This window comes from Phaeodactylibacter luteus, assembly GCF_007993045.1.
GTDB classification, from domain to species: Bacteria; Bacteroidota; Bacteroidia; order Chitinophagales; family Saprospiraceae; genus Phaeodactylibacter; species Phaeodactylibacter luteus.
The window spans coordinates 1-57671 of record NZ_VOOR01000024.1 but is presented as its reverse complement, the minus strand read 5'-3'; the positions used below and the strand labels follow the sequence as shown (position 1 = coordinate 57671).

Sequence of the window (57671 nt, the reverse complement as noted above, 5' to 3'; positions counted from 1 at the left end):
CCGTCTGATACTCTTCTGAAAGGGAGCGCATCGTCACGGCAGGGATGAGGAAAAGAAAAACCAGAGGGGCCAGCTCAAAAAGCGGTCCGAGGCTGGCATAGTTGACATTGAGCAGGCTAGTGTCTGGGAAGACAAAAAGGACCAGCCCAGTGGTCGCCAAAAATACCCCGATGACGATATAGCCGATCAGGGAGCTGAAAAAAGCATTGATCTCCTTCAGAAAGATGCTCGACATAAACAGGTTTTATTTGTTGTTCTTCACTGCCTCGCCAACAGGCAGCCACAAAGGGTTTCGGTCATCATAGATCAGCACGATCTTGTACAGGCGCTCGCTGCCAACCGGGGCTTCCTGTTCTTCCAGGGAGCGCAAAAGCTGAGCATCGCCTGCAATCAGCTGACGCACAGTGGGCAGGTCGAGCGGGCCTGCCTGTCCGGTGGCCAAATCAAAAATACGCTCCACTTCTACCGTCTCTGGCCGCTGCACAGCCGCTTTCCGGAAAGGCTTCCCGGTGAGGGGGTTATAAGCCGTAATCTCTACTTCCCGTACCCGGTCTTCTTCAAACCGGTAGTAGCAGATGCGCCCCCTGACACGCAGCCCTGCGAATGCCATAGCCCCGTTGCTTTGTTCTTCCTCCAAAAGGATGTATGGGAGCCCATCAATGACAATACCCCAGACCTCTCCTCTACCAAGATCTTGACCGGTGCGCTTATGGCGCAGGTATTCTGCTTGTGCACGGTATTTTTCCGGGTTAGCAGCCAGCCGCACGTTCAGGCTGTCCCAAGTATGGGCAGGCCGGTTCGCCAAGAGCTGCTCGCGGCCCGCGTACACGCCATCCTGAAAGCGGAATGCGGCCTCAAGGCGGGCGCTGTCTGCCTGTGCATACAGAAGGGATGCCTCAGTGCTCACGAGCATAGCCAAAATAAGAAAGATGTTGTACCTCATAATTTGCAGTTTACTGCGTCAGGCGCTGGAAGACTTCATCCATTTCAAATACCTCCTGCCGCATTTCCAGCAGCTTATTTTGATGCCCTACGGCAAAGTCGAACAGCTGCTCCCGCAGGTCCTGATCTGCATCAGCAACGACCTGGAACCGGTTGTGGCCCAGGCTGCGCACCTCTTTTGCCCCGGGGATGGCCTGCAAGTCCTTGCTGCTGGCCTTTTTCAGGAAAGCGACGGTAACGACTGCCTCTCCTGTGGTTTTGGACTGTAGGGCTTCTATGGCATCATCCGCCACCAGGTTGCCCTGATTGATGATGACCACCCGGTCGCAAATGGCTTTCACTTCCTGCATGATATGGGTGGAGAAAATAACCGTCTTCTCCTGCCCCAATTGACGGATCAGCCCACGGATATCTGCCAGCTGATTGGGGTCGAGGCCGGAGGTAGGCTCATCCAGAATGAGCACTTGGGGATCGTGCATAAGCGCTTGCGCCAAGCCTACCCGCTGCCGGTACCCTTTGGAAAGCGCCCCAATGAGCTTGTGCTGCTCTCGCCCCAAGCCTGTAAGCTCTACCATTTCGGCAATCCGCCGGGCAGGCTTGCTGATTTTGTGGAGCCGGGCAATGAACTGCAAGTACTCCCGCACATACATATCCAGATAAAGGGGGTTGTGCTCCGGCAGGTAGCCTATGTTCCGGCGGACTTCCATCGGGCTAGCAGCCACATCATGCCCACAGACCTCAGCCTGCCCGCTGGTTTGGGGCAGATAGCAGGTCAGTATCTTCATGGTGGTGGTCTTGCCGGCTCCATTAGGGCCCAGAAAGCCTAGGACTTGCCCGGGCTGTGCCTGGAAGGAAATATTATTGACGGCCTTTTGCTCGCCGTAAACTTTGGTCAGGTTTTCCACTACTACCGACATCGGCATCAGGTATTCGGTTATCAAAGTTGCGATCGCTGCCTTTGTATACAACGCCCGGGGAAAGATGGTTTTACCGGCGCCGTGGCGCTTGCTGGCACAAAACTATAATGTTCCGCCAGATTTTCCTTCAAAAGCTGGGCAGAGTTGCGTCTTCGGCTGGCTATTGGGCAGTATGAGACGGGCTCACCCTCAGGCGGGCGCAGGAATAATCGGCACGCAGGCGCAGCCCTGTGCGCTGCAATGCTTTGCGGCAAGCGGCTACCGAGCCCAGGTCAAGCTCAACCCGGAAGCCCATGGACGTGGGCTGCCCGGTACCATTGACTACCGGCTTGCCAAAGGCTTCTTCCAGTAGGCCGCTGACTTCATCCATATCAGCTCCCAAGGCAAAAACCAGGTGGTCGTACCGGTTATGGTAAACCTGTAGGCTGTCTTCTGGATTGTGGAACTGCTTCAGCAAGGCTTCATCTGCTACTTCCAGTACATATTGAGCGGGAGGGGCTGCCCAATCCATGCGCAGCCCATATCCCTGCAGCAGCTCATGGGCGATCAGCTCCCGGGCGGTATGTGGCGCATACGCTTTGCTGGCAAAGGCTACGGTCATAGATGGCTCCGGCCCTACAGCCTGCCAATCGATCTGCCCTTCCTCCAGGCTCAAGAGCCAGCAAAGGGCGGCCCGCAAAGGGTAGTTCTCCAATTTCATCCAGCTCTCCCCTGCCATGGCCCGCGGCTGCCCCGCAGTGCCCTTGCTTATTTCGAGCTCATAGGGCAGCAGACGTTCGATGTGGAAAGCAAAAGCTTGTGGGAAGAGCAGCAGCTGATCTGGAGCGCCTGGCCTGCTGACGACTAGGCGGTTGAAATAGACAGAAGAAGCTGGCGGCGTTTGCCACAATACTTTCTGAAGGGGCGCTGCCGCTACCGCTGTGCCGGCAAACAGCTGTGGCCGGCTGGCCTCACCACTTATCGTAAGCTCAAAACCGTGGATGCGGAAAGAATCGGCGCCTATCAGCAAACGGGGCTCCTGTCCCAAGGCCGACTGGAACGCCCATAGGTGATAAGGTGGGCTTTCTGGGGAGGCGGTCATCCCGCCCCAGTCCAAACGCGCCTGAAGCCCCTCATACCCGGTCAGCTCTGGCAGCAACATCCAATCGGACAGGCTGGTATCCAGCACTTCTGCCCTGCGGATATCTTGGGTCGCAAACAACTGATCACGGTCTGTCAGCAGCCGCCGGGCAGTCTTAAAACCAGGGATGTGAACCACCCGGTAGGTGTTGTTCTGCTCGTACAGCTGATAAATATGACGGGTGGGCCCCGATGCCGTGTCTACCCGGAGGATCGGCCGCTGCCCCGATTCCTGAATCACCTGAAACCCGTAGGTATCATCGGTATGTCTGACTTCTGGCACCCGCACCTCAGGCGTATAGGACTGATAGGGGTCTTTGATATAGAGCTGGGCAAATTGGATGATGGTGCTGTCCCCAGCCGATAGATGAAGCCCGATGGCGTCTCCGGGGCGTATGCCGCTACGGAAAATGTCTGATATTTCGGGAGCTAAGCCAGCAGAATCTGAATAATCAGGAAAGGAGATGCCAAAGGGGTCAAAGCGCCGGTAAGGCAGCCGGTGGATGCCAACGAGCTCAAATGCGAGGGAATCGCCTAGGTAGCTGAGGCTGATGGGCTGCCCGAGCAGCTCATGGAACTCCTCTAGGCCGACAGCAGCCTGGCCACGGTACACTTTAGGATTGGCATAAGCCGACAGCGGGATGGCTGTCCTGCCCCATTGCACTTCATACCCTGAGGCTGCCGCAACAGCAGTATGGGCGGTCAGCTGTGGGGCAGAAGCCCTTGGGGGCTCCACCGGGCTGCAGTACGCCAAGGCTAGGCAACAGCACAATAGCAGGGCCCATTTCCCACCCCAACTTCTCATTATGGTACGGTCACACATCACTGCCGGTCTGATTGATTGCTACAATCTAACAAACGCGGGCCGTTTGGGCTGCAAATGCTTTGCTAATGTATTGTTAAAAGCTGGCCAGGGGCTCGCTCAAGGTCAGATGCCTACTGCTCGTGAGGTGCCCTATCGCATATTTTTCAATACCGCCCCACATAGTTCTGAGGGCTGATGGCTTTCAGCTCTGCCTTCACCTCCTCCCCCACTTCAAGGGCATCGATAAAGGCATGTATCTCTGCCTTGCCAACAGCTGCCTTGCCCCGCGTCAGCGCTTTGAGGGCTTCGTAAGGCTGCGGGTAGCCCTCCCGCCTGAGGATGTTCTGAATGCCCTCAGCTACGACCATCCAATTGCGCTCGAGGTCTTCATTGAGGCGGGCTTCGTTGAGCAGGAGCTTGCCCAAGCCCTTCTGCACGGCTTGAAAAGCAATGAGCGTATGGGCAACCGGCACGCCTATATTGCGCAGCACGGTGCTGTCGGTCAGATCGCGCTGCAAGCGGGAGACAGGCAGTTTGTCCGCAAGGTGGGTGAAGATTGCATTCGCCAAGCCCAAGTTGCCTTCTGCATTTTCAAAGTCAATAGGGTTGACCTTGTGCGGCATAGCAGAGGAGCCGACCTCGCCAGCCACCACTTTCTGCCCAAAGTAATCCATAGAGATGTAGGTCCAAATGTCCCGGCAAAGGTCGATCAGGATGGTATTGATGCGCTTCATGCCCATGAAAAGGGCTGCGAGGTTGTCGTAGTGCTCAATCTGTGTGGTCGGGTAAGCCCGTTCCAATTGGAGGAAGCCGCCAACAAAACCATCGCCGAATGATTTCCAGTCTACTTCTGGATAGGCGGCGTAGTGGGCGTTGAAGTTGCCAGTAGCCCCTCCAAACTTAGCCCGGAAAGGGATGCCCTGCAGCTGCCGCAGCTGCTCGTCCAATCGGGCAACAAATACCTGCAGCTCCTTCCCTAGCATAGTAGGGGATGCGGGCTGCCCATGGGTGCGCGCCAGCATAGGGACTGCCTCCCAATCCTCTCCCAGCCCGGCGAGTAGTGCTCTGAGCTGCTGCAGCGCTGGCAGCCACTCTTGATGTATGGCGTGTTTGAGCAGCAAGGGGGTAGCCGTGTTGTTGATGTCTTGGGAAGTGAGCCCAAAGTGGATGAACTCCTTGTACTGCCCTATGCCCAGCTCGTCAAAAGCTTCTTTAAGGAAATACTCTACCGCCTTCACATCATGGTTGGTCACCCGCTCTATGCCCTTCACCTTTTCGGCATCTGCTTCACTGAACTGATTGGCAAGGCGCAGCAGCTCGTCCAGCTTTCCTGTGGGGAAATCCTGCAGCTGTGGCAGAGGCAGGCGCACCAAGGCGGTGAAGTATTGTACTTCAATGAACACCCGGTACTTGATGAGGGCGTATTCAGAGAAAAAAGCAGAAAGGCCGGACACCTTGGAAGCGTAGCGCCCATCAATGGGCGAAATGGCTGTGAGCATAGCTGGGTGGTTTTGAGGCGGCAAAAATAGGAACAATACTGCGGTTAAGCAACTTCAACGGACAGAGAGGATACCAGCTATCCCGTTTAGCAGACGGCCAACATCGGCAGATAGAGCTGCTGGCCGGAAAGGATGGCCTACCCCTCTCCGCTCAGCATGGCCAATATCTTGGGGTATTCCTGGCCGGCGAGCTCGTAATAGGTAAAGCGCCCTTTGCGCACCGTGCGCAGCACTTCAGACTGCCGCATGATCTTCAAATGGTGGGAAGCGGTAGCTTGCTCTACGCCAAGGGCTTCGTATATCTGCGTGACCGACTGTGCCCCTTCCCGGTGCAGCAGCCCAATGATGGCCAACCGCAGGGGGTGGGCAATAGCGCGCAGCTGTTCCGCTTGCCTGCCGTAGCGCTCAAAAGATGAATTGACGACCATAAATTCCCCCTTTGCCATTTGGTTTGGCCGCAAGCTAAGACAGCAGTTGGACAAAGCCAAGCGCCCGCCAAAACAACCCCTATGGACTGGGCGCCAACTCAACTGCTGCAAGCCGTGATTTTGTGATGGCATCGGGCTAGCGCTGCGAAGGGGTGGCAAGCCCGTAGGGCCGAGCGAAGAGCGAGCCCCGGAGCATAGCGCCCCCCGCTGCTGTGCGGGGGTAGCCCCATAAAAAATCAGCACCTAATCTGACGCCTTATGGGCTTTGTGCCTGCCCCTCTGCCGCTATCTCTTTCAGGCGGCGGATCATCAGGTCGAAATCCACGTGTTCGCGTATCAGGGTGATGGCCCGCTTGATTTTCCATGGGGTGCGCGTATTGATCTTCACCTCAATCCGGCTGACCTTGACTACTGAGCCATAGGTGTCCAATTGAGTGCTGATGACCGGGATTTCGTTGTTGATGAAGTAGGGGTGCTGTATGTTCTCCGGCTTGAACCAATTTTCGTGCTTGCCATCGCCTGTGACAATGACCCCGGACAAGGGGGAGCGCTTCAGCTTTTTCATGCGCGCGATCTCCTTGACCTTCTCAATGGCTTCGTTCAGCCTTTTGTGGCTGACCACAAGCAGGATATTCCGGAAGGCGCTGAACTCGTCTAGATCGACCAGAGAGCCGGCCATAATATCTTCCACCCGGTTGTTGAGGCGGTGCCCGTTCAAGGCTACCCGGCCATCCACGGCCTGATTGACGGTTTCCATAATCGGGAAGAGCAGGGTCTTATCGAATGGGACAACCCCCAAGAGGGGAAGCCCCATTTTTTCTAGCTTCTTGCCTACGTAGTGGGCTACTTCGTCGTGCTTTTCCGGTATGACCTTGTTGACGATGACCCCTACGATAGGCACCTGCTGCTCCCGGAACAGGGCGGTGCTCATGATGAGGCGGTCTATGGTGCGGCCTATGCCCCCTTCTACTACCATGACAACGGCGGAGCCCAGCATTTTGGCCACATCAGCATTCGACAAATCTACAATACCGCCCACGCCAGGGTGGCCGGTCCCTTCGTAGACCATCACATCGACCTCAGGCTCCAACTGCGCAGCGGCCTTGCGGATATCGCCGGGGTAGTCAAAAGCGGTGGGGTCATCCAAATAAGACTTGGTCGCGCCACGGGCTAATATGACCGGGCTGTGCCAGTCGGGCACAAGCTCAAAGCCGATCACCTGGGAGAACAAGACCGCGTCTTTGTCTGCTACTGCCCCATCGACAGTGAGGTACTGCTGCCCTACCGGCTTGCAATACCCCGTATTGTAGCCCATTTTTTGTAGGTTGGCAACTATGCCCAGGGTGGAAGTCGTCTTTCCGATATGCTGCCCGGTAGCTGCCACGTAGATGTTTTTCATAAGCCTTATTATGTAATGAGCGCCCGCAAAAGGCAAAATAAGGCTTTAAGGTAATGAGTTGTCCGCGGATTTCCGCTAGGGAGGTGATCAAAAGTGTGGGCTGGCTACAGCAGCCCTTTCAGCCCGCCCCGGTCTATCTTGCCGGTGTCCGTTTTGGGCAGCTCCGCCACAAACCGGAAATCCCTGGGCACTTTGAATTTTGCCAGATGGGCCCGGCAGTGGGCTTGCAGCTCTCCGGCACTGCAGGCCTGCCCTTCGGCCCTGGCCACAAAGGCGCAGCCTGCCTCTCCCCACTGCTGATCGGGCACGCCCAGCACAGCCGCCTCTGCCACTGCGGGATGGGAGCGCAATACCCGTTCCACCTCGGCAGGGTAAACGTTCTCACCTCCAGAAATATACATGTTCTTGATGCGGTCTACGACAAAGAGGTAGCCCTCCTTATCCTGAATGACCATGTCTCCAGTTGCGAACCAGCCCTGATGGACGGCCTTAGCCGTGGCTTCGGGCTTCCGCCAATACCCTGGGGTCACCATTGGGCCTTTGAGCCATAGCTCGCCCGGCTCTCCTGCGGCTACCTCTACCCCCTTGTCGTCTACAATCCGGATCTGAACGTAAAAGTTAGGACGGCCGATCGAGCCTTTTTTCCGGATGGCATCATCTTGATGCAGAGAAGTCAGGTTGGGCCCGACTTCAGTCATACCGTACCCTTGCCGCACGGCTACGCCGCGCTCGTCCCACTGCTCGATCAAAGGGATAGGCATGGGCTCCCCGCCAACGATCAGGTAATGCAGGTCTGGGAATACAGCTTTTTGGAAGGCCGGCAGCTCGGCTATCATTTTCAGCATAGTGGGCACGCCCATAAACAAGGTGGCCCGCTCTTCCTGCAGGAGCTGCAAAACAGCAGAGGGGTCAAACTTGCGCATCAGCAGCACATAAGCACCGTGGTGGAGGAAAGGCGTGAGGAGAACGTTCCAGCCTCCTGTGTGAAAAGGGGGCATGACGTTGATGGTCCGGCTCTCTGCCGTGACAATCAGGCTCATCGCTGTGTTGATGCTGTTCCAGAACAGCATTTTGTGGGTGTACATAGCCCCTTTCGGGAAACCGGTAGTGCCAGAGGTGTACAGGATAAAAGCCGGATGCGCTTCCTCCACAGGCTGCAGAGGGAAAGCAGGCCCGTTGTAGCCCCGGCGCTCTTCACAAAAGGCAGACAGCTCGCTCAGGGGCCAGTAGTGTGGAAGCTGTGCAAAAGCAGGGGCAGCCTTTAGGGAGGCTTCAAACTTAGCTTCGCAAATGGCCAGGCCCGGGCTGGCATCTTTCAAAAGATAGTCGAACTCTGCACTGGCCAGCCGGTAGTTCAGTGGCACCAAGGTGCAGCCCATCCGCTGCACTGCAACGAACAGTGCAATGTACTCCAGGCAATTTTCGGCTAGTACGGCAATCCTGCTCCCTTTTTCCACCTCATAAGCAGATTGCAGGTGGTGGCATAGGGCATCCCCGATACGGTCTAGCTCGCCATAAGTCAGGCTCCGACCTGTGCCGGCTTCGGCAACGGCCACTTTGCCCGGGCTGTAAACGCCCCATTTGCGTATCCAATCTTGCTGTGGCTGTATCATATCCTGTTGCTTTTGAGGGCCAACCTGCGAGGCTTGGCCCTGCAAGTTGGGTTTTACTTTTCCAAGCTTGCGCCAAAACGGAAGGAAGCGCTGGCAAAAGCGAGCCCTCCTCCAGAGCCGATAAAATAGGCCAGCTGCCCGTCCTTGAGCTTACCTTCTTCGTAGGCTTGATTGAAGGCCATAGGGATGCAGGCCGAGCCTGTATAGCCAAAATTGTGCATAACGGTGTGTGCCTTGCTCATAGGCTGCCCCAGCATTTCCATGGTCTCGCGTATGCTGTTGATGTTGATCTGGGTAATAAAAAAATGGTCTACCTCTGCGGCTGACACTCCGGCCCTTTCCGATAGGTTGTTGGCCATTCGGGTCCAGATCTGAGGGTTGAGCGCTTTGGGGAAACGGCGGACAAACTGCAGCTGATGCTCGTGCCGGTCGATCACTTCGTGGGTCACGGGCATTTTGGCGCCCCCTCCATAGATGCCCATCCACTCGTTGTACTGCCCTTCCGTGAGCAGCTCACTGTGCAGGTAGCCCGCCCCAGGGGCTTCTGTGGCTTGCAGTACCACGGCCCCTGCCCCGTCCGCAAAAAGGGTCACCGTTTTTTTATCTGCCTTATTGAGGTACTTGCTCATAGCGTATGCACCAATGACCAGCACGTTGGCATACTGCTCATCCGAACGGATATACTTGGTGCCGATATCCATGGCAGTGACGAAACCGGCACAGGCGGTATTGATATCGAAAGTACCTGCATTAGCAGCGCCGAGCCTGTCCTGTACCACTGCAGAAGTAGAAGGTGAGACGAATTCCGGGGTATCCGTGGAGATGATGATGAGGTCAAGGTCTTCCGGCTGTAGGCCAGCCCGGTCCAGGGCTACCCGGGCCGCTTTCTCGCTCAAGTCGGCCGTGCTCTCGTCCGGGGCACACCACCGGCGTTCGAAGATGGCTACATTCTCGCGGAGCCAGGTGTCTACATCTTCGCCCAGCTGCTCATTGAACCAGCTGTTGGGGATGACTTGCTCAGGGGCATATGCGCCCACTGAGCGGATGTATGCATTGCGCATGCGTATGTCGTTTTTGGCAGGCCAAGAGGCTTGCCCGCTTTCAAAATTAAAAAACTAGTGCGGAAGAACACAATGGCCCCGGCATATCTGCCGGGGCTCATTCATGTGACCGCAAAAAATGCGTTTAATCCTTCTTTGGAGCAAGGTTCACCCGGAACTCCACCGTGTAGATGCCCTTTGTGGGCGCAGCAGCTGTGAATTCACGGATTTCCTGGTTGAAAACGTTCACAGCAGAAAGGTTGACTTGGTACCGCTCATTGATCTGATAACCGAGGTTGAGATCGAAAGTGGTGAAACCGCCAAGCGGGCCGTAGTTGAAGGCATCCGTACTGCGGGCATTCTCCACAATTGGGCGGCCGCGCCACAGCAAACCTTCATGTGTCTGCGAGGCGATCTGGAAACTGGAGAAGTAATCATAAGCTTGTACCCAACGCCCAAAGACGCCGGCCGAAAACTTAGGCCCGTTGTAGTTGAGCCCGAAGCCCATTTTGTGGGTAGGGGCATTCACCAAGATGTCCAGGAAGTTGACCACGCCGTCGTTGTTGAAGTCATTCTCCAGGTTGTCCTCATCTACGCTATAGTCAAAATAGGAGTAATTGGCATAAGCACTGATCTCTGGCGTAAAGTAGTAGTTCAGCCCGATGTCCACACCATAGGTATTGACTTCACCAAAGTTGATGTAGGTAGCCACAAGGCCGCCGTAAGTAGCAAAGCCTGACTGTACCTCAGCAATAGGGACACCGCCGCGCTCAGTAGCTACGCCCACGACGGTTACAGGGCTCAGGAAGTCTTTAGAAATATTGTAGTAGGCGTTGGCATCTAGGAAAAGCTTGTTCTTCACCAGCTGCCCGCGGTAGCCCAACTCGAAGGTCTGCAGCTGTTCGACCCGCTGCGGCGCTACCTCTGCCGTCTCTATGACATCCGGAGTCTCCGGGTTGTCAGCCAGCACAGTGAAGCCCTCTGCGTTGCCCAAAATCAGGCCACTGAACAAATCGCCGAACATATTGAGGATAGTCGGTGCGGCAATGCCCTTGCCATAGGTCAGGCGCCATGTGCCCCTGCCCCCGACCTTGAGCAGGCCAAACTTGGGCACGAAGTTGAACTCGTAGACGTCGTGGTAATCTGCACGAGCTGCTGCCAAAGCTTTGAAGCCACCGCCGAAGTTATAGGTCAGGTGGGCATAGCCGCCATACTGATTCACGACGATAGCGCCGCCATCGTAGAAGCTATTGAGCTTGGGGTCCTCAATGAGGTAAGAGCCAAGGCTGTTGGCACGGTCCTGCTGCCACTGCCCGCCGGCGATCAGCTCGAGGTTGCCGAAGGTGTTGTTGTACTGTACCTCTGCATTGATGCGGTCGGAGTCGTCCCGGAAACGGGCACCGGTAGAGTAGGAAAAGTCGCCCCGGGCTTCTGCATCGCTCAGCCCAAGGAGGTCAATGCCGGTGTAGTAGGCTTTGGTGCGGTCGTCAATGGAGTAAGTATCATCAGTTGCGCTCTTGGTATAGTACACCTGCGCGAAAAGGTTCTTGTAGTTTACCCGCAGCTGAGTGTAAAAAATGCTCCAATCTTTGATCTGATTACGGCCTACATTGGTAGGCGAAAGGTAGTTGCTATTGCTGTAGCCGGAGTTGAGCACAAATTCAAGGTCATCGGTTGGGGTGTAATACAGGGCGCCTTCCAGCTTGGTAAAGTCAACGCCCCGGTCAAGCTCCAGCTCTTCATAGCCTTCTGCTATGCCATCGGGGCCGGCATACTCAGGCGTGCCGCGCAGGTTGCCATTAGCGTCGAGGCGGTCGATGAAAATAGAGTCTGCCCATTCGAACTCGGTAGCTTGTGTGTACTCGCCCATGATCTTAAAGGCAAATTTGTCATTGATGACATTGGCATGGCGCGCACGCACAGAATACAGGGGGTCGCCATCGCCGCTCACGCCTGCATTCAGGGTGATCATCGTGCCTTCGGAAGTCCGGGGGTCTTTGGTCACTGTATTCAGCAAGCCATTGTGAGCATTGGGGCCGTACATGGTAGCGTTGGGGCCCAAAACGACCTCTACCCGCTCGATGTCCTCTTTGATGGTCGTGTTGAGCGGGCCGAAAGGCAGGCCGGTGGCTACAAGGGTAGAAAAGCGCCCGTCTGTAACCTGTAAGTTCTTGGAATTGAAATTGGAATTGAAGCCCCGGATATTGAAGGCCGGGGTGGCAATGCCTGCACGGAAATAATCGATGCCCTTTTGGCGGGCAATCAGCTCGGCGGGGTTGCCCGCATAGCTTTGGATCTCCCTTGCGAAGACCGTTTCTATGGTCGCAGGGCTTTCGGTCAGCTTTTCCGGCTTTTTAGAGCCAGATACGACCACTTCCTCGCCGATCACGCCCAGGGGCTCCATCGTGATATCCTGCCGGATAGTGACCCCCTCCGCTACGGTAACGGACAGCCGCATCGTCTGATAGCTGACGTAGGAAGCTTCCAGCGTGACTTCCCCTGCTTTTACATTCAGGGAAAATGTGCCGTTCTCATCCGTAGAGGTCCCTGTAGAAGAGTTGGCAACGATAATGTTGGCGCCAATGAGGGGCTCATTGGTGTTCGCGTCCCGGACGGTACCGGTAATCTGCCCGTTCTGTGCCCATGCACCAAGGCATAGGAAGATCAGGACTGTGAGTGTACTCAGTCGTTTCATAATCAGGTTTTTTCAACTTTTGGTTAGAATAAACAGCCAGCAATAATCAAGGAGCTAAAATTTTATCTCACACACCACTGCCTGCTCCATTCATAATTCTGTTGTGTAAATTTATAGATTGGCACACCACGCCCAAGAGTGCATCTCATTACACCCTCACTGACTATGCACATAAAAAAACAATATTTACCACATAAAACACTGTAAAACAATTATTTAAATTATCCTAAAAAAGGGGCTGACTTGTCGTTTCTTTTTCTTGCAAAAGCCTGACAAAAAAGTGATGAAAATCATTGCTGTTTTGAACTCGCTTATTTTAAATTTGTCTAAATAAACTTTAACCCGCTTTATCCATTAAGCTGATGACACGGAAGAACAACCGGACCGACTTCAACCCTCAGGCACTGCGCCTCCCCTTCCCACTGCCCATAATCGAGGCCAAGTCAAAAAAGAAGTGCTGCAAGAAGTACAAAAAAGGCAAGCGCTGTAAAAAATGCCCCGACGCATAATGCGCCGCTAGCGCTTTACCAGCTCGAACAGCCAATAATCGAAGAGCCCGTCCCGCTTGAGCAGGCGCTGCCCTTTTATTGCAAAACCAGCCCTGAGCAGGCGCCGGAGGTATTGTTCTTGTGTAAACTGATGAGGGTGAAGGATATCGCCGGGCAGTGCTGCGAACACAGGCTGCAGCCAAGGGAAATGATGAGCGTCTGTCGATAGCCAGCAGGTGCCCCCGGGCTTCAACGACCGGTAGAGGCTGGCCAGGCTGCGGTCCAGCGACTTTACGTGGTTGATGGCGTTCAGGCAATAGATAAGGTCATAGCGCGCCTCCTCATTCAGGGCTTCTAATGCCTGCTGCCGGAAGGCTACCCCAGGGTAGTCCGCCTCAGCAAAATGAGGGAGGGCAGCATAGCGGTCGAGCAATGGGTCGAGGGCTGTCACCTTGGCTCCGCCAAGTACCATAAAGACGCCTGCCGGCCCGCAGCCCGCGTCTAGCACTTCTGCCCCTTCAGGGGCGCCCATGCCCTGTTCGGACAGCAGGCGCTCCCAATAAGCTTTTTTTTGAGCCAGGTAAGCTTCAGGGGGCTTCCTCTTGAGGTACTGCCGCCACCAAAGGATTTCCGCAGCCTGCGCTGCCCGCCATCTTAAATTTGCAAGTCTCTTTGCCATCCCCCCTGCTAAGCTTACTTTTGAACGATAATTCTTAAATGCTGTTTCGTTCCCAAAATTACAGAACATGCTGTTCTCTATTGGCACACGGGTAAAGTTTGTCCATTCTAAAGACGAGGGCGTTGTCACTGCACTGCTTGACAATGGCATGGTCTCCGTAAAACTAGATGAAGACGGCTTTGAGATCCCAGCTTTCCTAGATGATATCGCCCGGATCGACAGCCCCCTTTCCCCGCCTTCCCCTACTAAAGCGAAGATTGTACCTGGCAAAAAGCCTAAAATCCCCCTCCCGCCAGAGCGGCCTGCAGCGGAGAGCCAATACCTGATCCTGAAAAGCCAAGGCTTGCTGCTGGCCTTCGACCCCGTAGCCAACCTCTTAGGGCAGATAGATGCCTACGAGATGTCGCTGATCAATGATACCCGGCAAGATTTCCTTTTTTCCATTGAGATCCGGCTGGGGCAGCGGCTCCATTTACGGGAAAACCATAAAATTGACCGCACCTCGGTTTACCCGCTCGCCCCTGCATTGGCTTTTGGAGACCTCAACGATGCGCCTACCGTCTACCTGTCCTGCTGGCCACTGACCACCCAAGGCACGGGCAAAGAGCTGGCTCAGGAAACCCGTATCAAGCCCAAGCAGTTCTTCAAGCGTACACGCACTGCGCCTTTGCTCAACAAACAGGTCCACCTCTTTACCCTCATGGACAGCAAGCTGCTCTCCGGGAAACAGGAGCAGCCGCCCGCAGAAGACCTCAGGGATTATACCCTAAAAAACAAGCGCCCTTCCCATTCCCAAAAGCCGCAGGGAAGAGGGCGGCTCCGCCACGAAGTCTTGGAGCTCGCTTCCTTTGTGCCAGAAATCGACCTCCACATTGAACACCTCACCGATAACCACGCCAAACTGAGCAATGCGGAAATCTTGCGCCTCCAAATTTACCACTTCGAGCAATACCTCTATAAGGCCATACGGCTAGGTGTAGACCGGGTATTCATCATTCACGGCGTGGGCAAGGGCCGTCTTCGCGATGCCATCGCTACCCGCCTGCTGCAGATGCCGGATGTGCAGTCATTCAAAAATGAATACCACCCCAGGTACGGCTACGGGGCTACAGAAGTCATCTTGTAGCGCAGGGGCATCAAAAAATCAGATATAAATTTTTATTATTAGAAAATAATCCACATATTTGGTGGTATAATCGGTTTTTGGGATAGCCTCTCTCCATTGGTTGACAAAGGAGGGAGGTTTTTTTAGCCCCCTCCCTGAAAGCTCAGGATGCTCTGCTTGAAATCTTTTTCGAGCAGCAGCTGAATATTGGTGAGTACCAGCTCCCCCATCGTCCGGCAGTCCAAAAACCGGTTGTTCTTATGATGGTAAGCCAGTTCTTCGGCCAGCTGCAAGGTCTTTCCGGGCGTAGAGAGCTCATCATCCACCATAACGTCCATCAGCTCTGTAAACTGCTCTTTTGAAGCTTTGACCCGGGCTGCGATCATGCTTCGCTCCTCCAGCTGATACTGCTTGACCGTCTCCGGTGCCATATGCCCCATGCCTAGGAAAATAATGGGGTTGTTCTCCTTAAAATACTGTGGCAGGTAAAAGCTTTTGCGCCCCTCGAACGACTGCTGATCAAAATCAATGGCCCTCATACGGAACTGCGAGCCCTCTATATCCGGTGTGATATCGATGACGTAGTTGTAAGCCCGCATATCGCCAAGCAGGCGGACGAAACAGCGCTCATTGAACTTGATGAACTCCTTAGCGATGCGGATCTGATTGAAGGGGGTATCCTCCAGGTTCCGTTTCATAAAGTCATCGCCCGGTATGCCCGCCACATGCTCTTCGATGAGTGTTTTGTCCTGAAGCAGGTAAGTCACCCTATTGGGGGAAAGCAGGTCCTCCAGCTCCAGCCCGTAAATGCGGGAGGCATCTGCCTTCTTGATGTAAAAATGGTCGTAGTTGTCATTGAGCCGGTTGATGATGCGGACCCGGAAAGGCTTGGTATTGCCGAAGGTGCAAAAATCGATCCGGGCCACGGTGAGGTGGTCGAGCACTTCCACATCGCCATCTGTTTTGAGCAGGGCATAAATCCGCTTCATGGCTTCATTGACCTCCTTGTAATCGGATTGGGAATAATAGACCGTTTCCCAGAGTGTATCCTGCCCGCTCTGATCAATAAGGGGCACGGATGATTCGTAGCGCAGCAGGTCTTCGTACTGCAGGGGCAGCTGAGTAGACCGGTTGTGCCGTTTGAGGTAGTTGAGCAGTGGCTTTCTGACGGGTATCGGCTCCTTTTTCCGGGAGGGTACATTGCCTTTCATAACTTTACTGGGGTTGATAGTATTTCAAACAAACAGGGGTCGTACAGCTGAAGCTCCCTTTTGGCGTAAGCAGGCCGGTCTCTGCGTGGCGCTCCAGGTAGTGGATCCCCCCAGCGTTCTGATTGGCCACCCAGACACCGCTGCCATCTGGGCTGATGAGAAAGCTTCGGGGGAAATCGCCGCCTGTAGGCTGAAAGCCCAGCAGCTTGAGGCCGGCTGTGCCCACTTCATAAATGGCCAGAGAGTTGTGCCCTCTATTGCTGGCATAGAGGTAGCGCCCGTCTGGGCTGAGGTGGATGTCTGCACAAGCATTAAAGCCATCATACCCTTCGGGAAGGGCCTCAATATCCTGCAAAGCGGACAGCTCCCCGCTGAGGCTGTCCCGCGCAAAAACTGTGACGGTGCTGCTCAGCTCATTGACTACATACAGCCGGCCCGGCCCGAAAGCCATGTGCCGGGGGCCAGCGCCGGGGGGCAGCTTGACAAACGCTTGCTCGGCCGGCAGCAATTGCCCGCCCTCCAAACGGTAGGCCAATACTTTGTCGCTGCCCTTATCTGCCAAATACCAGAAGGGGCCGTCGGGAGCCGGGTGCAGAGAATGGGCATGTGGGCTGTCTTGCTCAGGATGTGGCCCGTTGCCTTCCAGCTCCAAGACCTGAGCTGCAGGGCCCAGGCTGCCGTCTTCGCCCAACGGGTAGAGCACGGCAGTGGCCCCAGCATAATTCACGACGCCCGCAAATGCTTCATCCGCCGAAAGGGCAACATAGCAAGGTGCAAACCCATAAGAAGGCTGCCGGTTGAGGAGCTCCAATGCGCCGCCGGGGCCAATCCGGTAGGCATAAACGTAGCCTGTGGTGTCCACATCTCCCCCTGTCTCGCTTACCGCAATCAGCACTTTCTTCTTCTCTCCTACCGCGAGGTAGGAAGGGTTGATAATGCCAGTAGCCGTATCCTGAGGCTGAAGTGCGCCATCCGGGGCAGCAAGCAGCGTGTAAATGCCCTGCGCCTGCCCATCTACATGAGGCTCAGCTTTGGTGTAGGTGCCGGCAAAAATCACAGCCTTGCCAGGCCGGGGCGGGGGCTGCTCTGAAACATCAGGCTGGCCGCAGCCATACATCAGCAGGAGGGAGCCCATAGCCATCAGGGATTTTGTCATAAGTGCTTGGTTTCTGTTTGATGAAAAACCGGGCCCCGGTTGACAGCGAATCAACCAAAGCTTGGTAGTTTTGCCAACAAGCTAATCAATTTTCTAAAATTCTCTGGCCTGTGCGCCAGCTCCAACTCTGCCGATATGCCTCGCCGCCCCAACCTCCTTTTCGTAGACCGGCCTCACCACAGCTTCCTTACTGGCGCCCAAAAATTGGGGTTTTCTATTACGGAAGCCTATCAACAGCCTTTGGAAAGCCTGATGCCGGAGCTCGCCCAGGCCTTCGGCATCATCATGCGCAGCCGGTTCAACGTAAGCCAGCCTTTCCTCAGCCATTGCCCGCAGCTCCGCTTCATCGCACGCATGGGGATAGGGCTGGAGCATATCGACCTCAACGCGGCGGCTGAAGCAGGGGTGCGCATTCTCAATTCGCCAGAAGGGAGCCGGGACACTGTCGCAGAACAGGTCATCGGCATGATATTGGGCTTATTGAACCATATCGGGAAAGCCGACCGCGAAATCAGAAATGGCATTTGGGACCGCAAGCGCAACCTCGGCTATGAGCTCCGCCACCGGACTGTGGGCATTATCGGGTTTGGGAATATCGGGACAGCAGTGGCCGCCCGCCTCTCCAGCTTCGGCTGCCGGGTATTGGCTTACGATAAATACAAAAAAGGGTTTGGCGGCCGCCTCGCAGCCGAAGTCAGCTTGGAGCAGCTTCAGGAAGAAGCAGACGTTGTGACCCTGCACATCCCCTACGATGCCTCCAACCATTATTTCGCAGGGGAAGCGTTCTTCCAAGGCTTCCAAAAGCCTTTTTTCCTTATCAATGCCGCTCGGGGGCTAGTCTTGGATACTGCTGCCCTAGCGGACGCCATGAAAGCGGGCCAGGTAATGGGCGCAGGGCTCGATGTCCTAGAATACGAGGAGCAAGCCTTCAACGAACTAGACTTGAACGCACTGCCTGAGCCTTTCCAATACCTCCGACAGAGCCCTTTTGTGCTGATGACCCCGCATACCGGGGGGCACTCCCATGAAGTGATGGAAGCACACGCACAGGTGCTGCTCCGCAAAATTGCAGCAGCATTCCCATTGTAAGGGCGCAAACCAGATTGTCGTTCTTTGGGCCTGCTTGGAGCCTGCCCCCTCCGCAAGGATAGGGGCCTGCCCCTGCCTGAGGGCAGGTGCCGCTATGCTTCGGGGCTCGCTGCCCGCTCGGCCCTAACGGGCTTCGAGCTTTTTGGGATTTTGCTTTTGGAGCGAACGTAGCCAAATTTTGTCCTGATCGAGGCGTTCTGAAGGAACATAGCCTTAGCTACGTGACCGAAGAACAACGAAGAGCAGGACAAAATTTGGCAAGAGCAGCCCAAAGTGTAAAACCCCAAAAAGCTCTTATACCCCTTCGCAGCGCTAGGCCGCTGCCAGCCTAGAGCTCGAAAAGCATAAACGCCTGCGACATTTTGGTTCACGCCCCATTGTAAGCCTTCATCTGGACAAGCGGAAACCTGCATAAGGGCAATAGCCTTGGCACCGGCAGAACGTACCATCATCCAGTATTCCTAGAACATACTGCGGCCTCGTTCCTATCGCAAACCGGTGCTTTTCGAACCTGGCATATTTACTCAATTTTCATAACGAAACCGCGCTAGACAAGCGTTCAGGCCATCCCATTTGCTACCCCCCCGGGCTTGGGCGGCCCAGCACCTGCACCCAGTAGCTCCCTTGGCTTGCTGCCCCCATACGGGTAAATTTGGGGCTCATCAGGTTTTTGCAGTGGCCGGGGCTACCCTTCCAGCCTTTCACCACCTGCTCAGCAGTAGCGTAACCATAGCCTAGGTTCTCCCCTATGGCACGCCATCGAAAACCAGCGGCGGTGGCCCGGTCGCCAATACGGCGCCCATCTTTGCTGGTATGGCTGAAGTAGCCTTGGGCATACATGTCCCGGGCGTGCAGCGCTGCAGACCGGGCGAGTTGGGCATCCCACTGCAAAGGCTCAACGGGCGGCATGCGCTCTTTGCCACAACGGCAGCCCGATTTTCTGGCTTCATTGACCAGCCCTAGGATTTCGTGCCCGGGGGCAGAGGCAGTGCCCGTTTGAAAGAACCACCCTGCCATTAAAAGTGCAATCCACATGGTTTTGTAACTTGAGGCGATCAAAATCGGAAAATGGGCGGGGCAACCCAAGCAGATTTGCCGGCCTACTGCTCCCCTAAAGCTGGGGGGCAAAGGCATTGGGCCAATATGCACCACCGCTCTCTCCCTTTGTAAAATTCATTTCCATAAATAACTGAGCATGGCCCTCTCCTATTATCTGTACCGAGGAAAAGAGAAAATAAAAATCGGCCACGAAGCCCGGGTCTTTACCGTCATCGCTCCTGAGAGCCATACCCGAAAGGCCTTATTTGCAGAAGGCCCACTGCAGTCAGCGAGCATAAAGCCCCTATTCCGGAATGTGTACAAGATAGAAGCTGCGCCCGGTCAGCTGGAGGCCTCTATGGGCTTCCTGCGCAGCAATGCCCGCCACCCGGCGGTCTGCCACCACGCTTATTGCCTGGCAGGAGATGAGGCCACCCGGTATTACCTGACCGATCAGCTGACCGTACAGTTCCACCCTCACCACAGCCTTGCCCAACGCGAGGCCTTACTGCGCAAACTCGGGCTGCGGTTCATCAAGGCCTACGATAAAGCTTATGAGCAATGCCTGGTGCAAGTGCTGTCTGCCGCCGGTGCCAACCCCCTCAAAGTTTCCTGCCGCATGATGGATGACGCCCTCGTAGCAAGAGCAGAGCCCAACCTTGTCAACCGCTTTGAGGCTCAGCAGCCCCCTTCCGACCCGATGTTCCCCCAACAGTGGCATCTGCAGTACGGAGAAGGGCTTGACCTAGCGCCGAAGGCAGGCATCAACGCTTCCGGGGCTTGGAGGATGGCCAAAGGCAGCCGGCAGATTACCATTGGCATCATCGACGACGGCTTCGACCTTTCCCACCCAGACCTGTCTGGGGCGGGGAAAATCGTGCCGGGCCGGGATTTCACCGCTGGTGACAGCACCCCGGCCCCCGAATCCCTCAATGGCGACTTCCATGGGACGCCATGTGCGGGTGTGGCCTTGGCAGAGGAGAACGGTACAGGGGTGGTAGGGGCTGCTCCGGGCTGCAGCTTCCTCCCGGTACGCTTCCCTCTGACTGCCGATGATGACACCCTTTACGAGATATTCGAATTTGCAGGCCGGCGGGCGCACATCCTCTCCTGCAGCTGGGGGCCGGTACCGGTTTATGCCCCCCTTCCCAGCCTGCTCTCCGAACAGGTAAGCCGGCTTGCCCGAAGCGGTGGCCCAGATGGCAAAGGGTGCCTTATCTTTTTTGCCGCCGGCAACTACAATGCGCCGGTCGCTGACCCGGGCAATACTTCCTTTTGGTGGCACCATGCGGAAACCGGCAGGAAAGAGACTCGGGGAGCGATTTTAAACGGCTACGCCGCACACCCCGATACGGTAACGGTTGCCGCATCTACTAGCCTAAACCAAAAAGCCGGGTACTCCAATTGGGGCAAAGAAATCACGCTTTGTGCCCCGAGCGACAACTGGAACCCGCTCAACCCTCAGGAGCGCTGGCCCGGGCGTTCTATCTGGACTACCGATAACGAGGCGGAGGGGCTGGGGTTTTCTCCCGGTAGCCGATATACCGGCTACTTTGGCGGCACTTCCAGCGCCTGCCCGCTGGCAGCCGGGGCGGCTGCGCTGGTTAAATCAGCTAATCCTGACCTTACCGCCTTGGCTGTACGCAGCATACTCACTGCAACTGCCGATAAAATCGTTGATGCCTCTACAGACCCTGCCACAGGCATTCGAGGTGGAAGCTACCAAGAGCATGGCAAATCCTTTTGGTTTGGCCATGGCAAGGTCAATGCGCAACGAGCTGTAGAGACGGCCCTGCAGGGGCTGCCGCAACAAGAGCCGGCCAACGGCCTTGCTATCCTTGCCTACCAAGCAGAAAGCAGCCGCATCCTGTTGTTCAACCGTTCCCCCAATGCCATCAACCTTAAAGGGTACCGGATAGAGACTCCGGCTGGAAAGGATCAGCTCGGCGCTTTCGAACTCAGCCCGGGGCAAACCGTGAGGGTGAGGCTGGCCCAAGCCTTGCTCCTAACGGGAAATGGGCAGATAACCCTACGGAGCCCAGATGGGGACATCCTCGACCGCCAGGATACTGCAGCGGCCACTGCAGCTAAGGAGGGGTGGTGGCGCTTATTATAACAGTACGCACTGTGCCGATGCTTAGCATGGGGCACAGCGCGCTTTCGATACGTGCATAATCTAAAACGCTGCCAGCTTTCAGCTTGGATGGCGGCGCAGGACTAGCGCTGCGAAGGGGTATTAGCCCGATAGGGCCGAGCGGACAGCGAGCCCCGGAGCATAGCGACCCCTGCCGTTGGGCAGGGGTAGGCCCCCTCACATCGTGCAGGGGCAATGCATGCTGTTGTGCTCAATTACAGCCCAAATCTTCCTGAGATTGTGCATCATTGTTGGGAAAACAGAGGTTAGACGGCAAGGACTCTGGCTCGTAGCGGTGCAGGCTGGGGTCATAAAGCGACTGCTCGAGGAATGCGGTAATGGCCAGGACTTCATCTTCCGTGAGCCCTAAGGGGATAAATTCATCCGATAGCTGGGCAGGCGGCACATCCTCATTTTGAGGCACTCCTGCATTTTTATAGGCGACCACCTCCCTGAGGTTGCGGAAGGTGCCCCCGTGGCCGTAGAAGGGGGAGTCCTTCAGGTTGTACAATTGAGGCACCTTGAATTTATACATATCTTCTGGGCGGTTGGTGAAACCGCCACGCCCTAAGTCTTCAGGTGCATTGATCGGCTTGAGGAACACTTCCTCCGGGCAGTCGTCCAGATCGCCCATGCCCAAGGCATGGAACTCCATGGTATTTAGGGCCGGCCCTGTATGGCAGCTTACGCAGCCTGCTTTACCGAAGAAAAGCAGCGCCCCCTCTTTTTCCAGCGCGCTCATGGCATCTCTTTCTCCAGCCAGCCACCGTTGAAATGGTGCTTGGTTGGCCAGCAAGGTACGCTCATAGGCTGCGATCGCCAGCCCGGCTTGTACCCTATTGTAGCGCTCCTGCTCGGGCACTTCTGGGAAAGCTGCATCAAATAGCGGCTTGTAGCCTGGAAGATCGGACACATCGGAGGTATCTTCCAACTGCCGATGAACCGAGAGCCCGGCTATGGCTTGGGTTTCTACTCCATGGAAGCCGAGGTGGTTGACCGCCTTGGGCGTTCCAGCTGACCAGGCATACTCAGTGCCGATATTGGGCCCGCGCGCGCCGAACTGCCCGTTCCAGAGCATGGAAATCTGGTAAGCCACATTCAGGGTGGTTGGGCTCCGGATAGGCTGTACATCTATATTCAGGATGTTGTAGTCCATTCTGCGGCCCCTAGACTCGCCGTTGGCACCAAACCCTGCCCCGCCCTCTCCTATGCCCTGATGCCGCCCGGCTTGAAAACCGGCGGATGCAAAGTGGCAAGAAGCGCAAGAGTAGGTACCCATGCCATGCCCTTCCCTGGCATTGCGGCCAATGGCCGGCTCATGATAGAGCAACTGGCCCAGGGCCACTTTTTCATCGGTAAGCCGGTTGGAAGGGTCTTGCGGGATCTGAAGGTAGTCGTCTGCATCTGGCAAGCGGAAGAAATTAAGGTTGCCAGTAATCGAAACATCTGTCAATAGGGATTCCAGCTCTGCATCCAAGGTATCCCCTTCCGTGCTGGGAGCCGGCTCGTCTTGCTGACAAGCGGATAGCGCAAGCAAAAACAAGCATACAAGGCCGTAACGGCAGCGGTTAGTATTGAGTTCCATAAGCTAAGAGATATTCGTCATTCAGATACCGTACAACAGTAAGGGCAATCAATGCCCCGAAACCACTATTGCAACGGGTACAGATCACTGCTTTTTCAACTTCCTTACCCTTTCGGGAAAGGCGGTTTGAGCCACACCACCTTTTTCCCTGGACGGCGACAAGGCCAGGGAAAGCATGTGTGGCAGTTTATCATTTTTGCAAAGGGGGGCAGCGACACTAATGGGCTGCTGCAAGGAAAGCGGAGTAATTGTGCATTTTCGTTTGGTAACCGAAAGATAGCAAAATTTGCTATCTGCAAACCCAGGCCTATCTGATTTTTGTAGGCACGGCCATTTCCAGGATATAATTGAGATAGTACAGATCAGAATCATTGAGGCGGAGGCGGCCGCGGAAAGCTACGCGGTCATCGGTCGTATAGCGTTTGGGCTCACCCGGTTTGAGCTTGATGTCCATGACGGTTTCTGGGCCAGCGCCGCCGCAAAAAAAACAAGCCTTGTAAGGCTGCGCACTGAGGACCAGGATAGTCTCATCTCCGGTCTCTTCCAAAGGGATGACGTAGCCTTCGATGATGACCTCTTGCCCAGACAGGGCCTGTACGGAGGCGCCAAAATCCGGATAAGGCACGTAAGCTTGGACCTCTTCGCTGTACTCCTCTTCAAAAGTTACATCTGCCAGTGTTTTCCAGTTGATCAGGATAGCTCCGTCTTGGAATTGATAACGTGCAGTATCTAGCTCTAGAAGCGGCGAGGCTACAGCTAACGTGTCAGTAGTGCGCTGTAGCGTATCCGCTGCAGCGCTCGTTGAGGCTTTAGCTTCCTGTTGTTCTTGATCTTGGCTACAGGAAAAGAGGGCAAGAGCCAGCAGTAAGGGATAACCGGGCGACAACTTCATCGATTGCAAAAATTTAACACGTACACCAATTGAAAAGGGAAGCTGCTGAGCAGCTTCCCTTTCGTATCTGTATTGCAACGGCTTGGGCCGGGCAATTATTTTTTCACCGACTCGACAACAGCCTTGAAGGTTTCCGGGTTGTTCATGGCCAGGTCTGCCAAGACTTTACGGTTCAAGTCGACGTTGTTTTCAGACAGCTGATGGATCAGGCGGGAATAAGACATCCCGTGCTGACGCGCTTCGGCGTTGATACGAGCGATCCACAAGCGGCGGAAAGCACGTTTTTTGGCTTTGCGGTCACGGTAGGCGTAATTGAGGCCTTTTTCTACTGCGTTTTTCGCAACCGTGTAGACCTTGCTGCGGGCACCCCAGTACCCACTGGCCATTTTCAAGATTTTCTTGCGCCGCTTGCGAGATGCTACGGCATTGACTGAACGAGGCATAATACATTTTTTAGTACAGTGCAGAGGTGCCGGCCCAGATTCGGGGCATCGCTTTCATCCTGCACTCTCGTTAAAAAATTAAATGGATTCATTTAGAGCCTATTTGGACTTTAGCAACTGGGCTGCAAACTGCACGTTTTTACCTAGAAGGCCAAAATCCAGGCAGGCTCTTACTTACAGAGCATCCGCTTTACGCGGTCTTCGTTGTGCTCATGCACGACAACAGCGTCACGAAGGCGAAGCTTCGCCTTTTTGCTTTTGTTGCGCATCATGTGCGAAGTTTTTGCCTGGAAGCGCTTTACTTTTCCAGAGCCAGTCACTTTGAAACGTTTCTTGGCACTGGAGTGCGTTTTCATCTTAGGCATGGTAATTGCTTTAAGTCGAAAAAATGATTTTCCGGAAACCGGAGTGCAAATGTATGCTTTTCTGATAGAAATCTAGGCATAGAGCGGAAATAAAAAAAGCTTGCCCCTTGGGGTTTTTCACACAAAAGGGGCTTATTGCCTGTTGAGGGCGCTTAGCGCCGGTACAGTGGGCGGCCTAGTTTTTTTTCTTTTTCTTCGGAGAGATCATGACGATCATACGGCGGCCTTCCATTTTAGGCAGTGCCTCAGCAGCGCCGTACTCTTCAAGCTCTTTGATAAATTTGAGCAGGAGCAGTTCTCCCCGTTCTTTGAAGACGATGGTGCGCCCACGAAAGTGGACATACGCCTTAACTTTTGCCCCGTCTTCTAAGAACCCTTTCGCATGCCGCAACTTGAATTCGAAGTCGTGGTCATCCGTATTAGGACCGAAGCGGATTTCCTTTACAACAGTTTTGGCAGCCTTAGCTTTGATCTCTTTTTCCTTCTTCTTTTTCTCGTAGAGGAACTTATTGAAATCAATAATTTTGACTACGGGGGGTTTAGCATTAGGAGAAATTTCAACGAGGTCCAGCTCTGCTTTGCGAGCCCAATCTCTAGCGGTCCGTGTTGGGTAGACTGTACCGGGCTCAAGGGTTTGCCCAATAGCCGTGCTGATATCTTCTAGGTTATCCCCTACCAAGCGGACTTCAGGTACTCGGATATGCTCGTTGACGCGGTATTCCGGTTTTTGATTGCTGCGGTCGTTGAAGTTCCCTTTTCTTCTTCCAAATCTCTTTGCCAATAGAATGTCGGTTTAATTAAAAAATAATAGAGACAGGCGATGCCACCTGTTTTGAAGCGGTAAAGATGACGAATGTCCCTACCAATTTAAGGAAAAAAGCCAATAAAAAGTTCGGCCTTCCCGATATTTGAGCGAGACAATGCCCAAATCCAAAAAGAGGCACCGCCAGCCCTAGCAGCTGACGGTGCCTTTATGTTGGCTAGAAGGCCGCTTTATCGGCAGCCCTACTCGTTCACATCAGTATTCACCTCTTTGCTCAAGGCAATGCTCAGGCTTTGCCCATCCTCATTAAGGACAGCCTCGAGCGAAGCGCCTTCGCTCAGGTTTTCGTTGAGGATGAACTCTGCAAGCGGGTCTTCGATATACTTTTGGATGGCCCGGTGCAGCGGCCGTGCGCCAAACTGTGGGTCATAGCCTTTTTCTGCCACAAACTTTTTAGCGTCATCAGACAAGCTGAGCTTATAGCCCATGTTGTCGAGGCGTTTGTGCAGGTCTTTGAGGGTGATGTCGATAATGCGGAATATATCGTCCTGATCCAAGCTATTGAAAATGACCACATCATCTACCCGGTTCAAGAACTCAGGGGAGAACGTGCGCTTCAATGCATTTTGGATCACCCCTTTGGCATTGTCATCGGCAGCCTGTGTACGAGCCTGCGTAGCAAAACCAACACCCTGCCCGAAATCCTTGAGCTGTCTGACACCTACGTTTGATGTCATGATAATCAGGGAGTTCTTGAAATCTACTTTGCGGCCGAGGCCATCGGTCAGCTGTCCGTCGTCGAGCACTTGCAGCAAGATGTTGTACACATCAGGGTGGGCCTTCTCGATTTCATCGAGCAGGATTACAGAGTAAGGTTTCCTGCGCACTTTTTCTGTGAGCTGCCCGCCCTCTTCGTACCCTACGTATCCCGGAGGCGCGCCGATGAGGCGGCTCACGGAGAACTTCTCCATATACTCGCTCATATCTATACGGATGAGCGCATCATCGGAGTCGAAGATATAGCGGGCCAGGGATTTGGCTAGCTCCGTCTTGCCCACACCGGTAGGCCCAAGGAAGATGAAGGAGCCGATTGGTTTGGTAGGGTCTTTCAGCCCCACCCGGTTGCGCTGAATAGCACGGGTAATCTTCTTAATGGCATTATCTTGCCCGATGATTACGCCCTGCAGGTCTTTATCCATCCCTACCAGCTTACGGCTTTCGCTTTGCGCCACCCGCTTCACCGGTATTCCCGTCATCATGGAGACCACCTCAGCGATATCCTCTTCTTCGACGGGGTAGCGCTTGGTCTTCACCTCTTCTTCCCATTGGATTTTGGCGAACTCCAGCTGACGGACCAACTTAGACTCTTTGTCTCGCAGGTCGGCAGCTTTTTCGTACTGTTGGTTTTTGACCGCTTGGTTCTTCTGTTCTTTGAGCTCCTCGATTTTCTGCTCGAGCTCTTCTATGTGCTCAGGGACGTGAATATTTTTCAGGTGGACCCGAGCGCCGACTTCATCGAGTACATCAATAGCCTTGTCTGGCAAGAAGCGGTCGCTGATATAGCGGTCACTGAGCTTGACACAAGCTTGCACCGCCTCGTCAGAATAGTTGACATTGTGGAACTCTTCGTACTTTGGGCGGATATTCTGCAGGATGTTCACCGCTTCTTCTGCCGTGGGCGGATCGACGATCACCTTTTGGAAGCGGCGGTCGAGCGCCCCGTCCTTTTCGATGTGCTGACGGTACTCGTCTAACGTAGAGGCACCGATACACTGTAGTTCGCCCCGAGCGAGAGCAGGCTTAAAAATATTGCTAGCATCGAGGGAGCCCGTAGCACCGCCCGCGCCGACAATGGTGTGAATCTCATCGATGAACAGGATAACGTCGCGCGACTTCTCCAGCTCGTTCATAATCGCTTTCATGCGCTCTTCGAACTGCCCGCGGTACTTAGTGCCGGCTACGAGAGCAGCAAGATCGAGCATTACGATGCGCTTATTGAAAAGGGTACGGCTCACTTTCTTTTGGATGATCCTGAGGGCCAGGCCTTCCACGATCGCAGTTTTGCCCACGCCAGGCTCACCTATGAGGATAGGATTGTTCTTTTTGCGGCGGCTAAGGATTTGAGAGACGCGCTCAATCTCATTTTCACGGCCGATGATAGGGTCGAGTTTATCCTCTTCAGCAAGCTTGGTGATATCCCGGCCAAAATTGTCAAGGACAGGAGTCCTGGATTTAGTGCCCCCTTTGCGCTGTTGATAGCGGCCACTGCCCTGATCTTCCTCTTCGTAGGGGTCATCCTGATCGGAGGGCGACTGCGCATAAGGCTCGTTGGGGCGGGTAAAATCCTGCTCCTGCCGCACGTACTCGAGCTCTGCCTTGTAGATGTCGTAATCGACATCAAACTGGTTCAGGATTTTGGAAGCAGGGTTGTCCTTGTGCTTCAAGATAGACAGCAGCAGGTGCTCCGGGCTAATCTCCTCGCTTTTGAGCATTTTAGCTTCGAGGAAAGTTACTTTGAGGACCCGTTCTGCATGCCTGTTCAAAGGCAGGTTGCCCACGTTCAGGGCAGTTTGGCCCGATGGGATACGCTGTACCGACTCCTCCACATTTTGCTGGAGCTCTGCCGGGTTCACATCTAAAGACTCCAAAACCCGCACAGCCAAGCTCCCTTGCTCCGACATGATGCCGATCAACAGATGTTCTGTGCCGATGAAGTCATGCCCCAAGCGGATGGCCGCATCGCGGCTGCGGGAAATGACCTGCTTTACTTTTGGAGAGAAACGTTTATTATTCATAGTTTTCTTTTCTCTTGCTGTTGCGGTGGGTTACAAAACAATATTAAAGCTAATAATCAAAAATACAAAGGCTGGCTGGCTTTAGTTTCACCGTAAAAGCGACTTAACAGTACCTTGACGGAAAGTTGGCGGCCGGGCTGGCGCGGGGGGCTTCAGCGATGAGGCCTCACTTCTGATACCCTGAAAAAACAGTGCCAAACCCTTAACGCCTGCAACTTTGTCGGGCGGCCAGCTTTGGGCAGCGCTTGTTATTTTGGTTGACGTCATTCAAACACTAAAACATTCTATTGTGTTTAAGGTCTCGTAATTCAGTAGTGAATTGATTTTGTTGAACCCTGTTAGGTTTAGTGCTGCTTAATTGATATTTTTGCAGCTGCCCACAACCAAAATGTAATTAACGCATCTATGGAATTCAAAATAAAGACGGAAGAGCGGTACACCGTTTTCGCGGTAGAAGAGGAGAATTTCAACTCCCTTATTGCGCCTGAAGTAAAATCTGAGCTGGTCCTTCTTTCAGATAAAGGGGTGAAAAATCTGATCATGGACCTCTCCAAGGTAAAGTATGTCGATTCGTCAGGCTTGAGCGCCATTCTGACAGCAGACCGCCTTTGGAAGAAGCTGGGCTCGTTCGTCCTCTCTGGCGCAGAACAGCCTGCAGTCAAAAAGCTGATTGAAATATCCCGGCTGGACTCTGTCCTGACGCTGGTCCCTACTGTTTCCGAGGCCATTGACTATGTGTTCATGGAAGATATTGAACGAGAGCTCAACGACGAGGATTAAGCGCCTATCTGGACTTTAGCAGCCGGCTATCCCGTTAGACAGCGGGGCATTTTCCTGATTATATTCCGCGTTCCAAAAATCCTCCTTTAACTTATTAGGCTAAACTCCGGTTTTCATGCCTTGTCTAGCTCAAAAACTGCAAGTTCTCGCCTAGAAAGCCAAAACCCAAACCGGCCTAAGCATTGGCCCACCTAGGCATACCAACGGCGCACTAAAACTCCTTGAAGTTAGTGCGCCGTTGGTATTTGGGCCGCCCGCGATTACCCCTACACAAGCCTCTGCCCGCTTATGAAATTTGAACTACAGCTACTCGGCACTAATGGGGCATTGCCCGCCCACGGCCGCTTCCCTACCCAACAAGTGCTGCAAGTGCATCATAAGCAGTTCCTTATCGATTGTGGAGAAGGCTTGCAAATGCAGCTGGACCAATCACAGGCGCGCCCTGGCCATATCCAAACCATCTGCATCAGCCACGAACATGGGGACCACATCCTCGGGCTTCCCGGGCTGCTCTCCTCGTGGGCGCTCAACACGCGCGAAAAGCCGGTGGACATTTACGGCCCTCCGGCAGTCGGCGATTTTTTAAAAGCTTTCCAACACCTATTCCAGCATTTCCCCTATGCCATCAACTTTAACCCCGTAGAATCTTCTGCCCCATCTATCATCTATGAGGATCAGCTGCTGCAGATCACTGCATTCCCGCTCAGGCACCGTGTCCCTACTTATGGGTATTTGTTCCGGGAACAGCCACAGCCGCGGCGCATGCTGAAATCGGCTATCGAGCGTTACCGCATCCCTTTTGCTGCCATCCCCGGCATCAAGAACGGCCAAGGCTACCACAGCACGGAGGATGGCTACATACCTAATGATGAACTGACTGCCCCTCCCCCACGCCCGCGGTCTTATGCTTTTTGCTCAGACACAGCCTACCATGAGCCTTTAGCAGAATGGCTGGCCGGCACCGACCTGATATACCATGAAGCCACCTTTAGCGAGCGGCACAAGGAACAGGCCCGGAAAACTATGCACGCTACAGCAAGCCAAGCTGCGCAGATCGCCCTTCTTGCAGGGGCCAGGCAACTGGTCATCGGGCATTACTCCCCAAGGTATAGAACACCAGACCGGCTGTTGTACGAAGCTTGCGCGGTCTTCCCCAATACCTTTTTGGGGGCAGACGGGATGATCGTCCCCCTTCTTTACCAATGATCAAGGCATTAAGCCAGCTTGCTCATGTCGCGGATCAGAATGCTGCGCCGGTTGAAATAAATGAGATTGGACTTCCGCAGGTCGTTCATGACAGAGGTGACCGTCTGACGGGAAGTGCCCGTGATATTAGCGATATCCTGCTGCGTAAGGGTATGCTTGATGAGCGTTTCAAACCCTACCTTGCGCCCCCGCCGCTGGGCGGTATCCTTCAGGAAAGCGATAATCCGCTCTCTGGCATCTTTGAAGATCAACGACTCCAAACGCTGCTCTACATGCTGCAGCCGCATCCCGATAAACTCCAAGACCCGCATCGCCAGCCTGTGGTCTTTGCGCATCAAATGCTGCATATCGACCACCCGGATGCTGAGCGCTTCTGTCCCGGCTTTGATGGCATAGGCAAAATCTTTCCGCTTCAGCTCTCCGGCAAGGGCCAGCTCCCCAATCAGCGTGATCGGGTGCAGAACGTGCTTGATCACCTCCCTGCCATCATCGGCGTAACCCCCAATTTTCACTACCCCCTTTTTGAGCAGGAAAATGCGGTCAGAGCGGTCGCCGGTAGAGTAAATAGGCTGCAAACGGTCAAAGCTATGCTCTTCCATCCGTGCGCACAGGAAATCCAAGTCATCTTCTGAAATCCCATTGAACAGGGGGAATAGCTGCAGTATGTCTTTTGAAAACCCTTTCTTGTCATTCATGGCCGGTCTGTTTTGGTTATTGGATGTTGCAAATATGCTACATCGCTCTTGGCCATTCTAGTACATAATCCTATGTTTGTTATCAGCAAAACCAAATCAAATAAACACAACTACATGATTAACAATCATTTAAAACTATTATTTACCCAAAAAAGTTTTTTTGCATCTATATTTAGCGCGAATCAGCCACAGCACGATCTGCCCCCTTTGTACACCGCATCCTGTCACAGATCACAAATTGAACCTTAAAAAACACCAGGGGCTAAGGCTATAACAGACCTGATGTGCCGGGCCAGTGTGGCAGGAAAAACATGTTGCTTTCAACCACGCGCCGGCTTTTTCCGGGGAGCTTAGCCTAGTGAAAAGGGACATAGCGCAGGAAGGAAGAAGCCCTTGGGCGTAACCCCAGATTATCGTATGCGCCCATGCTTTTCGGGCTTCAGGCTGGCATTGGCCTAGCGCTGCGGAGGGGTTTAAGCCCGATAGGGCCGAGCGGACAGCGAGCCCCGGAGCATAGCGGCACCTGCCTTCAGGCAGGGGCAGGCCCCTAGCGGAGCCACCTTAACTGAACCCCAGCCCAAAACGGGAGGCCCAGCACCAAAACCTGCTGACGCTTGAGGGGCTAGCCGCTAGCTCTCCCTGGTAAAGACAAACTCCCGGGGGCCAGAAAGGCCTTCGTTGAAGGCATAGCCGTCCATATCAAAACCTTTCAGCTCTTCTGGCTCGGCAATATTGTTCTTCACGGCATACCGGCACATCATGCCCCTCGCTTTTTTTGCAAAAAAGGCAATGATCTTGTAGCCCCCATTTCGGTATTCTTTAAACGCGACCTGGTAGAGCTCCGCCTTCAGCTCTTTGGGCTGTACGGCAGAGAAATACTCGTTTGAAGCCAGGTTGACCACCGCTTTGTGCCCTTCTTTAGCCAAATCATCGTTGATGAGGTTGGTAATGCTGCTGCCCCAGTATTCGTAAAGGTTCTTCCCCTTGGCTGTCTTCAGGCGGGTGCCCATTTCCAGGCGGTAGGGCTGCATCAGGTCGAGGGGGCGCAGCAGGCCGTACAGCCCCGAGAGGATGCGAAGGTGGCGCTGGGCATAATCCAGCTCGGCAGCAGAAAAATCATCTGCGCCCAGCCCTGTGTACACATCGCCTTTGAAGGCCAAAAGGGCTTGCTTAGCATTGGACAGGTCGAAGGGCGCCTCGAAATCTTGGTAACGCTCTCGGTTTACCGTGGCAAGGTCCTCACTGATTTTCATCAGCTTCATCAGCTCAGCTTCTGTCTTCTGCTTTAGGATGTCAATGAGCCCCTGGCTGTGAGCCAAGGAGCGGGGCTGTGTGTGCTTGTCTGTAGCGGCTGCTGAGAAATCCAGCGTCTTGGCTGGGGAGATTAGGAATAGCATAATCGATCTATAGTTTACAGTGCGGTTTGGCGTTTGGGTATAACAACACAAAAGCAGCACATCGGTTGGGGGGAGGGCGAAAATCAAGTTACAACCTAATCACATAAAAGTGCCGAATTGTGACATCGATGCGGCCAGCAGTCTGCTTCAGCTGGGCTCAACCCTAGCCCATCTGCGCATTTTAGCCATATTCAATCAAATATGAGAAAACATAAAATGTAACAAAATCACATGATCGTTACACTACTTATGGAAATTACATTTATATTTGATGCATAATCTTAAAAAGTAGTTTTTGTGTTTATTTGTTTGGGTTAGAGGCCCTTACTTCTCGTAAGTAAGGGTTTTTTTTTGCCTGAAAGCCCCTGTTGAAAAAGCGAGACGACAAAGCCCCGCTGCGCCAGATATGGCACAGCGGGGCTTTGAGAATATGCAGCAGGCTGCGCACAGCAGCTGCTGTTTAAGGCTCGTTAGTTGTTGAACATGCCGTTGTCGTTGGCAGGGAGGCCAGCAGGCTCTTCCGGCTTTTTCACGACCTCGCCCTTGATGGTCAGCATCTGCTTCTCAGAGCCTGCGTTAGTGGTCAGGGTCACGCGCTTGGTGAACTTGCCGAGGCGGTTGGTGTCGTAGCGCACCTTGATCTCGCCAGCTTCGCCCGGGCCGATCGGCTCTTTTGGGAAAGTAGGCACAGTGCAGCCGCAGCTGCCTTTGGCGTTGGTGATGATGAGCGGCTCAGTGCCCGTATTGGTAAACTTGAACACGCGGTAAGGGTCTGCCCCCTGCTCGATCGTGCCATAGTCTACGGTTTCAGCTTCGAAGACCATCTGTGGGCCTTCCTGTGCTTCTTCAGCAGCGACCTGCTGTGCAGCGGATACATCGTTTTGGCTGAAGCCAACAGCTACGAAGAGAGCCATCAGTGCGGCTACGGAGAATAATTTTTTCATTACGAGTTTATTTTGTTGATCTTATGAATTTTGGAATACGACAAAAATAACAGGATTGCCTCCAAATAAAAAGCATGCCACCCATCAATATGGTTAATGAGATGTTAATCCAGCTTGACAGCCGGCTTTAGCTATTTCCAGCAAACAATTCCAACCGAACTTTGTCTTATTTACGATATCCAAAGCCAAATTATTTGTATATTGGCAAACCCTAGCCTCAGCCCATTGAAATTAAATTTCGCAAAAGAGCGGATACTACCAAATAATAACCAGATTAACCGATAAATGTATGCTGAATCCATCAACTGTGAAGGAGTCTGCCCTGACCGAGGGCGAGCTCTCCAGAGCATCAATTATCAAAGATTTTGAAATTTGCTGCATCAGCCGGGAGGTCAGCCTGCTTGCCCGTAAAGAAGTGCTGACCGGCAAAGCCAAATTTGGCATTACCGGAGATGGCAAAGAAGTGCCACAAGTAGCTATGGCCCGCGCCTTCCAAAAAGGCGATTGGCGCAGCGGCTATTATCGCGACCAGACTTTCATGCTTGCGCTAGGCCTCGCCAAGGTAGAGGACCTTTTCGCACAGCTCTATGCCGACCCCGACAACGACCCTTTCTCCGGTGGCCGGCAGATGAACAGCCACTTCGCGACCCCCACTATCGGCCCCGACGGGCAATGGCTCCCCCATACCGAAGCTTATAATGTGAGCTCAGATATTTCCAGCACTGCCGGGCAGATGGCACGCGGCCTGGGGCTGGCACTAGCCTCCAAACATTACCGGGCCAACGCAGCCCTCCTCAAAGATGCCCCCTTCTCCCGCAATGGGCAGGAGGTCGCATTCTGCACCATAGGGGATGCCTCTACATCCGAAGGGGTCTTCTGGGAAACCATCAACGCTGCTGCTGTGCAGCAGGTGCCCTTGGCCATCTCTGTATGGGACGACGGCTACGGCATCTCTGTGCCCATTGAGTACCAAACAGCTAAGGCTAGCATTTCCAAAGCGCTGCAGGGCTTTCAGGCTTCCGAAGGCGAGAATGGCATTGATATTTATGTACTGAAAGCTGGGCAATACCTGGAGCTCGTGGAGGCTTACACCAAAGGGATTGCTCAGATGAGGAAGACCCACCGCCCTGCCCTTTTCCATATCCGCGAAGTGACTCAGCCTCAGGGCCACTCCACCTCGGGCTCCCACGAGCGGTACAAATCCAAAGAGCGCCTGCAGTGGGAAAAAGACAACGACTGCATCTTGCTCATGGAGCAGTGGATGGCCAAAGAAGGCATACTCACTCAGGAGGAGGCCAAAGCCATCCGCAAAAAAGCGAAAACAGAAGTCAAAGCGGCCCGCGACCGGGCATGGAAGGCCGTCAATGCCCCTGCCAAAACAGCCGTCGCCGAGCTCAAGGCCGTATTCGCGCAAGTGCCCGCAGATGGCGGCGCTTGTGACGCCCTGAAGCAGGAGCTCGACCGCCTCTTGCACCCCGTAACTGCGGAAGCCCTGCAGCTGGCGCGCCGCATGAAACATCAGCTGCTCGGCAGCAGCAGCCCAGCCTTGGCACCGCTAGAGGCTTGGATCAAAAAAACTTACAGCCATGCCGGGCAGCAGTACCACCGGCACCTTTACAGCGAGTCCGAAGGCGCTGCGCTGCGGGTGCCTGTGACCCCCGCTAACTACAGTGAGCAATCGCCACTGAAAAACGGCTATGAGATACTGAATGCCTTTTTCGATGCCAAAATGCAGGCTTGCCCGGAGCTTTGTGCTTTCGGCGAAGACGTAGGGCACATCGGCGATGTGAATCAAGGCTTTGCCGGGCTGCAACAGAAATACGGCAAGGAGCGCATTTTCGATACCGGCATACGGGAGTGGACCATCATGGGGCAAGCCATTGGCATGGCCATGCGCGGGCTGCGCCCTATCGCTGAAATCCAATACCTCGACTACCTCATCTATGGCCTCGAGCCCCTGACCGATGACCTTGCCACCTTGCGGTGGCGAAGCAACGGGCAGCAAAAGGCACCGGCTATCATCCGCACCAGAGGCCACCGCTTGGAAGGCATCTGGCATGCGGGCTCTCCCATGGGCATGATCCTCAATGCCCTGAGAGGGATGTACGTGCTAGTGCCCCGCAATATGGTGCAGGCCGCCGGGTTCTACAATACCTTGCTTCAATCTGACGATCCCGCCCTTGTCGTAGAATGCCTCAACGGGTACCGACTCAAAGAGCGGCTGCCGGACAACCTCAGCAGCTATACGCTGCCATTAGGCGTGCCTGAGGTGCTACAGGCAGGCACAGATGTGACCTTGGTGACTTATGGCTCCTGCGTCAGGATAGCAGAAGAAGGTGCCCGCATGCTTAAAGCAATCGGCATATCCGTAGAGCTCATTGATGTGCAGTCCTTGCTACCTTTTGACCTCGAGCACAGCATTGCCGAGTCTTTGAAAAAGACCAACCGGATCGTATTTATGGACGAAGATGTCCCTGGCGGGGCCACCGCCTTTATGATGCGGCAGGTGCTTGAAGAGCAAGGCGGGTATGCTTACTTGGATTCGCCACCTCTCACGCTTACGGCCAAAGCCCACCGCCCGCCCTACGGCTCTAATGGGGATTACTTTACCAAACCCAGCCCGGAGGATGTCTTCGAGTCCATTTATCAGCTGATGCACGAAGCGGCCCCGGGGCGCTACCCTATGTAGCACCAACCCTCCACCACTGCCCAAAAAGGGGAGCTGCACAGTGCAGCTCCCCTTTTTTATCCTGCCATCTCATCCGCTGTAAAACCATCTCACAAAAATCAAGCAGGCCCTGGCAATGGAAGAATAACATAGCCTGACCTGTTGAGTGCTTTTAGAAGGAAAAGCCTTGGGGCCTACCCAAACGCCTACGAGATATGCACTGCCTCTAAAGAACGGAAGGCCCGAGGAGCCGCCTGAAGCCCTCTATATTAAGACACGAGCTACTAAGCTGGCTGCCAATAAATCTTATGGTTCGGGTACTCCTTGTAGAATTCGTATTTAAGGATATCGTGAGTGGTGATGATGCCAACCAAATCCTTAGCTTCATTAACGATAGGGAGCCCGTGGAACAGATTTTCCAGGAAGACTTCAGCTGCTGCGCCAATTTTATCGTCAGGGCTAAGGGTCGCGACTTTGGTCGTCATCACATCTCCCACTTTGATGCTACGGTACTCATCTTGACATTTGCCCAAGCGCACAAGGTCGTAGGAAGTAATGATGCCCATTAGGCGGTGCCCCTCTACAACAGGGATGTGGTGGATGTGCTTGAAAAACAGGATTTCTTTGACGGCTTCCAACGTATCGGTAGGCCTGACGGTCACTACCTTGCGCGTCATGATAGAGGATATAGGTTCGTTCATCATAGGGCAGCAGATTTATAGTTCAACAAATCATTGACCCCTATAATTTAAGCAAAAATTTGCTCAATACAAACTCTTGCCATCTTTTTATCGGCTAAACCAGGGTACTGCAACCAAAAAATAAACCAAATAGAAAAAGCCAGGTTGTTGTTTTTTGAGCACCCACCTACCCCTGTAGGATGTGGGGCCTGCCCCTGCCAACCGGCAGGTGCCGCTATGCTCCGGGGCTCGCTGTCCGCTCGGCCCTAACGGGCTTGCCCCCCCCTTCGCAGCGCTAGGCCAGTACCGTCATGCTATAAAAGGCCGCAGCATATTGGTTTGCGCCCGGCCAAATCAGCAGGGCTCAGGCTTCGGCAAACTTATAGCCTACCCCTCTTACAGAAAGAAAGAACTCTGGCGCTTTAGGGTCTTTCTCGAAATACTTCCGGAAGGAAAGGATAAAATTATCGATCGTGCGGGTAGAAGGGTACACATCGTAGCCCCAAACCGACTGCAATATCTGCTGCCGGGAAACGACCTCCCCCCTTCGGTCTACCAGCAATTTCAACAACATAGCTTCCTTCTTAGTGAGGGTGAAACTGCCAGGGTTGCCTTTGGCTTCATAGGTCGCAAAATTGACCCAGTTGTTGCCAAAGGAGAATTCATCAGGGGTGTTGTCGGGGCTTTTGCTCGTCCGTTTTATCAGGTTATTGACACGCAGCAGCAGCTCTTCGAGGTTGAACGGCTTAGTCAGGTAGTCATCCGCCCCTTTCTTGAGCCCGGCGATCCGGTCTTGGGCAGAATCTTTGGCTGTCAGGAAAATGATCGGCACCTCCCGGTTGGTCAGCCTTACCTGTTCACAGATCTGAAACCCATCTACCTCGGGCAGCATAACATCAAGGATGAGCAAGTCGAAATGCTGCTCCCTCGCAAATTTGAGGGCATCTTTGCCATTATCTGCGGCGACGACCTCAAAATCTTCCATTTCCAGGTTCAGCTTGATGACGTCCTGAATGTTCTCTTCGTCTTCAACGAGCAATATGCGCATAACTTCGTTTGAGTAAGAATTGGCTTTAAATGAAGAAAGTCAGGCTTTCATCGGCTGTAAGGGCTGCTGCGGAGCTTCCCATGCCTTGCCCATTGGGAAGCGAACGCGGAACAAAGTGCCCTTGGGGCTGTTGTCTGCTATTTCTATCTGCCCATGATGCGCCTTCACGATCCGTTGCACGATGTATAAACCCAATCCAGTGCCTTTTGTTTTGCGGGTATCCTCACTCCCGACCCGATAGAATTTTTGAAAAACCAGAGGCTTCTCCTCCTCGGGGATCCCATGCCCCTGATCCGCGAACTCCAGAATCAGGGCATCAGGCTCTTCGAATATATTCACTTCAATTTCAGCTGGCTTAGGCGAGTACTTGACTGCATTTTCCATCAGGTTGAGCATGACAGAGGTCATACCGGTACGGTCTCCCCTAAACTTTCTGACTGCAGAGCGCTTATCAAAATGGAAGCGGGCGTCCGGGTATTTTGCTTCTAGTGTTTCCACCAAGTCTTCCAGCATTTGGGGCAGGTCAAGGTCTTCCTGTAGCGGCTTGTAAGCGGCCTCCAATTTTGCAGAGAGCAACAAATCGTTGACCAGCCCATTCAGCCGCTCGGTTTCTACCAAAGCACTACGGGTAAGCCGTTCCTTCTTGTCCGCAGGCAGCTCCCGCTTCTGGAACGTCTCCAAAACCAGCCGGATGCTCGCAATGGGCGACTTCAGCTCATGCGTGATGGAAAGCAGAAAATTGCGCTGCTGACGGGCGGCTTCCATTTCTTTGTTGTAAGACCGGTTGATGAGCCACATCCCTATCAGCAGGGTAAAAATGATGACCCCGGCTTCCCCCAATATCATGTACTCCTGCCGGGTGTACTGAGCCTTCAGCTCTTGATAGGGCGCTGAGCTCAAAAATTCCTGCTCGCTGCCTACACTGCCCTCTGCTACCATGAGGATGCGCATCTTATCCCGTTTGGCTAAAAAGGCATCGTTGTTCTTGGTGTACAGCAGCACAGACCACCATGCGAAAGCCAACATCATATAGGCGATCACACCGTAAGACAACAACCTCAAACGGACATTACGAGACTTTTCCATTGCTTGCGGTTTAAGGAGCTGTTCAAGGCAGCCCAGCGCTTAGACTATGTTGGGGCAATAAGGCTCGCTACCATTAGCCCTGAGCGAAAACGACATCCAATGCTTCTTCCATGATGGCTGCGGCCTGGTCCAGGTCAGCTTCGGTATGGGCGGCAGAAACGAAGCCCACTTCGTAGCCCGAAGGCCCCAGGTAAACCCCTCTCAACAACAACTCCCGGTGCAGCTTTTTGAAATACTCCATCCCAGCCGGGTCAATCTGATCAGCCCGGGTGATGCGCTGCCGCGTAAAAGCGATCCAGAAGATAGATCCGATCTGCTCCAAGTGCATATCATAACCTTGCCGGTCGGCATAGTGCTGTATCCTATCGACGAGCCTCCGCGTGCGGGCTTCTTGCCCCTCATAAAATCCAGGGGCCAGCAGCTGCTGCAAAGTGGCATACCCTGCTGCCATAGCTACCGGGTTAGCAGAAAGGGTGCCCGCTTGGTAAACGGGGCCATCGGGGGAAATGTGGCTCATCACCTCATGGCTACCGCCGTAAGCCCCAACCGGCATCCCCCCGCCAATAATTTTGCCGTAGGTAATGATATCGGGCTGTATGCCATAATACCCTGCTGCGCCTTCAAACCCGACCCGGAAGCCAGAAATGACTTCATCGAAAATAAGCAGCACGCCGTATTTATAACATTTCAAACGCAGGCATTCCAAGAAGGAGGCATCTTGTAAGAGCAAGCCATTGTTGGCAGGCACCGGCTCCACAATCACGCAGGCAATTTCTCCAGCGTAAGCGCGCAAGGTATCGTCCAGCGCCTTGCGGTCATTGAGCGGGAGGACCAGGGTCTCTTTTACAAAAGATTCAGGTATGCCCGCCGAAGTGCTTTCGCCAAACGTGGCCAGGCCGGAGCCGGCTTTGACCAGCAATGAATCTACATGCCCATGATAGCAGCCCTCGAATTTTACCACCTTGCTCTTGCCGGTAATGCCCCGCGCCAGGCGGATAGCAGACATGACCGCCTCTGTGCCTGAGCTGACAAAGCGTATTTTATCGATAAACCGGTTGTGGTCCACGATGAGCTTCCCGAGCTCGTTGCCCAGGCGGGTGGGGGTGCCAAAAGAAGTGCCACGGGCAACCGTAGAAACAATCTTTTCCCGTACCGCCTCATTATTGTGGCCCAAGATAAGGGGCCCCCAAGAGCCACAGAAATCGATATAGGTGTTATCATCCTCATCGGTGATCCGGCAGCCGTTGCCTTCTTTTATAAAGAGCGGCGGCCCAAAGACAGATTTGAAAGCGCGGACCGGAGAGTTGACCCCGCCCGGGAAATATTGCTTGGCTTCTTCGAATAATTCAGCGGAGCGTTGCCGTTTAAGGATGATCTCGTTTTTTTCCATGCAGCGTCAATATTTTGACTTGCAAAGGTAAGCAGAATTCGGCTTGCAGGTTGTCAGAGGAGAGTAAATAGGGAGGGTAAGGGCAGATCGGCTGAAAGGGGGGCAGGCTATTGGCTTTCTGCCATCAGCTTGCCTAAGAACTTGAGCATATTCTTTTTAACGATTTCCCTGACCCGCAGGAATTCACGTTCAACCCTTTCGGGGGCACCGGTGGCCAGAGCCGGATCGGGGATATCAAAGTGAATGTGCTCATCGTAAGAAAGCCCGGCAAGGTCAGCGTCCGCAGCACGATTGCAGACCGTGATCAAGTAGTCGAAATGCTGGCCATAAAATGTGCTCAACGGCTTAGAAAGCAGGCCTTCTGTATCGATATTGTCTTCCTCCATGACCTTGATCGTCATAGGATTGACCCCCTGATCCCTCAGGCCGGCACTTTCGACTTCCAGCAGCTCGTTGGCGTAAAAGCGCAAATAGCTTTCCGCCATCTGGCTCCTGCATGAATTACCGGTGCAAAGCACCAGGACCCTCTTCATAGGTTGCATATTTAAGAAGGCAAAAAAATCCAGAAGCAGGACAACAGTACAACAACTCGGGACCAATGCCCGGGCAGACCATATAAAATACTGCTCCTTACTTCAAGTTAACACAAAGTTAACACGAATAACTTAAAAATGCAGCCTATGCCAAGAAAGAAAAGGGGGCTGGGAAACAAATCAAAGGCAAGGGGGAAAATAGAATTCTGCCAATGAGGGGATCAGTAAGGGCACCGGCTAAGCATGGGCTGATTCTGCCAAAACAGATTTCCCGATACCGGCAAATGGTCTTTTTTTAACCAATTCCGTTTTTTTCGTATCAATATGAGACAAGGAATAACCAAAAACCTTCAAACCGCTGAACAACAGAAAGATAAAGGCCCTTCAGTATTACGCTTCATCAGAATGTAGGGCATCCAATGCCCCGCCCACTGTTCCAACTGCCGCGGCTGCCGCCGCTTAAGCGGAAAGAGAGGGAGACGCCGCCGATGTAGTACCAGTCGTCATAGTCGCCTCCGCGAGAATAGCTGCCATCTAGGTCAGGGTCTTCCACGAAAGGCAAGCTCAGGCGGGCAGCCAATTCTCCATTGCCTTCCAGCACATCCCCATAATTAAAGGAATTCGCACTGACATCATCCAGGTAGTCTGTGAAAAGTTTGCGCCCGCCAAACTCCAGCCCAAGGGTAACTTGGTCAGAAAGCAGGATTTTGACGCCCAAGCCGAGCGGTATCGCCCATTGGGTAAGCGAATAAGGCGCATCGTAGCCAGGCAGGCCCTGCCCTTCGGTGCCCAAGGGCTGAAGCTGCACAAAATCGCCATCAAACTCAGCTTCTGGGCTAAAACGGAAGACCGCCCCTCCACCAAACACATAAGGCGCGATGCGCTGCCCGATTGTAAAAAGATTGAGCTCCCCGACCAGAGAAAACTCTGTGATGCGGCTGCGGAAAGACAGCCCGCTGAGCGCTAGCCCATTTTCTGAGGCATCTGCAGTGACCGTGCCAGCACTTACCCCGGCGCGCAGCGCGAATGCCCTGCCAACCCCAAAACGGGCGAAGGCGCCAAAAGCAGGCCGGACATCCTGGAAATATAGCCCTATCTCTTGGGGGGACAAATCTCCGCTGTAGAGGGAGACGCCGCCCATAACGCCAATCTCAGTTTGAGCCTGTAGGCGGGGGGCGCCTAAAAAAACGATCAGGGAAACGAATAACGGTAAGCTGAAGTGCACATTTCTCATAGTAATAGCCATTTGGGATCAATTAGGAGCGCCTAACGGGGCCTGCCCACAAAAAGGAGGAGGCTGACAATCTTCCTAACGCTGCCCGGCAGGCAAAATTTCGCGGGCATTGCAAAAAAACTTTACCGCTCGTCCTACAAGCCCAGAAGATAGCCTAAAGCGAGCGCCCGGTTGGCTTCTTGAAGGACGGGCAAGGCACTGGGTCTGACAGCATTTTGTGTATGCCCCGGCCAAAGTTGTAGGAAACGGTGAGGTTCATGAGGTAGGCCCAATCCCGGGAAGCACCGCCCCTGCGATAATCGGTATCCACTGCCTCTGCGCCGCCCAGCCGAGGGGAGCTCAGGCTCGCAGCGAGCGGCCCGTTGCCCAAAAAAACATCCTGATGGTTGATCAGCCGATCGCTCACATCGTCCAGATAATCGGTCTGCATAAAACGGGCCCCGAACTCCAGCCCGAACGTAAAGTTGCGGGTAATGAACTTGATACCGGCCCCGAAAGGCAGCATCGGCTGAGTGAGCCGGTAGGGGGCATCGTAGCCCGGAAGCCCCTGCCCTTCTGTGCCCAGCGGCTGAAGCTCGACCCACTCTCCGTTTACCTCGCGCCGAGGGTTGAAATGCATTAGCCCAATGCCGCCAAATACATAGGGGAAGGTGAAACTGTACTCGGTGTGCCGGATCCGGATGGCATGCCATTCCGCAATAGCGGAAAACTCTGTGAAGTTGGTCTGAAAAGCCAGCCCGCGCTGCACACGGTGGGTACGGCTGTCATCGCCGGCAATAGAGGCAAAATTAAGGTTGAAACGGGATGACCATTTATTGCTCGTCGACAGCCGGCAAAAGATGCCTGCTGCCGGGCGCATTTCCTGAAGTCTTTGCAAAGGGGAATTGGGGGAAAGGTCGCCACTGTAGAAGGCAGCCCCGAAATTGAAGCCCAGATCGATAAATTGTGCAGGAAGGGAAGCCGCTGACAGGGATAGGAACGCCATGACGCTCACGGATAGCCTTAGCGCTTTTTGCATAGTTTTGGGATTTTGTAGCACGCTTTTTGGTAAGTAGCCGGCAGCTATGAGCTGACGTTGTTCATTAAGCTGGTCTCAAAAGTAAAAAATATATTTAAAAAAAATCCCTGCGTGGCGTGGCAGGCCCTGCTGTGGAGGCTGCAGTACCGTACAAGCCCCAAAAAGCACTGGGCGGAGCTGGCAGGGCGTGGGCCAAAATATCGCCGTTGTTTATGCTTTTCGGGCTCTAGTGCCTCAAGCCATAAATCCTTGCCACCCCAAGTTTCGTTCTTTTCCGCCTACTCTTCGTTAAAGAACCGCTCCTTTAGCTCGGGCTAAAGTCGCGAACCTTCGCCTTGATTAGCCGGAAAATAACTTCAACTTAAGTATCAGAGATTTATGGCTTAAGGCACTAGCCTGGCATTGGCCTAGCGCTGCGGAGGGGTGGCCGAAGGCCAGACCCGACGCCTGTAGGGCGAGGGGCCGAGCGGACAGCGAGCCCCGCAGCATAGCGGCACCTGCCCGCTGGCAGGGGCAGGCCCCCATCCTTGCGGAAGGGGCAGGCAAAAAAAGGGCCATCTGGTTTGCGCCCAGCTGGCAAATATCTGCCTAACTTTAACCAATAGCTGTTTGAAAGCGTTTTCGAATCGGGCGAGCATGATAACCGGAAGCCCTCCCCCATGAAAATGGCCTTATGATCAAACTGTGGCCAACTTGCCGGCAGCTTCCGGTAATTTGCCCTCCTTTTTCCATCCCATACAAAGACTGCCACATTATTATGGCCAGAAGAAAAACTCAGGACCCGGAACAACCCAAGGTCAAACTCACTAAAGAAAAACTAAAAGATGCGGCCCGCATCTTCAGGTTCATCCGGCCCTACCGCTTTGCCTTCGGCTTCGGCCTGGTGCTCCTCTTCCTTTCCTCCCTCACCTTCATGGTTTTCCCTTATCTTTCTGGCTTGATGGTAGACATCGCGCAGGGCGAACAGGGGATGGAGATCGACTTGGGGGATGTGGGGTGGATACTCGCAATTGTCCTTGTTGTACAAGGCGGCGTATCTTATCTGCGGATCTATCTATTTGCCATTGTCAGCGAAAAAGGGATAGCAGATGTGCGCCGTGCGCTGTACGAAAAGCTGATCACCATGCCCATGACTTTCTTTGAGGAGTCGCGGGTCGGCGAGCTCGTCAGCAGGCTGACCTCTGACGTAGAGAAGCTGTACAACGCTTTTTCCATTACCTTGGCGGAATTCCTGCGGCAGATCATCATCTTGGTAGCGGGCATCATATTTTTGGCCTTCCGGGCCCCTACCCTTTCGCTTATCATGCTGGGCACTTTCCCAGTGGTCATCATCGGGGCTATGTTCTTCGGCCGCTTCATCCGCAAATTGTCCAAGGAGCGGCAGGAGGAGCTGGCGGAGTCGAACAACATTTTAAACGAGACCATGCAGGCCATACAGGCGGTCAAATCGTTCACCAATGAGCTCTTCGAATCCCTGCGCTACGGCAAGCGGATCGAGCGGGTGGTGGGCATGTCTTTGAAGTACGCCCGCTGGAGGGCACTGTTCACGGTTTTCATCGTCACCTTCCTCTTTGGGGCCCTGTTCTTCATCATTTGGCAAGGGGCTAGCCTGGTACAATCGGGCGAGATGACTGTGGGCCTGCTCATCGAGTTTGTAGCCTATACTGCTATCATTGGCGGCTCGATTGCTGGCCTGGGCAATTTTTACACCGAGCTGCTGGGGGCCATCGGTGCTACAGAGCGCATCCGGGAAATCCTGGACGAGACGGCAGAGGTCAGCATCAGGGCTCACGGTGAGGCCCCAGCACATTCCTTCGAAGGCCGGATTGCCTACGAGTCGGTCCACTTCCGCTACCCTACCCGGCCCGACATTGAAGTCCTCAAGGGCCTCTCTTTTAGCGTAGAGCCCGGGCAGAAGGTAGCTCTTGTCGGGACTAGCGGAGCCGGCAAGTCGACCATTGTACAATTGCTGCTGCGCTACTACGGCCTGCAGGGCGGGGAGATCAAGGTAGATGGGCAGCCCATTTCAAGCTACGACATCACTGCTTACCGCAAAAACATGGCGATAGTGCCTCAGGAGGTCATCCTCTTTGGCGGCTCAATACGGGAGAACATTGCCTACGGCAAGCCTGGGGCAACGGAAGAAGAAATCACAGAAGCTGCCCGGCAGGCCAATGCATGGAGCTTTATTTCCGGGTTCCCGGAAGGGCTCGACACCCTGGTGGGCGAGCGGGGCGTCAAGCTATCGGGCGGGCAGCGGCAGCGCATTGCCATTGCCCGGGCTATCCTGAAAGACCCGGCTATACTCCTCCTCGACGAAGCCACCTCAAGCCTCGACGCGGAATCGGAGAAAGCCGTGCAAGACGCGCTCAATACGCTCATGGAAGGCCGGACTTCCATCATCATCGCCCACCGCCTGGCCACCATCCGCGATGTGGACCAGATATTCGTGATCGATGATGGCCGGATAATCGAGCAAGGCACGCACACTGAGCTCTCTGCCCGGGAAGACGGCGCCTACAACACCCTCGCTAAGCTTCAATTTGAACCGATTCAGTGAGCTGGAAAGAGAAACTAAGGTACTTCTTGTCGGGCATGGCGGTACTGCTGGCGGTGGCCGCCTATACCTTTGAGTTTGAATGGTTCAACCGGACCATTGATGTCGCCCGCCTAGTGGTGGGCAGCCTCTTCGTAGGCGCAGGGGCAGGGTGGCTGCTTGCCCGGCCTTATGCCCGGCAATGCCCCGGCCTCACAGCCAAGGTACAGGTATACGTGTTTTTCATCATCAGCTGTGCCGTTTTTGCCCCCCTTGGCGGCAGCTTAAGCAACCGTTGGGCCAGCAGGGGTAATGCCCGCCTGCTCCCCGTGATTTTTGTCAGCCAAACGCCTTATTTTGGCAGCACAGGGGAGCGTGGGGCAGAAACCCGGCAGCTGCCGAAGGGCTACCGGATTACTTTTTATCGCCAAGAGCAATTCAGGACGGTCAAGAACCCTGTGCCCATCAACCCAGCCCCCCAAAGGGGCGATACAGTCAGCCTACGCTTCATCCCGGGCTTTTGGGGCTTTGACGTAGCCGCACGCAATCTATTGCCATGATTTTCCAAAAGGACACCCCCCTTACCCCGTACAATACCTTCGGCCTCCCGGCAATTGCCCGCCGATTGGCCATTTGCCGAAATGAAGATGCGCTCGCCCAATGGTTGAAAGCCAACCCGGGCGCCAACCCTCTACTCCTGGGGGGCGGCAGCAATATCCTGCTCACCCGCGACGTGGAGCAGCCAGTCATCCTCAACCGGATAATGGGGAAAAAAATAGTACACGCCACACAAAAAGAAGCCTTGGTACAGGCAGGCGCTGGCGAAAACTGGCATGAACTGGTCAACTGGGCGGTGGCACAAGGGCTGGGCGGCCTGGAAAACCTGGCCCTCATCCCGGGCACTGCGGGGGCAGCCCCCATTCAAAATATCGGGGCATACGGTGTAGAGCTCTCTGATGTGCTCGTGGAAGTGCAGGCACTGGAAATGGCTACCGGCAAAAGGGCAGTGCTCAGCGCAGCAGACTGCAAGCTTGGCTACCGGAGCAGTATCTTCAAATCTTCCCACAAGGGGCAATTTGCCATTACCGGTATTACCCTTAGGCTGAGCCGCCCCCCGCATCAGCTCAGCACCACTTACGGGGCAATACAAGAGGAGCTTTCTAGCACTACCGCCCCTACCCCCGATGACGTCCGCCGGGCTGTCATCCGTATCCGGCAGTCAAAACTGCCCGACCCTGCAAGCCTTGGCAATAGCGGCAGCTTCTTCAAAAACCCGGAGCTGCCCCAAGACGTTTTTCAATCCCTGAAGTCGAAATGCCCGGATGTTCCGGGCTACCCGCTGCCCAACGGGCATACCAAGGTGCCGGCAGGCTGGCTCATCGACCGGGCAGGCTGGAAAGGCAAACGCTCAGGCGCAGTAGGCACTTTCCCCAAACAGGCGCTTGTGATCGTCCACTATGGTGGGGGGACAGGGGCCGAAGTCTGGGCGTTCGCACAACGCATAGCGGAAGACGTAGCCCGCAAGTTTGGCATCCACCTTGAGCCAGAAGTCAACATCATTTAGAGCGTGTTGGGCTGGGCGCAAACCAGATTGTCGTTTTTCTGGATGGGGCCTGCCCCTGCCAACGGGCAGGTGCCGCTATGCTACGGGGCTCGCTGTCCGCTCGGCCCTAACGGGCTTGCCACCCCTTCGCAGCGCTAGGCCAATGCCAGGCAAGTGCCTTAAGTCATAAATCTATGATACTTAAGTTGAAGTTATTTTCCGGCTAATCAAGGCGAAGGTTCGCGACTTTAGCCCGAGCTAAAGGAGCGGTTCTTTAACGAAGAGTAGGCGGAAAAGAACGAAACTTGGGGTGGCAAGGATTTATGGCTTGAGGTACTAGAGCCAATGCCAGCCTAAAACCCGGAAAGCGTAAACACCTGCGACAGTTTGGTTTACGCCCGTTGGGCTTTTGGCCTTCTAGCCGAAAACCGGAGCTTAGCCAAGTCCCGCTTTTTATGCACAAAAGCGGGAAGGATTTTCGGGGCGAAGTATAAGCGAAAAAGTGTCCCGCTAGCTTAGCGGGACAGACCGATTACTAAAGTCCCAACACGATCTTAAAGGCAGCTCATTAAACGCTGCCCCCTAATTAGCATCAAAGGGCTATTACAAAAAAAACAAACCCTATGCAAATGCTGAAACGCGCACTGCCCGCCCTGATGCTCCTGTTCTTATTCGCTTGCGACAAAGATGTGCCCCCTACCGCAGCTCCAGAGCCCGGGCTGCTGAACCTTCCGGAAACACCCTATGAATATGCTGGACTAGAGCTGCCTGCCCACCTTTCGGTCAATGTGCTGATGGGCCCCGGGCAAAATGCCGCCACTGATAACGACAATACGCCAGCAGACAACCCCATTACCAATGCCGGCGCAACGCTCGGCAGAGTCCTTTTTTATGATCAAAAGCTGAGCGCCAACGGGACCGTCTCCTGTGCATCCTGCCATCAGCAAGAGAAGGGGTTCTCGGATGATGCGGTCTTGAGCACCGGATTCAATGGGGGGCAGACCCGGAGGCATTCCATGTCCCTGATCAATGCTACCTGGTATGGAAGGGGGCGCTTTTTCTGGGACGAGCGGGCTGCCACCCTCGAAGAACAAGTCCTCATGCCTTTCCAAGACCCCGTAGAAATGGGGCTTTCCCTAGCCGAGCTGGTGGGCATTATTGAGGAACAAGCCTACTACCCTGCCCTATTCGATGCCGCCTTCGGCACCACTACAATAACGCCGGAGCTGGTGGCTAAAGCCCTTGCACAGTTTGTGCGGAGCATGGCCAGCACCCAAAGCCGCTATGACGAAGGGCGGGCGCAGGTCAATTCCCCCACCACAGCCTTCCCCAATTTTACCGAAAGCGAAAACAATGGCAAACGGATTTTCTTCCAGCCCGTGCCGCTAGGAGGCGGCAGCTGTATCGGCTGCCACTCCACCGAGGCTTTCATCAACCCCGACAACGGGCCCACCAACAATGGGCTGGATGCCGCCTCGACCACAGACTTGGGCGTCTTTGAGGCCATCAACAACCCCAATTTCCTGGGCGCTTTTAAAGTGCCCTCCCTCAAAAGCATAGCCCTTACCGCTCCGTATATGCACGACGGGCGGTTCAGCACTTTGGAGGAAGTCGTAGCCCACTACAATGCCGGCATTCAGCCCCACCCCAACTTGGGCACAGCCCTGAAGGGCCCCGATGGGGAGCCCATACGCCTCAACCTGAGCGAAGAAGAACAGGCCGACCTGGTCAACTTCCTCAAGACCCTCACCGATACCGAATTGGCACAGGACGTGAAATTCAGCAATCCGTTTCTGTAGCCAACACCAGATTGCCTACCTTTGCCGTCCCTAGATTTATAGTGGCGGGGCCGAGGCCCCGCCAGACGGTTTAAGCCTACAGCATGAAGGAAGATAAAGCAGCCCTCTTACACCAGTTTATTGTGGTGGAAGGGAATATCGGTGCCGGTAAAACTACATTTTGCAAAATGCTCTCCGCACAGCATCAGTACCGGTTGCTGTTGGAACAGTTTGCCGACAACCCCTTCCTGCCCCATTTTTACAAAAACCCCGACCGTTACGCTTTCCCCGTGGAGCTCTTCTTTATGACTGAGCGCCACAAACAGTTGCAACAGGAGCTGGGGCAGCACGAGCTCTTCCAGAAAGGCATCATCGCCGATTACCTCTTCGTCAAGACCCTGCTGTTTGCTAAAAACAACCTCAACCCAGAGGAGTACCGGCTCTTCCAGCGCCTCTTCCACATTTTAAACGCTTCCTTCCCCAAGCCCGACCTGCTGCTCTACCTTCACCGGCCAGTGGAGCAGCTGCTGCCGAATATCCGTAAACGGGGGCGGGAATACGAGCAGGAGATCGCCCCAGCCTACCTACAGCAAATACAGCAGGCTTATTTCGACTTCTTCCGTTCAAATGAGCAGATGCCGATTCTCATTCTTGACTTGGGCGGGCAAGACTTTGTGGCCGACCGCAAAGCTTATTTTCGAATGCTCGAAATCATTAATCGGCCTTATCCTGCCGGTGTCCACCGGGAAGCATTATAGCTGTTCTGAGAAGCGGATAAAAAACTGCAAGGATTCGGGGTTCCTCATTGCCCCGGGGTTGGCTGCTTTGCCCACGGGGCGCCCCATCAGTATTTTTTTGACCGGCGCCTCTAGCTTTTTGCCACTTATGGTGTACGGGATATCTTCCACTTGGATGATCTCATCGGGCACATGCCGTGGCGTATAATCGGCACGCAGCTGATCGCGTATGGCCTGCCGCACTTGCTCTGTCAGCTCCTGCCCTTCTTCCATCAGCACGAAGAGGGGCATGAAATGCCGGCCGCCGCTCAGCTCTAGATTGACGACCAAGCTGTCTTTGATGCCGCCTACCTTATCAACCGCCCGGTAAATCTCGGCCGTGCCGATACGTATGCCCTGCCGGTTGAGGGTAGCGTCAGAGCGCCCAAGAATGACCAGGGTATTGCGCGAAGTAATCTGAACCCAGTCTCCATGCCGCCAGATACCTGGGAACATTTCAAAGTAGCTTTCCCGGTACCGGCTGCCGTCTTCGTCCTTCCAGAAAAAGACGGGCATGCTGGGCATAGGCTCCGTTACCACCATCTCCCCTACCTCGCCCTCAGGCAGTTCCTTCCCTTCATCGTCGTAGGCATAAAGCGCACAGCCTAAAGCGCGCCGCTGTATTTCGCCCTGGTATACCGGCTCAGTAGGGCACCCCCCGACAAATGCAGTGCACACATCAGTACCGCCGCTCATAGAAGTCAGCCAAACGTCTGCTTTGATCTGCTCATAGACATAGCCAAACGCTTCTGGCGGCAAAGGGGCGCCTGTAGAGCCTATAGAACGGAGGTGGGAAAGATCAAATGACTGCCCCGGAGCAACCTTTTTCTTCATACAAGCCACCAGATAAGGGGCGCTAGTCCCAAAATGGTGGATGCCCGCCCGTTCTGTAAACTCCCACAGCACATTCAGGTCTGGAAAACCAGGGCTGCCATCGTAGAGGACCGGAGTAGCGCCAACAAGCAAAGCCGCTTGCACGAAGTTCCACATCATCCATCCTGTGGTAGAATACCAAAAAAACCGCTCGCCGGGGTGGACATCATTTTGCAAAGCCAGGTATTTCAGGTGCTCGAGCAGTACCCCTCCGTGCCCGTGTGTAATGGCTTTAGGTTTTCCGGTAGTCCCAGAAGAGTACAAGACCCAAATAGGATGGCCAAAAGGCACCGGCTCAAAAAACAGCCCCTCATTGGGCGTCTGCAAAGCATCTGCCCAAAGGTCTGTGCCGGGGAAAGAAGAAGCCGCATCAAAGTGGGGCACCCACACGACCTGTTCAAGGGTAGGGAGCGACCGGATGATATCCGCCACGACTTCCCGCTTGCTGAAAGGCTTCCCGCCATAGCGGTAGCCGTCAGTAGCGATCAGCACTTTCGGCTCGATCTGCAAGAAGCGGTCAGCGACGCTGCTGGCCCCAAAGTCTGGAGAGCAGCTGGACCAGATTGCGCCCAATGAGCAGGCAGCCAGGAAGGCGACAGTAGCTTCTGGGATATTGGGCAGAAAAGCTGCGACACAGTCCCCTTTGCCAACGCCCTGCGCTTTTAAATAGGCTGCAAAAGCTGCCACCTGGGCTTCCAGCTCGGCCCAGCTCAGCTCGGACAAAGGGACGTGCTCCGACTGGAACAATAACGCCGGGCGCTGATCTGTGCGGTGGCGGAAGGCGTGCTCTGCATAATTTAGGGTACTGCCTTCAAACCACTTGACCCCGGGCATCGAGGCCCCATTGCGCACCCGCTCCCAGGGCGTATGGGAAATTACGTCGAAGTACCCCCAAATGCTTTCCCAAAATTCATCGATATGGGCCACGCTCCAAGCCCAGAGCTCATCATACCCGTTTATTGTCAATTGTTTATGAGCACTGAGCCAATTGATGAAATCAGTGAGGCGGGCATTTTCACAAGTGGGCAGGCTAGGCTCCCAAAGCAAGATGGGCTGTTCGGTCATGGCAATTTGGTTTTGGTTAGGTTGTGTAAACGGCCGGAATTTAATTAATTTCCCCCACAAGTTGAACCGCAACGCCGGGGCGCCCCGGCTCGTGCATAAAATAAAACCATGAAGAAAATCCTTGTAGCCAATCGTGGGGAGATTGCCCTGCGCGTAATGCGGTCGGCCCGCAAAATGGGCATCAAAACGGTGGCCATCTTCTCGGAAGCTGACCGGCATGCACCGCATGTCCGATTTGCCGATGAGGCGGTATGTGTAGGCCCTGCAGCCTCCTCCGCTTCCTACCTTCAACAGGAGAAAATCATAGCTGTCGCTAAATCATTGGGCGTAGACGGCATCCACCCCGGCTATGGGTTCCTGAGCGAAAACGCGGTTTTTGCAAAAGCGGTTACCGATGCGGGCATCAAATTCATTGGGCCCAGCCCGGAAGCCATTGAAATCATGGGCTCCAAGCTGGCAGCCAAAGATGCCGTCAAGAAGTATGATATCCCCATGGTGCCTGGGCTAGACCACGCCATTACGGATATTGCCGAGGCCAAACAAGTGGCGCAGGAGATCGGGTTCCCTGTCCTCATCAAAGCTTCTGCTGGCGGCGGAGGCAAGGGCATGCGGATTGTCGAAAACCCGGGGGAGTTCGAATCTCAAATGGAGCGTGCCATCAGCGAAGCGACCTCCGCATTCGGCGACGGTTCCGTTTTTATCGAAAAATATGTGACTTCCCCCCGCCACATCGAAATACAAGTGCTGGCCGACGAGCACGGCAATTATATCCACCTGTTTGAACGGGAATGCAGTGTGCAGCGCCGCCACCAAAAGGTGGTAGAAGAAGCCCCTTCCTCCGTGCTTACGCCTGAATTGCGCGAGCGTATGGGCAATGATGCGGTCAACGTGGCCCGTTCTTGCAACTATACAGGCGCTGGCACCGTTGAGTTCCTGCTCGATGCCGACCACAACTATTACTTCCTCGAAATGAATACCCGCTTGCAGGTAGAGCATCCGGTCACGGAGCTGATCACCGGGGTAGACCTTGTAGAACAGCAAATCCTTGTCGCCAGAGGGGAACAACTGAGCATCAAGCAGGAAGACTTGTCTATCCACGGCCACGCACTGGAGCTCCGGGTTTATGCAGAAGACCCCACCGATAATTTCCTGCCCAGCGTTGGCACCCTCAACCGCTACATCAGGCCAGAAGGGGAAAATATCCGTTTGGACGATGGGTATGAAAGCGGGATGGAAATCCCCATTTACTATGACCCCATGATTGCTAAGCTGGTCACTTATGGGGCCAACCGGGACGCAGCTATTCAGCGGATGCTGGAGGCTATAGCCCAGTACGAAATAGATGGGGTAGAAACAACGCTGCCTTTCGGCAAATTCGTTTGTGAGCACGAGGCTTTCACCTCCGGCCACTTTGATACGCATTTTGTGAAACAATACTTTACGCCGGAAGCACTGGAGAAGGGCAATAAGGCAGCGGCAGGCATTGCAGCCCAATTGGGGGCCTATCTGGCTTCTAAGCAGCAGCTACAGCTCACCGTGCCTAACGCCAATGGCACGGAGTGGGGCAAGCGCAACGGCTGACCCCTGCGGGGGCAGGCCTATTGTGGCGATAAGGTATGAAAAGCAGTTATCGTTACGGCCTGCCCCCACATAATCATAGACATCTCCTCTTCGACCGGGCGGTAGCTGATCTCAACAGCAGCACCCTCCGTTTTCAGCTGCTCTGGCATGTTCACCGGGCGCAGCTGTTCCCCCTTAGCCCCGATGATGCTCCAAAAGCCGCCTTCCAAGTTCTGGTAGGCTACTTTCCCCTTAATCTTTTTGCTCATCTTCATAGTTTTTTTTCATCTAACGGATTGCCAAGCACTTGCTGTATGGTTTGGTTGAGCGCCTCAATGGTGCGGCTTTGAGCCTGAATGGTATCCTTAAGGCTCTCCATCTCCTCCTGCAAGTACCGCTTGATGTTTTGAGGTGAAGGCAGGAAAGGGCTGATTTTCGCCCTGACGTACCAAACCTCCCGGATATCCCCTAGGCTTACTTTATAAGGAGCATAATAAGAATTGTCGGACCGCAGTTCAAGGCACTGCCTTTCCTTGATCATGTTGTATGCCCGCTTCACGACTACATCGGCACGGGTCACGATAACATAGACATAGCTGTCTTTGATAGAAGACTCCCAAAGAGTCGGCTCAATATAGCTGCAGACCACTTTATCGCCTTCAAAGAGGGTTGGCTCCATGCTGTCGCCGGCCACATCAAATGCACGGTGGGTGCCCACTTTGTATTTGTAGTCCGGCAGAGAAAAAGTAGGCAGCTCCTGAATGAAGGTAGGGTCTGTGAGCTCTTCGGCATAACCCGCCTGTGCCGGCACCGGTACATGTACGATGCGCTCTTCGTCCTGACCGTCTGTCACGATAGTCAACACTCGGAGCTCCTGGCCGCCTTGCTCAGACATAAACATAGGCCCTTCGCCAGTGTAGATGTAGACCGGATTGATCCTGTACACCTCTACAGATTTCCGGAGCAGTTCAATTGTTACATCACGCCTGCCTTTTAGGATCTCGCTAAGGCTTTGCGGCAGGTAGTCTAAGGAAAGGGCAAACTGCCGGCTTGAGCGTACTTTGTTGTCCTCTTTAAGTTTGTTATGGCATTTCACAAAACGCTGTGTAACAATATTGCTCATAAGCTTTTGAAATTTGCACCCCGTTTTGAAGGCCGGATAGCCCGAACGCAGGGTAAATTACGTAGATAAACCGTAGCTTTGAATAGCGAACGGGCTTAAGCTAAATTCCCCGCAAGCTCTTAAACTTTTCAGGCTTTGTAGCTTGGCATTGGCCTAGCGCTGCGCAGGGGTGGCAAGCCCGACAGGGCCGAGCGGACAGCGAGCCCCGGAGCATAGCGGCACCTGCCATCGGGCAGGGGCAGGCCCCACCCCGTTGTCAAAAATAAATAATTTGCTCACAACCCGTGTAAAAAACAACTCCAGTTTACCAAAATAGTGACACCTTTGCCGCCCCGGATTTCAATATTGTCAAGACAAAAGCTGCTGTCCTGCTAACCACAAGCGCCTTTAGAGATGTTGGGACTTTAGTAAGCCGGCCTGTCCCGCTAGACAGCGGGACACTTTTTCGCTTATACTTCGCCCCGAAAACCCTTCCCGCTTTTGTGCATCAAAAGCGGGACTTGGCTAAACTCCGGTTCTCGGCTAGAAGGCCAAAATCCCAACACGCTCTCTTAATTAGAAACTATTGCACTATGAAGGGCTTTTTGCCAAAAAAAGCGATACTGTTACTGGCGATCTCCAGCCTCTTCCCTTTTTACAAAGCTTTTGCACAAGAGGCAAGCGACTCCCTCTACATCAGAGCGCAGCTTAGGCAGGTAGAGCAGATGCTGTACGCCGAGCCGGATGCTGCAGAGCAGGCCGCCCTGCATGCCCTCCAATACGCCAATGCGCAGCGCCACCCCTGGGGGCAGATGGTCGCCAACCTCACGCTGGGCATGGTCTGCCTCACCCTCCAAAAAAACGAGGAAGCCCGCGTTTATTTTGAGACAGCGCTCGCTCAAGCCCGGTCAATCCATGACATCAAAGGAGAAATCAACGCCCTGAACAACCTCGGCAACTATTACTTCGTAAAAGAAGACACCGATCAGGCACTCGCCTATTACGAACAGTCGCTGGCTTTGGAAGAACAGCACCCTACCCCCAACCTTGCAGCGTCCTACCTGAACATTGGGCTCGTCTACCGTACAGCGGGCTACCCTGAAAAAGCCAAGGCCCATTATCTGAAATCACTAGCTGTAGAAACCGGGTATACCCCACAGACCAAGCTCCACGCGGCCGTTAGCCTTTCCTCCCTCTACCTCGATGAGGGGGTGCCCCAAATGGCCCTATCCTACGCAGATACCGCCCTGTGGGTAGCCCGCCAATTGCATAGCGATGAAGGCATAGGCCGCTCACATAGCCTCAAAGCACAAGGCTGGCTGGCACAAGGCCTGTTTGAGGCCGCAATATCCGGTGCGGACTCAGCTTTGTACTATCTTCCTCAGGGGGAGCCCCGCTACAATGCCTACATCTGCAAGGCAGAAGCGTTGGCCATGCAGGGGCAGCTCGAAAAAGCTGAGCAGCTGCTTTTGCAGGAAGCCCCGCCCCAAGATACTGCGCTCAGTTTGGGCCTCAGGCGGGATGCCCTGCAGCAGCTTTACCAAATCCTCAAAAAAGCTGGCGACCCCACTGGCAGCCTTCGCTACCTGGAGCTGCTGAAAGTGGCAGAAGACAGCCTTAACGCCCGGGCTTCAAAACAAGAGCTGACCCGCCGCCTTGTGCAATTTGAAGCTGAGCGCAAAGAAAAAGAGATACAGCGCCTAGAGCAACAGGCGCTGATCAAAGACCTGCAGATACAACAGCGCAATTTCCTCATCGCCGCCGGGGCCCTCATCGCAAGCCTGCTCCTCTCAGGGCTTTACCTCTTCTTCCGGCAGCGGAGGCTGCTCGCTGCACAAGAGAACCTCCAAATCCGGCTCCGCTGGCGCCGGGCACAGCTCAACCCCCATTTTTTCTTCAACGCCCTGATGTCCGTCAAAACCCTCATCCTGGCCGGAGACACAAACAAGGCCTCGCGGAGCATGAGCCAGCTTGGCCGGCTTATGCGGCGGGTGCTGGAAAGCTCAAACAGTGAAATGACCACATTGGAAGATGAGCTTCAGTTCTTGAAAGACTACCTCGCCTTGCAACAGCTCTCCACTGAGTTTGAATGGCAAATCACTGTGACCCCTGAAGACCTCGACGTGGAGGACATCCAAATCCCGGCTATGCTGCTGCAGCCCTTTGTAGAAAATGCCATCGAGCACGGGCTGCGCTACCTCGAAGATGGGCAGCGCATGCTGCGTATACATTTTGAAGAACGCGGAAGCCAGCAGCTCGCAGTCAGCATCACGGACAACGGTATAGGGCGCAGCGGCGCAAAAGCGGGCAAACACCCCTACCCTTCCCGGGCTACAGAAATCACCCAAGACCGGCAAAAACTGATGAAGGGCAAATTTAGTTATGAAATTATCGACCGGTCCATGGAGGATGGCTCAACTGCAGGCACTCAAGTAGCGTTTATCCTTAATATTTGAAGGGCGCAAACCAGATTGTCGTTTTTTTTGGAGGGGCCTGCCCCTGCCAGCAGGCAGGTGCCGCTATGCTCCGGGGCTCGCTGTCCGCTCGGCCCTGTCGGGCTTGCCACCCCTTCGCAGCGCTAGGCCAATGCCAGGCTAAAGCCCGAAAAGCCTCAAGGCCTGCGACATTTTGGTTTACACCCTATTTTGAATAAGCCAGGCTAAAGGCCTTCAGCAACCATATTATGCACGTATTCATTGTTGAGGACAAACCGGACATCCGCACTTATCTTTTGCAGATCCTCCAACAGCAAATCCCTGAAGCGGCAGTGGTGGGCACCGCAGGCAGTGTTGCCGAGGCCCTTGCGCTTATCCCTGTCCACAATCCTGACCTCCTCCTGCTCGATGTTGAGCTTCCCGACGGCAAGAGCTTTGATATCCTCCAACAACTGCCCGGCTTCAACGGGCGGGTAATTTTCATCACCGCACACGATGAATTTGCCCTGCAAGCCATTAAGTTCAGTGCTTTCGACTACCTCCTCAAGCCTGTGGACGAGGAGGAGCTGCACACAGCCGTGCGCAGGGCATTGCAAGAGTACCGTAGCCAACAAGCTTTGGCCGATCAGCTGTCTGTCCTAAAAGAGCACCTCGAGCCGGCAACGGCTAGAGGGGAAGGGTTGGAGCAGCAGAAAATCGTCCTGGCCGACAGCGATAATGTCTACCTCATCCGGGTGGGCGAGATCATCCGCTGTGCCTCTGAAGGCAATTACACCACTTTCCACCTCTCCGACGGGCGGGAAATCCTCGCCTCCAAACCCATCAAGACCTTCGAGCAAATGCTCTCGGGCCGCTACTTTTTCCGCGTGCACCGCTCCCACCTCGTCAACTTGAACTACTTCGAACGCTTTGAGAAAAAAGACGGGGGCACCATCCACCTCTCCGATGGGAGCACCCTGCCGGTAGCCGTCCGAAGGCGGGAAAGGCTGATGGACGCCCTGCAGGCCCTCTAACATAAGGGCCAAGCCGCTCACCACACCTCCCGCCACGCTCCTACACCCATCAGCTACGCTCGTACAATGCTGGCTTGCCCGCTCTTCTATTTGCCCTTTCTTTGTTGCCAT

Annotated in this window: 47 protein-coding genes (1 of these 47 running past the window's edge); 14 read left to right on the top strand and 33 right to left on the bottom strand. The window is 54.3% G+C overall.

Features of this window, described 5'->3' with window-relative positions; genetic code table 11:
- The 11 genes from gldF to FRY97_RS12460 all read right to left on the bottom strand — a co-directional run.
- A protein-coding gene (gene gldF, locus FRY97_RS12510) for a gliding motility-associated ABC transporter permease subunit GldF (protein WP_147167878.1) crosses the window boundary here: on the bottom strand, positions 1-235 show its 5' portion. It extends 497 nt beyond the left edge of the window; the window shows 235 of its 732 coding nt (coding positions 1-235); the start codon lies at positions 233-235; the stop codon falls past the left edge of the window.
- 9 nt (positions 236-244) lie between these two features.
- Positions 245-943: a hypothetical protein gene (locus FRY97_RS12505; RefSeq protein WP_147167877.1), complete on the bottom strand. Its 699-nt coding sequence runs from the start codon at positions 941-943 to the stop codon at positions 245-247.
- Between the two features lie 10 nt (positions 944-953).
- Complete coding sequence (gene gldA, locus FRY97_RS12500; RefSeq protein ID WP_246141709.1) at positions 954-1883, bottom strand: gliding motility-associated ABC transporter ATP-binding subunit GldA; 930 nt, start codon at positions 1881-1883, stop codon at positions 954-956.
- Positions 1884-2019: 136 nt separating this feature from the next.
- Positions 2020-3732: a hypothetical protein gene (locus tag FRY97_RS12495; protein WP_147167876.1), complete on the bottom strand. Its 1713-nt coding sequence runs from the start codon at positions 3730-3732 to the stop codon at positions 2020-2022.
- Positions 3733-3947: 215 nt separating this feature from the next.
- Positions 3948-5282 (bottom strand): adenylosuccinate lyase, encoded by a 1335-nt coding sequence (purB, locus tag FRY97_RS12490; RefSeq protein WP_147167875.1) that lies wholly within the window; start codon positions 5280-5282, stop codon positions 3948-3950.
- Positions 5283-5419: 137 nt separating this feature from the next.
- A complete protein-coding gene (locus FRY97_RS12485; RefSeq protein ID WP_170254623.1) occupies positions 5420-5728 on the bottom strand; it encodes an ArsR/SmtB family transcription factor in 309 nt (102 codons plus the stop codon).
- Positions 5729-5966: 238 nt separating this feature from the next.
- Positions 5967-7109, bottom strand: coding sequence for an AAA family ATPase (locus FRY97_RS12480; RefSeq protein WP_147167873.1), 1143 nt, complete (start codon positions 7107-7109; stop codon positions 5967-5969).
- 104 nt (positions 7110-7213) lie between these two features.
- A complete protein-coding gene (locus FRY97_RS12475) occupies positions 7214-8722 on the bottom strand; it encodes a class I adenylate-forming enzyme family protein (RefSeq protein WP_147167872.1) in 1509 nt (502 codons plus the stop codon).
- A 53-nt stretch (positions 8723-8775) separates the two neighbouring features.
- A complete protein-coding gene (locus FRY97_RS12470) occupies positions 8776-9783 on the bottom strand; it encodes a 3-oxoacyl-ACP synthase III family protein (RefSeq protein ID WP_147167871.1) in 1008 nt (335 codons plus the stop codon).
- A 124-nt stretch (positions 9784-9907) separates the two neighbouring features.
- The gene (locus FRY97_RS12465) at positions 9908-12457 is read right to left on the bottom strand and encodes a TonB-dependent receptor (protein WP_147167870.1); all 2550 of its coding nucleotides are present in this window, start codon (positions 12455-12457) and stop codon (positions 9908-9910) included.
- A gap of 516 nt (positions 12458-12973) precedes the next feature.
- Positions 12974-13624, bottom strand: a complete 651-nt coding sequence (locus FRY97_RS12460; RefSeq protein WP_170254622.1) for a class I SAM-dependent methyltransferase — start codon at positions 13622-13624, stop codon at positions 12974-12976.
- A 67-nt stretch (positions 13625-13691) separates the two neighbouring features.
- On the opposite strand from FRY97_RS12460, the gene FRY97_RS12455 reads away from it, so the two are divergent.
- Entirely contained in the window at positions 13692-14750 is a 1059-nt protein-coding gene (locus FRY97_RS12455) for a Smr/MutS family protein (RefSeq protein WP_147167868.1), read from the top strand.
- A gap of 122 nt (positions 14751-14872) precedes the next feature.
- Here FRY97_RS12455 and FRY97_RS12450 read toward each other — a convergent pair whose 3' ends face one another.
- Together FRY97_RS12450 and FRY97_RS12445 are read right to left on the bottom strand one after the other, a co-directional pair.
- On the bottom strand, positions 14873-15940 hold the full coding sequence (locus FRY97_RS12450; protein ID WP_147167867.1) for a hypothetical protein: 1068 nt from the start codon (positions 15938-15940) through the stop codon (positions 14873-14875).
- Between the two features lie 4 nt (positions 15941-15944).
- The gene (locus FRY97_RS12445; protein WP_147167866.1) at positions 15945-17096 is read right to left on the bottom strand and encodes a lactonase family protein; all 1152 of its coding nucleotides are present in this window, start codon (positions 17094-17096) and stop codon (positions 15945-15947) included.
- A 135-nt stretch (positions 17097-17231) separates the two neighbouring features.
- Here FRY97_RS12445 and FRY97_RS12440 point away from each other — a divergent pair, with 135 nt between their 5' ends.
- Positions 17232-18185, top strand: a complete 954-nt coding sequence (locus tag FRY97_RS12440; protein ID WP_147167865.1) for an NAD(P)-dependent oxidoreductase — start codon at positions 17232-17234, stop codon at positions 18183-18185.
- A 576-nt stretch (positions 18186-18761) separates the two neighbouring features.
- On the opposite strand, the gene FRY97_RS12435 is transcribed toward FRY97_RS12440, so the two are convergent.
- Positions 18762-19220, bottom strand: a complete 459-nt coding sequence (locus FRY97_RS12435) for a CAP domain-containing protein (protein ID WP_170254621.1) — start codon at positions 19218-19220, stop codon at positions 18762-18764.
- A 160-nt stretch (positions 19221-19380) separates the two neighbouring features.
- Between FRY97_RS12435 and FRY97_RS23150 the strand changes: the two genes are divergently transcribed.
- The gene (locus FRY97_RS23150) at positions 19381-21339 is read left to right on the top strand and encodes a S8 family serine peptidase (RefSeq protein WP_147167863.1); all 1959 of its coding nucleotides are present in this window, start codon (positions 19381-19383) and stop codon (positions 21337-21339) included.
- Between the two features lie 229 nt (positions 21340-21568).
- Here the strand turns inward: FRY97_RS23150 and FRY97_RS12425 are convergent, their stop codons facing one another.
- The 6 genes from FRY97_RS12425 to FRY97_RS12400 all read right to left on the bottom strand — a co-directional run bounded on the left by FRY97_RS12425 (position 21569) and on the right by FRY97_RS12400 (position 28200).
- The gene (locus FRY97_RS12425; RefSeq protein WP_147167862.1) at positions 21569-22942 is read right to left on the bottom strand and encodes a cytochrome-c peroxidase; all 1374 of its coding nucleotides are present in this window, start codon (positions 22940-22942) and stop codon (positions 21569-21571) included.
- Between the two features lie 307 nt (positions 22943-23249).
- Positions 23250-23834: a hypothetical protein gene (locus tag FRY97_RS12420; RefSeq protein WP_211356863.1), complete on the bottom strand. Its 585-nt coding sequence runs from the start codon at positions 23832-23834 to the stop codon at positions 23250-23252.
- Positions 23835-23929: 95 nt separating this feature from the next.
- The gene (gene rplT, locus FRY97_RS12415) at positions 23930-24277 is read right to left on the bottom strand and encodes a 50S ribosomal protein L20 (RefSeq protein WP_147167861.1); all 348 of its coding nucleotides are present in this window, start codon (positions 24275-24277) and stop codon (positions 23930-23932) included.
- 170 nt (positions 24278-24447) lie between these two features.
- Positions 24448-24642 (bottom strand): 50S ribosomal protein L35, encoded by a 195-nt coding sequence (rpmI, locus tag FRY97_RS12410; protein WP_147167860.1) that lies wholly within the window; start codon positions 24640-24642, stop codon positions 24448-24450.
- 175 nt (positions 24643-24817) lie between these two features.
- Positions 24818-25423, bottom strand: a complete 606-nt coding sequence (gene infC, locus FRY97_RS12405; RefSeq protein WP_147167859.1) for a translation initiation factor IF-3 — start codon at positions 25421-25423, stop codon at positions 24818-24820.
- A gap of 224 nt (positions 25424-25647) precedes the next feature.
- A complete protein-coding gene (locus FRY97_RS12400) occupies positions 25648-28200 on the bottom strand; it encodes an ATP-dependent Clp protease ATP-binding subunit (protein WP_147167858.1) in 2553 nt (850 codons plus the stop codon).
- A gap of 405 nt (positions 28201-28605) precedes the next feature.
- Between FRY97_RS12400 and FRY97_RS12395 the strand changes: the two genes are divergently transcribed.
- The gene (locus tag FRY97_RS12395) at positions 28606-28980 is read left to right on the top strand and encodes an STAS domain-containing protein (RefSeq protein ID WP_147167857.1); all 375 of its coding nucleotides are present in this window, start codon (positions 28606-28608) and stop codon (positions 28978-28980) included.
- Between the two features lie 288 nt (positions 28981-29268).
- Positions 29269-30186 carry a ribonuclease Z gene (locus FRY97_RS12390; RefSeq protein WP_147167856.1) on the top strand — a complete coding sequence of 306 codons (918 nt, stop codon included), beginning with the start codon at positions 29269-29271 and terminating at the stop codon, positions 30184-30186.
- Between the two features lie 8 nt (positions 30187-30194).
- On the opposite strand, the gene FRY97_RS12385 is transcribed toward FRY97_RS12390, so the two are convergent.
- The 3 genes from FRY97_RS12385 to FRY97_RS12375 form a co-directional block, all read right to left on the bottom strand.
- Entirely contained in the window at positions 30195-30881 is a 687-nt protein-coding gene (locus tag FRY97_RS12385; RefSeq protein WP_147167855.1) for a Crp/Fnr family transcriptional regulator, read from the bottom strand.
- Positions 30882-31510: 629 nt separating this feature from the next.
- On the bottom strand, positions 31511-32278 hold the full coding sequence (gene yaaA / locus FRY97_RS12380) for a peroxide stress protein YaaA (protein ID WP_147167854.1): 768 nt from the start codon (positions 32276-32278) through the stop codon (positions 31511-31513).
- Between the two features lie 470 nt (positions 32279-32748).
- On the bottom strand, positions 32749-33222 hold the full coding sequence (locus tag FRY97_RS12375) for a DUF1573 domain-containing protein (protein WP_147167853.1): 474 nt from the start codon (positions 33220-33222) through the stop codon (positions 32749-32751).
- 289 nt (positions 33223-33511) lie between these two features.
- Between FRY97_RS12375 and FRY97_RS12370 the strand changes: the two genes are divergently transcribed.
- Positions 33512-35911, top strand: coding sequence for an alpha-ketoacid dehydrogenase subunit alpha/beta (locus tag FRY97_RS12370; protein WP_147167852.1), 2400 nt, complete (start codon positions 33512-33514; stop codon positions 35909-35911).
- A gap of 263 nt (positions 35912-36174) precedes the next feature.
- Here the strand turns inward: FRY97_RS12370 and FRY97_RS12365 are convergent, their stop codons facing one another.
- The 7 genes from FRY97_RS12365 to FRY97_RS12335 form a co-directional block, all read right to left on the bottom strand.
- Positions 36175-36594: a CBS domain-containing protein gene (locus FRY97_RS12365; protein ID WP_147167851.1), complete on the bottom strand. Its 420-nt coding sequence runs from the start codon at positions 36592-36594 to the stop codon at positions 36175-36177.
- Between the two features lie 340 nt (positions 36595-36934).
- Positions 36935-37618, bottom strand: a complete 684-nt coding sequence (locus tag FRY97_RS12360; RefSeq protein WP_147167850.1) for a response regulator transcription factor — start codon at positions 37616-37618, stop codon at positions 36935-36937.
- Between the two features lie 39 nt (positions 37619-37657).
- The gene (locus tag FRY97_RS12355) at positions 37658-38704 is read right to left on the bottom strand and encodes a sensor histidine kinase (RefSeq protein ID WP_147167849.1); all 1047 of its coding nucleotides are present in this window, start codon (positions 38702-38704) and stop codon (positions 37658-37660) included.
- Between the two features lie 73 nt (positions 38705-38777).
- On the bottom strand, positions 38778-40094 hold the full coding sequence (hemL, locus tag FRY97_RS12350; RefSeq protein ID WP_147167848.1) for a glutamate-1-semialdehyde 2,1-aminomutase: 1317 nt from the start codon (positions 40092-40094) through the stop codon (positions 38778-38780).
- A gap of 107 nt (positions 40095-40201) precedes the next feature.
- Positions 40202-40627 carry an arsenate reductase ArsC gene (locus FRY97_RS12345; protein ID WP_170254620.1) on the bottom strand — a complete coding sequence of 142 codons (426 nt, stop codon included), beginning with the start codon at positions 40625-40627 and terminating at the stop codon, positions 40202-40204.
- A 400-nt stretch (positions 40628-41027) separates the two neighbouring features.
- Entirely contained in the window at positions 41028-41861 is an 834-nt protein-coding gene (locus FRY97_RS12340; RefSeq protein WP_170254619.1) for a DUF6089 family protein, read from the bottom strand.
- Positions 41862-42015: 154 nt separating this feature from the next.
- Positions 42016-42879: a DUF6089 family protein gene (locus FRY97_RS12335; RefSeq protein ID WP_147167845.1), complete on the bottom strand. Its 864-nt coding sequence runs from the start codon at positions 42877-42879 to the stop codon at positions 42016-42018.
- Positions 42880-43636: 757 nt separating this feature from the next.
- Here FRY97_RS12335 and FRY97_RS12325 point away from each other — a divergent pair.
- From FRY97_RS12325 to FRY97_RS12305, 5 genes are all read left to right on the top strand, one after another.
- Complete coding sequence (locus FRY97_RS12325; RefSeq protein ID WP_147167843.1) at positions 43637-45439, top strand: ABC transporter ATP-binding protein; 1803 nt, start codon at positions 43637-43639, stop codon at positions 45437-45439.
- Positions 45436-45975 carry a hypothetical protein gene (locus tag FRY97_RS12320; protein WP_147167842.1) on the top strand — a complete coding sequence of 180 codons (540 nt, stop codon included), beginning with the start codon at positions 45436-45438 and terminating at the stop codon, positions 45973-45975. Before FRY97_RS12325 ends, FRY97_RS12320 begins: the two co-directional genes overlap by 4 nt.
- Positions 45972-46979: a UDP-N-acetylmuramate dehydrogenase gene (murB, locus tag FRY97_RS12315; protein ID WP_147167841.1), complete on the top strand. Its 1008-nt coding sequence runs from the start codon at positions 45972-45974 to the stop codon at positions 46977-46979. Before FRY97_RS12320 ends, murB begins: the two co-directional genes overlap by 4 nt.
- A 602-nt stretch (positions 46980-47581) precedes the next feature.
- Positions 47582-48757 (top strand): cytochrome-c peroxidase, encoded by a 1176-nt coding sequence (locus FRY97_RS12310; protein WP_211356862.1) that lies wholly within the window; start codon positions 47582-47584, stop codon positions 48755-48757.
- A gap of 83 nt (positions 48758-48840) precedes the next feature.
- Entirely contained in the window at positions 48841-49494 is a 654-nt protein-coding gene (locus FRY97_RS12305) for a deoxynucleoside kinase (protein ID WP_147167840.1), read from the top strand.
- Here the strand turns inward: FRY97_RS12305 and FRY97_RS12300 are convergent.
- Positions 49489-51450: an acetoacetate--CoA ligase gene (locus FRY97_RS12300; protein WP_147167839.1), complete on the bottom strand. Its 1962-nt coding sequence runs from the start codon at positions 51448-51450 to the stop codon at positions 49489-49491. The two genes, FRY97_RS12305 and FRY97_RS12300, sit on opposite strands and share 6 nt — an antisense overlap.
- A gap of 108 nt (positions 51451-51558) precedes the next feature.
- Here FRY97_RS12300 and accC point away from each other — a divergent pair, with 108 nt between their 5' ends.
- Positions 51559-53031: an acetyl-CoA carboxylase biotin carboxylase subunit gene (gene accC, locus FRY97_RS12295; protein WP_147167838.1), complete on the top strand. Its 1473-nt coding sequence runs from the start codon at positions 51559-51561 to the stop codon at positions 53029-53031.
- 17 nt (positions 53032-53048) lie between these two features.
- On the opposite strand, the gene FRY97_RS12290 is transcribed toward accC, so the two are convergent.
- Both FRY97_RS12290 and FRY97_RS12285 read right to left on the bottom strand, forming a co-directional pair.
- On the bottom strand, positions 53049-53279 hold the full coding sequence (locus FRY97_RS12290) for a hypothetical protein (protein ID WP_147167837.1): 231 nt from the start codon (positions 53277-53279) through the stop codon (positions 53049-53051).
- Positions 53280-53281: 2 nt separating this feature from the next.
- Positions 53282-54133: a S24 family peptidase gene (locus FRY97_RS12285; RefSeq protein WP_147167836.1), complete on the bottom strand. Its 852-nt coding sequence runs from the start codon at positions 54131-54133 to the stop codon at positions 53282-53284.
- Between the two features lie 572 nt (positions 54134-54705).
- Here FRY97_RS12285 and FRY97_RS12280 point away from each other — a divergent pair.
- The gene (locus FRY97_RS12280) at positions 54706-56568 is read left to right on the top strand and encodes a tetratricopeptide repeat protein (protein ID WP_147167835.1); all 1863 of its coding nucleotides are present in this window, start codon (positions 54706-54708) and stop codon (positions 56566-56568) included.
- 227 nt (positions 56569-56795) lie between these two features.
- Positions 56796-57560, top strand: coding sequence for a LytR/AlgR family response regulator transcription factor (locus FRY97_RS12275; RefSeq protein ID WP_147167834.1), 765 nt, complete (start codon positions 56796-56798; stop codon positions 57558-57560).
- Positions 57561-57671: the final 111 nt, after the last annotated feature.

Coding starts and splice junctions, on each gene's coding strand:
- FRY97_RS12340 (WP_170254619.1), bottom strand. CDS start 41,861: ATGAGAAATGTGCACTTCAGCTTACCGTTATTCGTTTCCCTGATCGTT.
- FRY97_RS12310 (WP_211356862.1), top strand. CDS start 47,582: ATGCAAATGCTGAAACGCGCACTGCCCGCCCTGATGCTCCTGTTCTTA.
- FRY97_RS12445 (WP_147167866.1), bottom strand. CDS start 17,096: ATGACAAAATCCCTGATGGCTATGGGCTCCCTCCTGCTGATGTATGGC.
- FRY97_RS23150 (WP_147167863.1), top strand. CDS start 19,381: ATGGCCCTCTCCTATTATCTGTACCGAGGAAAAGAGAAAATAAAAATC.
- FRY97_RS12460 (WP_170254622.1), bottom strand. CDS start 13,624: ATGGCAAAGAGACTTGCAAATTTAAGATGGCGGGCAGCGCAGGCTGCG.
- purB (WP_147167875.1), bottom strand. CDS start 5,282: ATGCTCACAGCCATTTCGCCCATTGATGGGCGCTACGCTTCCAAGGTG.
- FRY97_RS12435 (WP_170254621.1), bottom strand. CDS start 19,220: ATGTGGATTGCACTTTTAATGGCAGGGTGGTTCTTTCAAACGGGCACT.
- FRY97_RS12395 (WP_147167857.1), top strand. CDS start 28,606: ATGGAATTCAAAATAAAGACGGAAGAGCGGTACACCGTTTTCGCGGTA.
- FRY97_RS12400 (WP_147167858.1), bottom strand. CDS start 28,200: ATGAATAATAAACGTTTCTCTCCAAAAGTAAAGCAGGTCATTTCCCGC.
- FRY97_RS12285 (WP_147167836.1), bottom strand. CDS start 54,133: ATGAGCAATATTGTTACACAGCGTTTTGTGAAATGCCATAACAAACTT.
- FRY97_RS12440 (WP_147167865.1), top strand. CDS start 17,232: ATGCCTCGCCGCCCCAACCTCCTTTTCGTAGACCGGCCTCACCACAGC.
- FRY97_RS12480 (WP_147167873.1), bottom strand. CDS start 7,109: ATGAAAAACATCTACGTGGCAGCTACCGGGCAGCATATCGGAAAGACG.
- FRY97_RS12390 (WP_147167856.1), top strand. CDS start 29,269: ATGAAATTTGAACTACAGCTACTCGGCACTAATGGGGCATTGCCCGCC.
- rpmI (WP_147167860.1), bottom strand. CDS start 24,642: ATGCCTAAGATGAAAACGCACTCCAGTGCCAAGAAACGTTTCAAAGTG.
- FRY97_RS12455 (WP_147167868.1), top strand. CDS start 13,692: ATGCTGTTCTCTATTGGCACACGGGTAAAGTTTGTCCATTCTAAAGAC.
- FRY97_RS12420 (WP_211356863.1), bottom strand. CDS start 23,834: ATGAAGTTGTCGCCCGGTTATCCCTTACTGCTGGCTCTTGCCCTCTTT.
- FRY97_RS12355 (WP_147167849.1), bottom strand. CDS start 38,704: ATGGAAAAGTCTCGTAATGTCCGTTTGAGGTTGTTGTCTTACGGTGTG.
- FRY97_RS12425 (WP_147167862.1), bottom strand. CDS start 22,942: ATGGAACTCAATACTAACCGCTGCCGTTACGGCCTTGTATGCTTGTTT.
- rplT (WP_147167861.1), bottom strand. CDS start 24,277: ATGCCTCGTTCAGTCAATGCCGTAGCATCTCGCAAGCGGCGCAAGAAA.
- FRY97_RS12345 (WP_170254620.1), bottom strand. CDS start 40,627: ATGAAGAGGGTCCTGGTGCTTTGCACCGGTAATTCATGCAGGAGCCAG.
- FRY97_RS12335 (WP_147167845.1), bottom strand. CDS start 42,879: ATGCAAAAAGCGCTAAGGCTATCCGTGAGCGTCATGGCGTTCCTATCC.
- FRY97_RS12365 (WP_147167851.1), bottom strand. CDS start 36,594: ATGATGAACGAACCTATATCCTCTATCATGACGCGCAAGGTAGTGACC.
- FRY97_RS12275 (WP_147167834.1), top strand. CDS start 56,796: ATGCACGTATTCATTGTTGAGGACAAACCGGACATCCGCACTTATCTT.
- FRY97_RS12485 (WP_170254623.1), bottom strand. CDS start 5,728: ATGGCAAAGGGGGAATTTATGGTCGTCAATTCATCTTTTGAGCGCTAC.
- FRY97_RS12470 (WP_147167871.1), bottom strand. CDS start 9,783: ATGCGCAATGCATACATCCGCTCAGTGGGCGCATATGCCCCTGAGCAA.
- yaaA (WP_147167854.1), bottom strand. CDS start 32,278: ATGCTATTCCTAATCTCCCCAGCCAAGACGCTGGATTTCTCAGCAGCC.
- FRY97_RS12465 (WP_147167870.1), bottom strand. CDS start 12,457: ATGAAACGACTGAGTACACTCACAGTCCTGATCTTCCTATGCCTTGGT.
- FRY97_RS12325 (WP_147167843.1), top strand. CDS start 43,637: ATGGCCAGAAGAAAAACTCAGGACCCGGAACAACCCAAGGTCAAACTC.
- FRY97_RS12300 (WP_147167839.1), bottom strand. CDS start 51,450: ATGACCGAACAGCCCATCTTGCTTTGGGAGCCTAGCCTGCCCACTTGT.
- FRY97_RS12290 (WP_147167837.1), bottom strand. CDS start 53,279: ATGAGCAAAAAGATTAAGGGGAAAGTAGCCTACCAGAACTTGGAAGGC.
- FRY97_RS12475 (WP_147167872.1), bottom strand. CDS start 8,722: ATGATACAGCCACAGCAAGATTGGATACGCAAATGGGGCGTTTACAGC.
- accC (WP_147167838.1), top strand. CDS start 51,559: ATGAAGAAAATCCTTGTAGCCAATCGTGGGGAGATTGCCCTGCGCGTA.
- hemL (WP_147167848.1), bottom strand. CDS start 40,094: ATGGAAAAAAACGAGATCATCCTTAAACGGCAACGCTCCGCTGAATTA.
- FRY97_RS12305 (WP_147167840.1), top strand. CDS start 48,841: ATGAAGGAAGATAAAGCAGCCCTCTTACACCAGTTTATTGTGGTGGAA.
- FRY97_RS12375 (WP_147167853.1), bottom strand. CDS start 33,222: ATGAAAAAATTATTCTCCGTAGCCGCACTGATGGCTCTCTTCGTAGCT.
- FRY97_RS12360 (WP_147167850.1), bottom strand. CDS start 37,618: ATGCGCATATTGCTCGTTGAAGACGAAGAGAACATTCAGGACGTCATC.
- FRY97_RS12385 (WP_147167855.1), bottom strand. CDS start 30,881: ATGAATGACAAGAAAGGGTTTTCAAAAGACATACTGCAGCTATTCCCC.
- FRY97_RS12280 (WP_147167835.1), top strand. CDS start 54,706: ATGAAGGGCTTTTTGCCAAAAAAAGCGATACTGTTACTGGCGATCTCC.
- FRY97_RS12370 (WP_147167852.1), top strand. CDS start 33,512: ATGCTGAATCCATCAACTGTGAAGGAGTCTGCCCTGACCGAGGGCGAG.
- FRY97_RS12450 (WP_147167867.1), bottom strand. CDS start 15,940: ATGAAAGGCAATGTACCCTCCCGGAAAAAGGAGCCGATACCCGTCAGA.
- FRY97_RS12505 (WP_147167877.1), bottom strand. CDS start 943: ATGAGGTACAACATCTTTCTTATTTTGGCTATGCTCGTGAGCACTGAG.
- murB (WP_147167841.1), top strand. CDS start 45,972: ATGATTTTCCAAAAGGACACCCCCCTTACCCCGTACAATACCTTCGGC.